At 72.4% G+C, this 57,671-nt stretch carries 50 protein-coding genes (2 of these 50 cut by a window edge); 21 read left to right on the top strand and 29 right to left on the bottom strand.

The annotated features are described in order from the left end of the window. Positions 1 to 1,653, top strand: the 3' portion of a protein-coding gene (sulP, locus tag JNK12_13900; protein MBL8777031.1) for a sulfate permease. It extends 135 nt beyond the left edge of the window; 1,653 of the gene's 1,788 nt are visible here — the last part of the coding sequence; its start codon lies beyond the left edge, outside the window; the stop codon is at positions 1,651 to 1,653. 80 nt (positions 1,654 to 1,733) lie between these two features. Here sulP and JNK12_13895 read toward each other — a convergent pair whose 3' ends face one another. Continuing rightward, positions 1,734 to 1,886 (bottom strand): hypothetical protein, encoded by a 153-nt coding sequence (locus JNK12_13895; GenBank protein MBL8777030.1) that lies wholly within the window; start codon positions 1,884 to 1,886, stop codon positions 1,734 to 1,736. 91 nt (positions 1,887 to 1,977) lie between these two features. After that, complete coding sequence (locus JNK12_13890) at positions 1,978 to 2,976, bottom strand: hypothetical protein (GenBank protein MBL8777029.1); 999 nt, start codon at positions 2,974 to 2,976, stop codon at positions 1,978 to 1,980. A 145-nt stretch (positions 2,977 to 3,121) separates the two neighbouring features. Between JNK12_13890 and JNK12_13885 the strand changes: the two genes are divergently transcribed. From JNK12_13885 to JNK12_13870, 4 genes are all read left to right on the top strand, one after another. Then, the gene (locus tag JNK12_13885) at positions 3,122 to 3,349 is read left to right on the top strand and encodes a hypothetical protein (GenBank protein ID MBL8777028.1); all 228 of its coding nucleotides are present in this window, start codon (positions 3,122 to 3,124) and stop codon (positions 3,347 to 3,349) included. Positions 3,350 to 3,441: 92 nt separating this feature from the next. Beyond that, entirely contained in the window at positions 3,442 to 4,569 is a 1,128-nt protein-coding gene (locus JNK12_13880; GenBank protein ID MBL8777027.1) for a hypothetical protein, read from the top strand. A gap of 95 nt (positions 4,570 to 4,664) precedes the next feature. Next, positions 4,665 to 5,165 carry a thermonuclease family protein gene (locus tag JNK12_13875; protein MBL8777026.1) on the top strand — a complete coding sequence of 167 codons (501 nt, stop codon included), beginning with the start codon at positions 4,665 to 4,667 and terminating at the stop codon, positions 5,163 to 5,165. A 10-nt stretch (positions 5,166 to 5,175) separates the two neighbouring features. Beyond that, positions 5,176 to 6,039, top strand: a complete 864-nt coding sequence (locus tag JNK12_13870) for a polysaccharide deacetylase family protein (GenBank protein MBL8777025.1) — start codon at positions 5,176 to 5,178, stop codon at positions 6,037 to 6,039. A 110-nt stretch (positions 6,040 to 6,149) separates the two neighbouring features. Here the strand turns inward: JNK12_13870 and mca are convergent, their stop codons facing one another. Continuing rightward, positions 6,150 to 7,022 carry a mycothiol conjugate amidase Mca gene (gene mca / locus JNK12_13865; GenBank protein ID MBL8777024.1) on the bottom strand — a complete coding sequence of 291 codons (873 nt, stop codon included), beginning with the start codon at positions 7,020 to 7,022 and terminating at the stop codon, positions 6,150 to 6,152. A 62-nt stretch (positions 7,023 to 7,084) separates the two neighbouring features. Here mca and JNK12_13860 point away from each other — a divergent pair, with 62 nt between their 5' ends. From JNK12_13860 to JNK12_13850, 3 genes are all read left to right on the top strand, one after another. Further along, positions 7,085 to 7,555 carry an NfeD family protein gene (locus JNK12_13860; GenBank protein MBL8777023.1) on the top strand — a complete coding sequence of 157 codons (471 nt, stop codon included), beginning with the start codon at positions 7,085 to 7,087 and terminating at the stop codon, positions 7,553 to 7,555. Positions 7,556 to 7,571: 16 nt separating this feature from the next. After that, on the top strand, positions 7,572 to 8,564 hold the full coding sequence (locus JNK12_13855) for an SPFH/Band 7/PHB domain protein (GenBank protein ID MBL8777022.1): 993 nt from the start codon (positions 7,572 to 7,574) through the stop codon (positions 8,562 to 8,564). A gap of 121 nt (positions 8,565 to 8,685) precedes the next feature. Beyond that, the gene (locus tag JNK12_13850) at positions 8,686 to 9,849 is read left to right on the top strand and encodes a glutamate dehydrogenase (GenBank protein ID MBL8777021.1); all 1,164 of its coding nucleotides are present in this window, start codon (positions 8,686 to 8,688) and stop codon (positions 9,847 to 9,849) included. A 58-nt stretch (positions 9,850 to 9,907) separates the two neighbouring features. Here JNK12_13850 and JNK12_13845 read toward each other — a convergent pair whose 3' ends face one another. The 7 genes from JNK12_13845 to JNK12_13815 form a co-directional block, all read right to left on the bottom strand. Continuing rightward, complete coding sequence (locus tag JNK12_13845; protein ID MBL8777020.1) at positions 9,908 to 12,547, bottom strand: FtsX-like permease family protein; 2,640 nt, start codon at positions 12,545 to 12,547, stop codon at positions 9,908 to 9,910. Beyond that, positions 12,544 to 13,248, bottom strand: coding sequence for an ABC transporter ATP-binding protein (locus tag JNK12_13840; GenBank protein ID MBL8777019.1), 705 nt, complete (start codon positions 13,246 to 13,248; stop codon positions 12,544 to 12,546). Before JNK12_13840 ends, JNK12_13845 begins: the two co-directional genes overlap by 4 nt. A 41-nt stretch (positions 13,249 to 13,289) precedes the next feature. Beyond that, the gene (locus JNK12_13835) at positions 13,290 to 13,820 is read right to left on the bottom strand and encodes a helix-turn-helix transcriptional regulator (protein ID MBL8777018.1); all 531 of its coding nucleotides are present in this window, start codon (positions 13,818 to 13,820) and stop codon (positions 13,290 to 13,292) included. Positions 13,821 to 13,928: 108 nt separating this feature from the next. Next, the gene (locus JNK12_13830) at positions 13,929 to 14,174 is read right to left on the bottom strand and encodes a hypothetical protein (GenBank protein MBL8777017.1); all 246 of its coding nucleotides are present in this window, start codon (positions 14,172 to 14,174) and stop codon (positions 13,929 to 13,931) included. Positions 14,175 to 14,199: 25 nt separating this feature from the next. Continuing rightward, a complete protein-coding gene (locus JNK12_13825; GenBank protein ID MBL8777016.1) occupies positions 14,200 to 14,511 on the bottom strand; it encodes a hypothetical protein in 312 nt (103 codons plus the stop codon). A 164-nt stretch (positions 14,512 to 14,675) separates the two neighbouring features. Beyond that, the gene (locus JNK12_13820) at positions 14,676 to 15,905 is read right to left on the bottom strand and encodes a hypothetical protein (protein ID MBL8777015.1); all 1,230 of its coding nucleotides are present in this window, start codon (positions 15,903 to 15,905) and stop codon (positions 14,676 to 14,678) included. Between the two features lie 63 nt (positions 15,906 to 15,968). Then, positions 15,969 to 17,201 (bottom strand): magnesium transporter, encoded by a 1,233-nt coding sequence (locus JNK12_13815; GenBank protein ID MBL8777014.1) that lies wholly within the window; start codon positions 17,199 to 17,201, stop codon positions 15,969 to 15,971. Between the two features lie 52 nt (positions 17,202 to 17,253). Between JNK12_13815 and JNK12_13810 the strand changes: the two genes are divergently transcribed. Next, positions 17,254 to 17,880 carry a YbhB/YbcL family Raf kinase inhibitor-like protein gene (locus JNK12_13810; GenBank protein ID MBL8777013.1) on the top strand — a complete coding sequence of 209 codons (627 nt, stop codon included), beginning with the start codon at positions 17,254 to 17,256 and terminating at the stop codon, positions 17,878 to 17,880. 24 nt (positions 17,881 to 17,904) lie between these two features. Here JNK12_13810 and JNK12_13805 read toward each other — a convergent pair whose 3' ends face one another. After that, positions 17,905 to 18,714, bottom strand: coding sequence for a thioesterase family protein (locus JNK12_13805; GenBank protein ID MBL8777012.1), 810 nt, complete (start codon positions 18,712 to 18,714; stop codon positions 17,905 to 17,907). A gap of 31 nt (positions 18,715 to 18,745) precedes the next feature. On the opposite strand from JNK12_13805, the gene JNK12_13800 reads away from it, so the two are divergent. Both JNK12_13800 and JNK12_13795 read left to right on the top strand, forming a co-directional pair. Continuing rightward, positions 18,746 to 19,504 carry a hypothetical protein gene (locus JNK12_13800; GenBank protein ID MBL8777011.1) on the top strand — a complete coding sequence of 253 codons (759 nt, stop codon included), beginning with the start codon at positions 18,746 to 18,748 and terminating at the stop codon, positions 19,502 to 19,504. Then, positions 19,450 to 20,079 (top strand): LemA family protein, encoded by a 630-nt coding sequence (locus tag JNK12_13795; GenBank protein ID MBL8777010.1) that lies wholly within the window; start codon positions 19,450 to 19,452, stop codon positions 20,077 to 20,079. The genes JNK12_13800 and JNK12_13795 overlap by 55 nt, the downstream gene beginning before the upstream one ends. Before the next feature lie 33 nt (positions 20,080 to 20,112). Here JNK12_13795 and JNK12_13790 read toward each other — a convergent pair whose 3' ends face one another. Next, complete coding sequence (locus JNK12_13790) at positions 20,113 to 21,228, bottom strand: hypothetical protein (GenBank protein ID MBL8777009.1); 1,116 nt, start codon at positions 21,226 to 21,228, stop codon at positions 20,113 to 20,115. Between the two features lie 42 nt (positions 21,229 to 21,270). On the opposite strand from JNK12_13790, the gene JNK12_13785 reads away from it, so the two are divergent. After that, complete coding sequence (locus tag JNK12_13785; GenBank protein ID MBL8777008.1) at positions 21,271 to 24,078, top strand: hypothetical protein; 2,808 nt, start codon at positions 21,271 to 21,273, stop codon at positions 24,076 to 24,078. A gap of 76 nt (positions 24,079 to 24,154) precedes the next feature. Here the strand turns inward: JNK12_13785 and JNK12_13780 are convergent, their stop codons facing one another. After that, positions 24,155 to 25,228: an alpha/beta hydrolase gene (locus JNK12_13780; protein ID MBL8777007.1), complete on the bottom strand. Its 1,074-nt coding sequence runs from the start codon at positions 25,226 to 25,228 to the stop codon at positions 24,155 to 24,157. A gap of 130 nt (positions 25,229 to 25,358) precedes the next feature. Beyond that, positions 25,359 to 28,832 (bottom strand): error-prone DNA polymerase, encoded by a 3,474-nt coding sequence (locus JNK12_13775; protein MBL8777006.1) that lies wholly within the window; start codon positions 28,830 to 28,832, stop codon positions 25,359 to 25,361. Between the two features lie 253 nt (positions 28,833 to 29,085). On the opposite strand from JNK12_13775, the gene JNK12_13770 reads away from it, so the two are divergent. Beyond that, positions 29,086 to 30,807, top strand: coding sequence for a glycosyltransferase family 39 protein (locus JNK12_13770; GenBank protein MBL8777005.1), 1,722 nt, complete (start codon positions 29,086 to 29,088; stop codon positions 30,805 to 30,807). A gap of 18 nt (positions 30,808 to 30,825) precedes the next feature. On the opposite strand, the gene JNK12_13765 is transcribed toward JNK12_13770, so the two are convergent. After that, on the bottom strand, positions 30,826 to 32,004 hold the full coding sequence (locus JNK12_13765) for a hypothetical protein (GenBank protein MBL8777004.1): 1,179 nt from the start codon (positions 32,002 to 32,004) through the stop codon (positions 30,826 to 30,828). A gap of 58 nt (positions 32,005 to 32,062) precedes the next feature. Here JNK12_13765 and JNK12_13760 point away from each other — a divergent pair, with 58 nt between their 5' ends. Continuing rightward, positions 32,063 to 33,679: an SGNH/GDSL hydrolase family protein gene (locus JNK12_13760; protein ID MBL8777003.1), complete on the top strand. Its 1,617-nt coding sequence runs from the start codon at positions 32,063 to 32,065 to the stop codon at positions 33,677 to 33,679. Between the two features lie 50 nt (positions 33,680 to 33,729). Then, positions 33,730 to 35,094 (top strand): methyltransferase domain-containing protein, encoded by a 1,365-nt coding sequence (locus JNK12_13755; protein MBL8777002.1) that lies wholly within the window; start codon positions 33,730 to 33,732, stop codon positions 35,092 to 35,094. 55 nt (positions 35,095 to 35,149) lie between these two features. Here JNK12_13755 and JNK12_13750 read toward each other — a convergent pair whose 3' ends face one another. From JNK12_13750 to JNK12_13730, 5 genes are all read right to left on the bottom strand, one after another. Next, the gene (locus JNK12_13750) at positions 35,150 to 36,799 is read right to left on the bottom strand and encodes a DNA polymerase Y family protein (protein MBL8777001.1); all 1,650 of its coding nucleotides are present in this window, start codon (positions 36,797 to 36,799) and stop codon (positions 35,150 to 35,152) included. 76 nt (positions 36,800 to 36,875) lie between these two features. Continuing rightward, positions 36,876 to 37,709: a hypothetical protein gene (locus tag JNK12_13745; GenBank protein MBL8777000.1), complete on the bottom strand. Its 834-nt coding sequence runs from the start codon at positions 37,707 to 37,709 to the stop codon at positions 36,876 to 36,878. A gap of 33 nt (positions 37,710 to 37,742) precedes the next feature. Beyond that, entirely contained in the window at positions 37,743 to 38,366 is a 624-nt protein-coding gene (msrA, locus tag JNK12_13740; protein MBL8776999.1) for a peptide-methionine (S)-S-oxide reductase MsrA, read from the bottom strand. A gap of 112 nt (positions 38,367 to 38,478) precedes the next feature. Continuing rightward, on the bottom strand, positions 38,479 to 39,249 hold the full coding sequence (locus tag JNK12_13735; protein MBL8776998.1) for an LLM class F420-dependent oxidoreductase: 771 nt from the start codon (positions 39,247 to 39,249) through the stop codon (positions 38,479 to 38,481). 57 nt (positions 39,250 to 39,306) lie between these two features. Beyond that, a complete protein-coding gene (locus tag JNK12_13730; protein ID MBL8776997.1) occupies positions 39,307 to 39,993 on the bottom strand; it encodes a hypothetical protein in 687 nt (228 codons plus the stop codon). A 94-nt stretch (positions 39,994 to 40,087) separates the two neighbouring features. On the opposite strand from JNK12_13730, the gene JNK12_13725 reads away from it, so the two are divergent. Continuing rightward, entirely contained in the window at positions 40,088 to 41,353 is a 1,266-nt protein-coding gene (locus tag JNK12_13725) for an acyl-CoA dehydrogenase family protein (GenBank protein MBL8776996.1), read from the top strand. Between the two features lie 43 nt (positions 41,354 to 41,396). Here JNK12_13725 and JNK12_13720 read toward each other — a convergent pair whose 3' ends face one another. After that, the gene (locus JNK12_13720; GenBank protein ID MBL8776995.1) at positions 41,397 to 43,136 is read right to left on the bottom strand and encodes a hypothetical protein; all 1,740 of its coding nucleotides are present in this window, start codon (positions 43,134 to 43,136) and stop codon (positions 41,397 to 41,399) included. A gap of 162 nt (positions 43,137 to 43,298) precedes the next feature. After that, positions 43,299 to 44,018: a ribonuclease HII gene (locus JNK12_13715; protein ID MBL8776994.1), complete on the bottom strand. Its 720-nt coding sequence runs from the start codon at positions 44,016 to 44,018 to the stop codon at positions 43,299 to 43,301. A gap of 77 nt (positions 44,019 to 44,095) precedes the next feature. Between JNK12_13715 and JNK12_13710 the strand changes: the two genes are divergently transcribed. Together JNK12_13710 and JNK12_13705 are read left to right on the top strand one after the other, a co-directional pair. Continuing rightward, complete coding sequence (locus JNK12_13710) at positions 44,096 to 44,581, top strand: OsmC family protein (GenBank protein ID MBL8776993.1); 486 nt, start codon at positions 44,096 to 44,098, stop codon at positions 44,579 to 44,581. Between the two features lie 168 nt (positions 44,582 to 44,749). Beyond that, complete coding sequence (locus tag JNK12_13705) at positions 44,750 to 44,995, top strand: hypothetical protein (protein ID MBL8776992.1); 246 nt, start codon at positions 44,750 to 44,752, stop codon at positions 44,993 to 44,995. 49 nt (positions 44,996 to 45,044) lie between these two features. Here JNK12_13705 and JNK12_13700 read toward each other — a convergent pair whose 3' ends face one another. The 3 genes from JNK12_13700 to JNK12_13690 are packed head-to-tail and all read right to left on the bottom strand — an operon-like array spanning position 45,045 to position 48,748. Further along, on the bottom strand, positions 45,045 to 45,341 hold the full coding sequence (locus tag JNK12_13700; protein MBL8776991.1) for a GYD domain-containing protein: 297 nt from the start codon (positions 45,339 to 45,341) through the stop codon (positions 45,045 to 45,047). Between the two features lie 31 nt (positions 45,342 to 45,372). Continuing rightward, entirely contained in the window at positions 45,373 to 46,392 is a 1,020-nt protein-coding gene (locus JNK12_13695; protein ID MBL8776990.1) for a hypothetical protein, read from the bottom strand. 10 nt (positions 46,393 to 46,402) lie between these two features. Further along, positions 46,403 to 48,748: a carboxypeptidase regulatory-like domain-containing protein gene (locus tag JNK12_13690; protein ID MBL8776989.1), complete on the bottom strand. Its 2,346-nt coding sequence runs from the start codon at positions 48,746 to 48,748 to the stop codon at positions 46,403 to 46,405. Positions 48,749 to 48,845: 97 nt separating this feature from the next. Between JNK12_13690 and JNK12_13685 the strand changes: the two genes are divergently transcribed. Further along, positions 48,846 to 51,503 (top strand): hypothetical protein, encoded by a 2,658-nt coding sequence (locus tag JNK12_13685; GenBank protein MBL8776988.1) that lies wholly within the window; start codon positions 48,846 to 48,848, stop codon positions 51,501 to 51,503. Here JNK12_13685 and JNK12_13680 read toward each other — a convergent pair. The 4 genes from JNK12_13680 to JNK12_13665 all read right to left on the bottom strand — a co-directional run bounded on the left by JNK12_13680 (position 51,500) and on the right by JNK12_13665 (position 56,464). Continuing rightward, positions 51,500 to 52,003, bottom strand: a complete 504-nt coding sequence (locus tag JNK12_13680; protein MBL8776987.1) for a hypothetical protein — start codon at positions 52,001 to 52,003, stop codon at positions 51,500 to 51,502. The two genes, JNK12_13685 and JNK12_13680, sit on opposite strands and share 4 nt — an antisense overlap. Before the next feature lie 562 nt (positions 52,004 to 52,565). Next, positions 52,566 to 53,780 (bottom strand): hypothetical protein, encoded by a 1,215-nt coding sequence (locus JNK12_13675; GenBank protein MBL8776986.1) that lies wholly within the window; start codon positions 53,778 to 53,780, stop codon positions 52,566 to 52,568. Between the two features lie 22 nt (positions 53,781 to 53,802). Further along, the gene (locus tag JNK12_13670; GenBank protein ID MBL8776985.1) at positions 53,803 to 55,446 is read right to left on the bottom strand and encodes a hypothetical protein; all 1,644 of its coding nucleotides are present in this window, start codon (positions 55,444 to 55,446) and stop codon (positions 53,803 to 53,805) included. Between the two features lie 16 nt (positions 55,447 to 55,462). Next, positions 55,463 to 56,464, bottom strand: a complete 1,002-nt coding sequence (locus JNK12_13665) for an NAD(P)H-dependent glycerol-3-phosphate dehydrogenase (GenBank protein MBL8776984.1) — start codon at positions 56,462 to 56,464, stop codon at positions 55,463 to 55,465. A 58-nt stretch (positions 56,465 to 56,522) separates the two neighbouring features. Here JNK12_13665 and cofC point away from each other — a divergent pair, with 58 nt between their 5' ends. Together cofC and JNK12_13655 are read left to right on the top strand one after the other, a co-directional pair. Next, positions 56,523 to 57,080, top strand: a complete 558-nt coding sequence (gene cofC, locus JNK12_13660; protein ID MBL8776983.1) for a 2-phospho-L-lactate guanylyltransferase — start codon at positions 56,523 to 56,525, stop codon at positions 57,078 to 57,080. 62 nt (positions 57,081 to 57,142) lie between these two features. Further along, a protein-coding gene (locus tag JNK12_13655; protein MBL8776982.1) for a PIG-L family deacetylase crosses the window boundary here: on the top strand, positions 57,143 to 57,671 show its 5' portion. It continues 212 nt past the right edge of the window; only the first 529 of its 741 coding nucleotides appear in the window; it begins with the start codon at positions 57,143 to 57,145; its stop codon lies beyond the right edge, outside the window.

The raw sequence follows: 57,671 nt of genomic DNA, 5'->3' as shown, positions 1-57,671 counted from the left end.
CTGGCGGGGCTCCCTGCCATCACCGGCCTCTACACCACGATCCTGTGCCTGCTCGGCTACGCCGCGTTCGGCCCTTCGCGCATCCTGGTGCTCGGGCCCGACTCGTCGCTCGGCCCCATGATCGCGGCGACCATCCTGCCCCTGGTGGGCGCGGACGGTGACCCGGCCAAGGCCATCGCGCTGGCCTCGATGCTGGCCCTGCTGGTGGGCGCCTTCGCCATCATCCTGGGCCTGGCCAAGCTCGGCTTCATCGCCGACCTGCTCTCGAAGCCCACCCAGATCGGGTACATGAACGGCCTGGCCCTGACCATCCTGGTCGGCCAGCTCCCCAAGCTCTTCGGCTTCAGCGTGGACAGCGACGACTTCATCGGCGACGTCACCGGCTTCGTGCAGGGAGTGGCCGACGGGGAGACCGTGACGGCGGCGCTGGCCATCGGCCTGTTCTCGCTGGCCCTGATCTTCGTGTGCACCAGGTTCCTCCCCAAGGTGCCCGGGGTGCTCGTCGCCGTGGTGGCGGCGATCGTGGTCGCCACGGTCTTCGACGCCGCCGCACGCGACGTGTCGCTGGTCGGCGTGCTGCCCGAGGGGTTCCCGCCGCTCACGTGGCCGGGCGTCGCGCTCTCGGACATGACCCTGCTCGTGGCCGGCGCCCTCGGCATCACCCTCGTGTCGCTCACCGACACCATCTCGACCGCATCCGCCTTCGCCGCCCGCAGCGGCGACACCATCGACGCCAACCAGGAGATGGTGGGCATCGGCGCCGCCAACGTCGCCGCGGGCCTCTTCCAGGGCTTCCCGGTCAGCACGAGCGGGTCGCGCACCGCGGTGGCCGAGCAGACCGGCTCGAAGAGCCAGGTGACCGGCCTCGTGGGCGCCGGCGCCATCACCTTGCTGTTGGTGTTCGCTCCGGGCCTGCTGAAGAACCTCCCCAACCCGACCCTCGCCGCCGTGGTGATCGCTGCCTCGCTGTCGTTGGCCGACATCCCCGCCACCAGGCGCCTGTACCAGCAGCGCCACACCGAGTTCTACCTGTCCATGGCCGCCTTCCTCGGCGTCGCCTTCTTCGGCGTGCTCCCCGGCATCGGCATCGCCGTCATCCTGTCCATCCTCAACGTCTTCCGGCGGGCCTGGTGGCCCGACGACACCGAGCTCGGCCGCATCGACGGCCTCCACGGCTACTACGACAAGCGCTCGCACCCCGACGCGACCACGCCCGACGGCGTCGTGGTCTACCGGTTCGGCGGGCCCCTCTTCTTCGCCAACGCCCGCACCTTCCGTGACCAGGTGCTGAAGCTGGCGCAGGCCGAGCCCGCACCGAAGTGGATCGTCATCGCCGCCGAGCCCATCTCCGACGTCGACACCACCGCCGCCGACATGCTCGAGGACCTCGACGTGGCCCTCAACGAACGGGGAATCTCCCTCGCCTTCGCCGAGATGTCGGAGGTCGTGCAGGAGAAGATCCACCGCTACGAGCTCACCCGCACCATCGACCCCGAGCACTTCTACCCCACCCTCAACGCCGCCCTCCGCGGCTTCGCCGCGGCCATGAACGAGCCCCAGGTGGCCCCGCCCGTCGACGACGCCGACGAGGCCGCCGCCCACCACCGCCGGCCCCGCACCGACGGGGCCACCGGCGGCGCCGGGTCCGATTGACCGCGGCCCCGACGGGAACGCGACCGAGATCGCCAGAATCGGGTGTGGCGGACGGCTGCGCTGAGCAGCCCCACTCCGCCTCAGCGCCGGGGCGCGCCCTCGGCCCGCAGGTCGACCACCACGTCGCGGTGGACACCGGGCGCTTCGCTCCACGCCGCCCGAGCCAGCGCCCAACCGACGCGGATCATCGTGGCCACCACGATCACCCCGGTCACATCACCCCACGTGTCCATGTCGTCACCCCCAGGAGTCCCTATCGGCCCTACCCAAGGCGACCTTCAGCGATGCGCCACGCGGCGGGCCGCAGCCGGCAGGCGCGCCGCGTCAGTCGGCCCGGTGCTCCGATCGCACCGTCACGTCCTGGCGGAAGCGCTCCTCGGACCCGTCACGCGCCTCGACCTCGAAGTCGGCCGACGCCGTCGCCGTCCCGGTGTTCGTGCCGGGTTGGATGTGGGAGAACGAGCCCCGGATGGTGACGGTGCCGCCGACCGAGTACTCGGCGATGGACACCGCCCCGGCAGGCACCCCGGGCATCTCGACCGAGCCGGGGCGGTCGGTGGTCTGCTCGATCGTGCCCTCGAGCACGTAGTCGTCCTCCCCCAGCTCGACGAGCTCGTAGGTGGTCCGCTGGCCCAGGTCGAGCCCGTTCATCTCGAGGGGGGTCTCGACCACCCAGGTGGCCCCGACACCGACGGCCTCGTCGGGGAAGAGCGCGCTCGCGTTGCGGAGGCTCTCGACCATCTGCACGAACATCGGCCGGATCTCGTCGGGCAGACCGACAGGTGCTGTCATCTTCAGATCGACGACCCGACCTCGGCTGTCCATCCGGCCGTTCATCTGCGCGCCGACGAACCCCTCCGCGACCTCATCGAGGTCGTCGATCGCCGCCGGAGGCAGGCCCTCGGCACGGACGACCTCGTACGTGTCGAACGTCGACGTGTACTCGACCTGGTCACCGAGGACCCGACCGACGACGAAGGTCTGCTCGGCCCGGACGACCGTCCTGGTCTCGAACCGGTGGAGGCCCTCGGTCACCGTCTGGCGCGTCGTCTGCTCGAGCACGACGGACTGGACGTCGCCGATGGCCGGGTGCAACCGCAGCTCGCGCGTATCGCCGATCACCCGACGGGTGACCACCACCTCGGGCGGCGGCTCGACCGGGATCTCGATCTCCTCCGCGGCGACCGTCGTGCTCGTCGCTTCGGAGGCCGCTCCCTCGTCGACCACCACGCCCGACCCGCACGCCGCCACGGCCGACCCGACTGCCGCCACCAGCCCGAGTGCCCGCACCCACCCCCGCCTGTCGGTCACGATCGCCGCCATCGGCGCAACCTACGCCAGCAGTCGGTAGACGCGTCTGTACACCGACGAGCGCCGTGCTGTCAGAGGTCGACGGCAGACTGATGTGACGTCGCCAGGCGCGCGGTGGGCGGCACCGCCTCCAACGTCTCACTCTTCGGAGGTCGCCATGTCCCGCCTGCTCGCCCTGTTCGCCTTCGCCCTGCTGTTCGCCGCCACCGCGGCCTGCACACCGACCCGAGCCGCACCGACGAGCGGCACCGCCACGGTCGCCGCCGTCAGCGACGGCGACACCATCGACGTGGACTTCGGCGGCGACGTCGAGGCCGTCCGCCTGCTCGGCATCGACACGTCGAACCCGGCCAAACTACACCCATCAGATCTCGATCGACCATAGGGAGCCTCCACGCGCACTGGGGAACCCTCATCGCAGTGGCGGTCGCCATCGCGACACTCGTTGCGGCCTGCGGGTCCGCCAATGAACCGCGGGTGGCCACCGCGACGATCTCAGCCCGCCAGTCGCCTGCTCTCGCATGGACCGGCGATCGGCTGTTCGTCTACGGCGGATCGCCCTATCCCACCGCACCCATCGACGAGACGCACCTGCCCGGCGAACGCACCGATGCTGCCGTGTGGGATCCGACCACCCGTCGGTTCCTCCCTGCCGCCGACCCCCCGTTCGACCTCCCGCTCAACAGCTCGTACACCTGGGCCATTGCGTCCGGGGGCCAAGTCGTGGTGGTGGGCACGTCGTGTTCGCCCGATAGTCTCCGTGACCCCGAGGACTCGTCGAACTACTGCGAGCCTGGTACCTACGCCGCGGCCACCTATGACCTCGGCTCCGACGAGTGGGACACGATCGACGTCCCGGAACAGCTGGCGAACCTCGTGAACGGGTACGCCGAGCCGGTGGGGACGACGTCGGATGGACGGGTGGTCGGTTTGCTCGGTCCGTCCGACAACAGGGAGATCTGGACGTTCGACGTGGCCACCCGCACCTGGGCACAGCTGCCGTCACCCGGGATGCGAGTGCGCACGACCTGCCTGGCGGGCGACACCGTGGTTGTCGTGGACGGCGAGCTGACGCAGGTCGACGGGCCCTCCCCACCACCGCTGGAGGAAGGCGAGGGCGACGGGTCGGCCGACGGGCCCGGTGGATTGTCCTTGCGCCTGTACGACTTGGCCGCCGACGAGGCGGCGTGGACCTCCACGCCAGCCTTCGACCCCGTCGACCACGAGGGCCGGCTGTATCCAGCGATTGCATGCGGCGACGACTTCGCGCTGGTGCACAACGGCACGGCCCAGGACGCCCACGCCCACTCGACCACCGCTGCCGGCGCCTCTGACGAGTGGATCGAGGCGCCGCCCCAACCGTTCGACGGTGCCTTCTCGCTCGACCTCGGCCGCGGCGACGAGATCGTCTTCGCGGAGTCCACCAGCGGCACGCTGCCGGAGCGAGCGGTGGTCTACGAGTACGTCACGAACCAGTGGCGTGAGATCGAGCCGATCTTCGTGCCGACGATGGCCGGCGTCCTGGCCGGCGACGCCATCACCGGATGGCCCGCTGGCGCTGATCTTCCACCCACCGCGCCCTTCTTCAGCCGGATCGCCGGCTGACAGCTCACTGTCACAACCCTCGGGCACACTGGCGGGACGCCGAAGGCCTCGTGGTGGGCGCACCACCTCCACTCCTGTGACCACTGGAGGCTCTCGTGCGCCGCATCCTCGTCGCCGCTCTGCTCTTACTCGCCGCCTGCGCGCCGTCGCGGGCGGCGCCGGTCGACGGCGCCGCCACCGTCGTCTCGGTGACCGATGGTGACACCATCGACGTCGACTTCGGCGGCGCCGTCGAGCCCGTGAGAATGCTCGGCATCGACACGCCGGAGACCCACCACCCCACCAAGCCGGTCGAGTGCTTCGGCGCGGAGGCGTCGGCCCGCACCGCCGAGCTGCTGCCCGAGGGCACCGAGGTGCACCTGGTGCGCGACGTCGAGGCCCGAGACCGCTACGGGCGACTGCTGGCCTACGTCTACCGGGCCGAGGACGACCTCTTCGTGAACCGGTCGCTGGCCGAGGACGGGTACGCCGACGTCCTCGACATCGCTCCCAACGGGGCCCATGCCGCCGAGCTGGCCCAGGCGGTCAGCACGGCCCGGGTCGAGGGTCGCGGGTTGTGGGGCGCATGCGGAGGTCCCGACGTCCCCGTTCGTTAGCGTTGGGGCCGTGACGAGCCCCGTCGACAACCCGCTCGCCGACCGCCCGCTCGTCGAACGGCTGGGGCACGGCCCCGACGACCGGCTGCTCATCGTCAACTGCGACGACCTCGGCGCCAGCCACGCGGCCAACGTCGGCGTGTACGAGGCTCTCCGCGACGGCGCCGCCACCAGTGCCTCGCTGATGGTGCCGGCGCCGTGGGCCCGCGAGGCCGCCGCCCGCTACCGGGGCGAGGACGTCGGGGTCCACCTCACCCTCAACGCCGAGTACGACGTCTACCGGTGGGGCCCCATCACCCAGGCCCCGTCCCTGCTCGACGGCGACGGTGGCTTCCCGCGCACCGTCACCGACACGTGGGACCACGCCGACCTCGACGAGGCCCGCCGCGAGTGCCGCGCCCAGGTCGAGCGGGCCATCCTGTGGGGCTTCGACGTCACCCACCTCGACTCGCACATGGGCACGCTGCAGCTGCGCCCCGAGTTCTTCGACATCTACCTCGAGCTGGCCGTGGACTTCGGCCTGCCCCTGCGCCTGTCGGGCGGATCCACCGAGCGGGCCGTGGGCTTCCCCTTCCGTCGCCTGGCCGCCGAGGAGGGCGTGGTGTTCCCCGACCACTTCGTGTACGTCCAGGGTCTCGGCAGCCGCGGCGCCATCGCCTCGGTGCTGAGCGGCCTGCGCCCCGGCGTCACCGAGGTCTACCTGCACCCCGCCGCCGACACCCCCGAACTGCGGGCCATCGCCCCCGACTGGGTCGCCCGGGTGGACGACCACGACTACCTCACCGACCGTGCCGGCCTCGCCGCCGACGTGGCCGCAGCCGGCGCCACCCTCATCGGCTTCCGCGAGCTGCGCGCCCTCCAACAAGCCGGCTGACGCCCTACGCGCTCGTCGCACCTCCTGGCTTCTGGGTACTCGTGTGTGTTCTGCAGAACACACACGAGTACCCAGAACGGGCGATCTGGGCGTCTCGACGGCTGGCGCCCTCAGGGGCGGAGGCCGGCGAAGAGGTCGGTCTCGGGGTGCTCGGCGTCGTAGGGCGGGACGTCGACCAGGGTCTTGGCGAGGATGTAGTCGTCGAACGGGTGGATCTCGCGGCTCACCTCGCGGGGCAGCCCGAACCAGAACGGCGACGCCGGGTCGACCTGGGTGGCGTGGGCCAGCAGCGCCTCGAGGCGCACGTCCTGATAGCCGTCGGTGGGCACCTGGGTGGTGATGCGGTGGTCCTGGCTGGGGCGCTCGAACCACTGCTCGGTGAAGGGCGACTCGAGACCGAGCTCGGTGAACTTGGCGTGGGTGGCCAGCATGCGGGCCCGGGACCAGACGACGTAGTACAGCTTCTGGGGCTGCCACGGTGCCCCGAGGTCGGGGTAGGCGTCGGGGTCGCCGGCCGCCTCGAAGGCGGGGACGCTGATGTCGTGTACCTGGAGGTGGTCGGGGTGCGGGTAACCCTCCTGGTCGTCGGCGTAGGTGACGATCACCTGGGGACGCTCGGCGCGGATCACCTCGACCAGCCGTCCGACGGCCTCGTCGAAGTCGGCCTTGGCGAAGCAGCGAGGATCCTCGTTCTCGGGGGTGTCGGGCATACCCGAGTCCCGGTAGCCCAACATCGCGACCCGGTCGTAGCCGATGAGCTGCGCGGCGAGCGCCAGTTCGTCGCGGCGCACCTCGTCGATGCGGGCCCGCACCTCGGGGGTGTCCATGGCCGGGTTCAAGATGTCGCCGGCCTCGCCGCCCGTGCAGCACACGAGCGTGGTGTGCACCCCCTCGGCCTTGTACTTGGCCACCGTCGAGGCGCCCTTGGACGCCTCGTCGTCGGGGTGGGCGTGAACTGTGAGGAGAGACAGGGGCGCGCTCATCGGAGGGCAAGCTACCCGCAGGTCCGGCGCGCCGAACCTTCCATCCCGTTAGATTCGGATGCGTGGAGCCCGAGTCGTGGCGGTGGATCTGGTTGGCGGCAGCGGCCGTCTTCGCGCTGGGCGAGCTGGCCGCGCCCGGCACGTTCTTCCTCCTGCCCTTCGCCATCGGCGCCGCCGTCGCCACCGTGCTGGCCTTCGCCGGTGTCCCGGTCGCCGCCGAGATCGCCGTGTTCATCATCGTCTCGCTCGTGGCGCTCGCCGGCTTCCGTGCGCTGGCGCGTCGCCTCGACCGCACCGAGCCCACGGACGGCATCGGCTCCAAGCGCCTGATCGGCCAGCCTGCGAAGGTGATCGAGGCCATCGACGGCGCCAACGACCTCGGCACCGTCCGCATCGACCGCGAGGAGTGGCGGGCCGAGAGCGGTGACGGTGCTGCCATCCCGGTGGGCACGCCCGTGAAGGTGGTCGAGATCCGGGGCACGCGCGTGGTCGTGTTCCCCGCCGAGGCCCTCCCGCCGTCCCCATCCGACTGACCCGAGGAGCACACCAATGAGCGCTGCCGCAATCGCCGTCGTCCTGGGGGTCCTGGCCGTCGGCCTGCTCATCGTGGCGGCCAGCACCATCAAGGTCGTCCGCCCCTACCAGCGGGGCATCATCGAGCAGCTCGGCAAGTACAAGCAGACGGTCGATCCCGGCCTGCACATGATCCTGCCGTTCATCCAGACCATGCGCCTCGTGGACATGCGCGAGCAGGTGGTCGACGTGCCCCCGCAAGAGGTCATCACCTCGGACAACGTGGTGGTGTCGGTGGACGCCGTCATCTACTACGAGCCGAGCGACCCGCAGCGCCTGATCTACAACGTGGCCAACTTCCTGCTCGCCATCACGAAGCTGGCCCAGACCAACCTGCGCAACCTGATCGGCGACATGGAGCTCGACGCCGCCCTCACCTCGCGCGACAGCATCAACCTGGCCCTGCGCCAGATCCTCGACGACGCCACCGACAAGTGGGGCGTGCGGGTCGCTCGGGTCGAGATCCAGCGCATCGACCCGCCACCGGACGTCATGGCGGCCATGCACGAGCAGATGAAGGCCGAGCGCACCCGCCGAGCGGTGGTCACCACCGCCGACGGCCAACGGGAGGCGGCCATTGCCCAGGCGGAGGGCCTCAAGCAGGCCCAGATCCTCGACGCCGAGGGCAACAAGCAGAAGGCCATCCTCGACGCACAGGGCCAGGCCGAGGCCACCCGCGCCGTGGCCGACGCCGAGAAGTACCGCCAGCTCACCGTGGCCGAGGGCCAGGCCGAGGCGGTGCGCAGCGTCTACGCCGCCATCCACGAGGGCAACCCCACGCCCGACCTGCTGGCCATCAAGTACCTCGAGGCGCTCCAGGGCATCGCCAACGGCCGCGCCACCAAGATCTTCCTGCCCGCCGACATGGCCGGGGTGATGGGATCGATCGGCGGCATCGCCGAGCTCTTCAACGGGAAGGAAGAGGGCGGGCCGCCTCCGGCGCCATCGGCGCCACCACCCGCTCGCTAGCAGTCCCTGAGGGCGGCCGGGACACGGAACAAAGGGGTTCCGCATGACCGAGCTCACCGCCCACCAGGCCGTCACGGCCTACTTCGACGAGGCCGCCGACCTGATCGACCTCGACGACGAGATGCGAGCGGTCCTGCGTGGCTCGTTCCGCGAGGTCGATGCCCAGGTGCCCGTCCGCCTCGAGGACGGTGGTCTCATCGTGGCCCGCGGCTATCGGGTCCAGCACAACGATGCCCGGGGGCCCTGCAAGGGCGGCATCCGGTTCCACCCGACGGTGGACCTCGACGAGATCCGTGCCCTCGCCGCGCTGATGAGCTGGAAGACGGCGCTGCTCGACGTGCCCTTCGGTGGGGCCAAGGGCGGCGTGCAGATCGACCCCCACCAACTGAACCCGCTCGAGCTCGAGCGCCTGACCCGTCGCTTCACGGGCGTCATCAGCAGCGTGCTCGGCGTCTACCGCGACATCCCCGCCCCCGACGTCAACACCAACGCCCAGGTGATGGCGTGGATGATGGACGAGTGGGGTGACCTCAACGGCTACGAGCCCGCCATCGTCACCGGCAAGCCCGTCGCCCTCGGCGGAGCCCACGGCCGCGAGGCGGCCACCGGCCGGGGCTGCGTCTACGTGCTCGAGGCCTACGCCGAGGAGCACGGCTTCACCTTGGAGGGCACCCGCGTCGCCATCCAGGGGTTCGGCAACGTCGGCTCGTGGGCGGCCCGAGAGCTGGACGAGCGCGGCGCCATCGTGGTGGCCGTCTCCGACGTCACCGGGGGCCTCCACGACTCCCAGGGCCTCGACGTCACCAAGCTCCTCGAGCTCGCCGAGCAGGGGCGTCCCATGATCGAGATCGACGGCGCCGACCACATCGACAACGAGGCCCTGCTGGCCATCGACTGCGACGTCCTCATCCCGGCCGCACTCGGGCGGGCCATCACCGCCGAGAACGCCGCTGACGTGCAGGCCCGGGTGGTCCTCGAGGCCGCCAACTACCCGGTGACCCCCGCGGCCGACAAGGTCCTCTGGTCCCGCGGCATCGACGTCATCCCCGACATCCTCGCCAACGCCGGCGGCGTGGTCGGCTCGTACTTCGAGTGGTCGATGAACATCCAGCAGTTCCGTTGGGAGGAGGACGAGTTCAACCGTCGCCTCCACCAGCGCATGCGCCGCGCCTACGAGGACACCCGCCTCATGCGCGAGGAGCAGCGCACCTCGATGCGCCACGCCGCCTACGCCATCGGCATCGACCGGGTGGCGACGGCCAGCCGGCTCCGCGGCTACATCTGACACGAACTCGGCGCGTCCGCCTACCACTGAGGTAGGCAGACGCGCCAAGTTTGGGGGGTCACTCCGCGAGGGCGAAGGACGACGGGCGGGCGGGGCGGGCGAGGTCGCGCAGCCAGCCGGCGGAGAGCGTGACGGCCGCGACGAGCAGAGGCGCGGCGAGGAGCAGCACCAGCGTGGGGACGTCTGGTCGGAACCCGAGCCCGAACGGCTCGCACCCGCCGCCGCCATAGATCGTGGTCGTGTCTTGCACCACGATGCAGGACCGATCCCCCTCCGAGGCGGCAAACACCGCCCACGCCGGCAGCAGGCCGGCGGGCAGGGCGATGAGCGATGCCGTCAGCATCAAGAGCGCGGGACGCAGGGCGCCCACCCGCCGCAGGGTCCGGGGCGACGCCCCCACCGCACGGAGGACCGCTGTCTCCTCTTCACCGTCCTTGGCGGCGAGGGCCAAGCCGATCGCGATCACGGCGGCGACGAGCAAGGCCGCGACCCCGAACACGAGGCTGCGCACCTGGGTGGGGGTGACGAAGAAGTCGTCGGTCCCGACCGCCACAGCGACATGGGGCGTCGTGGGATCGACCTGCTCGGCCCACGCAGCGTCGTCGGCAACCAGTTCGACCGCTCGTCGTTCGGCGTCGTTCAGCGTTTCGTCGTTCGCCACCACTATTCGTGCGTCCGGCGACTCGGACAAGCCGAGCGCTTCCGCCACCTCCCTGGACACCAAGAGGCTGGGAAGCGAGTAGGACGCACTCGGACTGTCGAACGATCCGCCGAGCGGGATCGTCTCCCGCGGCGGTTCCACGGTCCCGTCCTCCTCCATCGAAAGTTCGACGTCGGTCACATCGTCCGGTGCGCGCACGACCGACACCGCCTCGCCGTCAACAAGGACCGCACGCAGGTCGTCGGGCACCTCGTAGAGGTCGAGCACCTCCGGCGTGGCGATGGCCACGCCCTCCCCGGCATAGAGCGCCTCGAAGCCGCCGTTCGGCGTGTTCCGGGTGAAGCCGGTCTCGAGGTGTGTCGTCTCGCCGCCGGCCGTGGCGACCGCGAGCTCGTGCACCGTTGCGGTGGACGCCTCGGGCAGAACCGCCTGAACGAGGTCGACGGCCTCGTCTCGAGCCGGGCCGTCACGCCCGCCGACGGCGACGAGGTTTCCGGCCAGCGAAGGGAGGGTGTCGTACTCGAAGAGCTCGTCCTGGGACAGGCTGGTCAACAGGCTGGCGGTGCCCAACAACGTCGCCGCAACCACGCAGATCGCGGCGACCACCGCACTCGACCGGGTGCGCGAGCGAGCCAGGCTGCGGCCGGCCAAGCGGCTGCTGGACGATGCCGACGCGGTGAGTCGACCGACCAATGCGATGGCCCACGGCGACAGCGCCAAGACGCCGACGAAGACGGCCACCGTGCCGCCGATCGACACCAGCACCCAGACGTCACCGGACTGCGAGGTGCCGCCATTGCCCATGACGCCGAGGGCCACGAGACCGCAGCCCGCGACCATCGCCACCGACCCGAACAGGGGCAGGCGCCTCGGGACCGCGGCGAGTGGGCGACGGCCGGAAAGCGCCTGCAACACGGACATCCTCGCTGCGGAACGTGCTGGCACCCACGCCGCCACCATCGCCGCCAAGGTGCCGATGACGACGATCGGGGCGAGGTCGGCGAGACGGAACACGGGGCCACCCACCGGGCGGTTCACCACCTTCGAGAGGACCAGGTCGGGCACGAAGCGCGACCCGGCCACCACGAGCAGCACGCCGGCGATCGAGCCCAGGAGGCCGGCGAGAAATCCCTGCGCGACGAGGAACCACCGCACGGACGACGGGGCCGCGCCGGTCGACGAGAGCAGGCCGACGGTGTGCAGTTGGCGGCGAGCGCCGATCGTGAAGGCGGCGGCGATGACCGTGCCGAGCGCCATCAACGCGATCGCGCCCCCAAGGTAGGTGTAGGAGACGCCGTCGGTCTTGGTGAGCGATCCGCCCACTTCAAGCGCCTGGATGTTCCAGCCAGGTACTGACCGGTTGCAGGGGGCCGACCCGACATCATCGGGATCGGGACAGAGGGAACGATCACCAGGGAGGTCGAGGTACGTGCGGCGCACGGTTGCCGGCTCGCCCAGCGACAGCACGTAGGCGCTTCGTTGGTCGTCCAGGTAGCGACCGGAGCGACCACGCACCTCGCCGACCACTCGGAGGAGGTCACCCCGCTGCTGGGGACGGACCGTGTCGCCCACGTCGAGGTCCAGTGCGTGCGCCAGCCAATCGGTGACCACGATCTCGTCGCCGGCCTCGACGAGCCGGCCATCCAGGAGGTCGAACCGTCCGCGCATCATCGGATCGTCGAGGGGAAGATCACTCATCTGCACGTGCGAGCTGTGTTCGGGCATCCGGATCCGGTCTTCGTACCGCCGGTCCGCCACGACGCGTGTCGTTGCCGGTAGGGCTGCCGCCAAGGACGCCAGGTCGTTGTGGATCCCGTGCTCGTTGGGCCACGCGAAGGCATCGGCGCTCCCGAACTCAGCGAGACGCCGATCCGCCGCCGTCCACTCGCTGGTGCGGAAGAGGGTCACGCCGATGGTCATCCCCGCCGTCGGCACCAGCACGAGGAGCACCACGAGCAGTGTCCGCCACGGACGTCGCCGCGCCTCCCGGCGGGCGAGGCGCAGTCCCACCCGGGCCCGGGCGAGCACCGTCCTCACCGTGTGGCCGCCTCGATCTCGTCGCCGATCCCGGAGGGTCGGGTCTCCTCGGTGAGTCGCCCGTCACGCACCCGCACGATCCGGTCGGCCCAGGAGGCGAACCGGGGTTCGTGCGTCACCAAGACGAGGGCACAGTGTCGCTCCTGCACGAGGGTGGCGAGCAGCTCGATCACCGCATCGGCGGTCACTGAATCGAGCGCCCCTGTCGGCTCGTCGGCCAGGAGGAGGCGCCGGTCGCCAACGATGGCTCTGGCAATGGCCACTCGTTGCTGCTGTCCGCCGGACAGGTCGTCTGGATAGCGGTCGAGCGGACCATCCACCGCCACGCGGCCGAGAGCCTCCATCGCCTCGCGGCGGGCCCTGCGATGGCCCATGCCATCGAGCTCCAAGGGCAGGGCCACGTTCTCGACGGCGGTCAGGGTCGGGACCAGGTTCAGGCGCTGGAAGACGTAGCCCACGTCACGCCGCCGCATCGTGGCCAGCCCCGCGGCATCCAGGTCCGCCAGGTCGATGCCTTGGACCTGCACCCGACCCGCCTCGGGCCGCTCCAACCCGCCGGCCACGTGCAACAGCGTGGACTTGCCCGACCCGGAGGGTCCCATGACAGCCACGAACTCCCCCGCCTCCACCGTGAGCGACACGTCGGTGAGGGCCCGCACCTCGGTGGCACCCGACCCGAATCGCTTGACCACGTCGCTCATCGCCAGCGTCGGCGACGTGGTCGCGCCGGTCTCGTCCTCGGTCATCGGGTCCCCTCCTCAGGAGTAGCCGCCCGCAGTCGTTCCTCACACCGGTCCAGCCAACGGACGTCCGCCTCGACTCGGGACAGCCGTGCGTCCTGCGCCAGCGCCTCGGCACTGGTCGGGTCGCCGATCGCCCGTTGCCGGCGTCGTCCCATCTGCAGCACCGACAGCAAGGTGCTGCGCTGATCGTCGATGACCTGCATCGCCTCGTCGTGCCCGGAGCCGATGGCGAGCAGCACCTTCATGATCAGCTCGTCCCGTGGCGGCGTGGCGTCGGCGCTCGACGCGCTCAGCCACGCCTTCACCTCGCTGCGCCCGTCCTCGGTGATGCGGTAGGTCCGCTGCTTCGCATCGGCGGTGCCGTCCTCGGCCACCATCCCGTCCCGAACCAGTCGATCCAGCGTCGTGTACACCTGGCCGACGTTCAGTGGCCAGAGTCCCCCGGTCCGGGCCTCGAACTCGACCTTGAGCTGGTAGCCGTGGCACTCGCGCTCGTCGAGCAGCTGCAGGAGGGCGGCCCGGATCGTCATTGGTTACGGAGTATGCATACTCCGTATGTATCCGTCAACCACTGAGCCCGTGCCCGGGCGCCATGTGTCCGTCCGGTCGGGCCGGATGCGCCGGTTCAGAGAGCGACGTCAGGCTGGAGTCAGCAAGTCCGCATGGGACTCGACGCTGCCCTGCAGCACCTCGAGTTCGATGTTCCCCTCCGCATCGATGGTGACGACACGAGCGACCTTCGGGTCGGCACCTTCGTCGCCGACGACGACATGGCGGCCGACGACGATCTCCACCCCGGGCCGTGCGTCGACAGCCCGAGCCCATAGGTGGCCATCGTCGGTCATGTCCATGAAGTCGACTGCAACCTGTGGATCATCCGTCACGCTGGCCTCCTTTCAAGGACCAAGGCTACCGCTCGGGCGGACGGCCCGGGTTGGGGATGGGCTCGTCGAAGCACCTGTCGAGCCTGGCCAGGCTCAGTTCCGTCAGATCAGCCAGCACCAGGGTGAAGTGCGGTTGGTCGAAGGTCGCGAGAAGCGCGAAGCCGGCCTCCCTCACCCGACCGAAGGTCGAAAGTCGGACACGCCGGTAGCCAACGAGTCGTTCCCCTCGACACGCCTCTTGCACCGTCCGGTCGAGCACCCCTTCGACGGAGATCCCGTACACGGCATAGACCGCAAAGGTGCGTTCGGCCGCCCGCACCATGCTCTCGCTCGCCATCAGACCCGCCCGAAGCACCACTGTTGTGTCCTCCGGTGGCACATCAGGTCGCAGGGGCAGTGGCCGAGGCACGAACTGAACCTACCGACACCCTCTGACACTCGACGCGCCTCACGACCGCTGACATCGGACATGGAAGCTGCCAGACAGCCGGCCCGCTGGCGCTAGACCCGTTCGGCGGGGAGGAGCTCGCTCTCGCCGGTCTCGTCATCGTGGCGGAGCCGCCAGCCGCAGCGCTCGGCCAGGTGGGAGCGGCCCTCGTCGGGGCCGGCGGCGATGATCTGGTCGCCGGCCTGGAGGCGGACGTGACCCCGGGGGCGGTAGAGGTAGCGGTTATCCCGCCGGACGGCCAGCACGTGGTAGCCGGGCTCGATGTCGAGGCCCAGCTCGGACAGCGACGCCCCGTCGGCCATCGATCCTTCGGCCACCGGCACCTGCATCACCACCTCGTCCGAGTCGCCCAGGGCGATGTTCAAGATGGGGTGGACGTCCTCTTCCTGCTCGATGATCCACACCATCGACTGGGCCTGGTCGCCGATGTACTCGGCGGCCTGGGAGAGGTGCAGCAGGCCCCGCAGGGGCGAGGGGTCGATGTCGTCGGCGGCCGCCCGAAGCACCCAGAGCTCGAGGCGGTCCTTCATCTCGTCGAGGCGGTCCTCGAGGTGGCGCACCTCGGCGGCGAGGCCGACGTCGCGCAGCACGAGGGCCGAGTAGGCGAGGCCGACGGCCACCTCGGAGATGTTCTTCATCTCCACGAGCACGTCCACGGCCCGGTCGAGGTCGTCCACGGTGCCGTCCTCGGGCGGCGATGCCGGCTCCCACAGCGGCGCGTTGGCCAGCTCGCGCAGGCGGGTGATGCCCGCCGGCGAGCCCTCGAGGAAGAGCACGTCACCGGGTACGAGCACGTCGTCGCCGTCGACGTCGATGTTCCAGTCCCGGTCGCGGCGGATGGCCATGACCCGCATGCCGGTGGCGACGGGCAGCTCGAGGGCGGCGAGGGGCCGGTGGGCCATGTGCGAGCCGTCACGAACCATGACCCGGTGGGACACCTCCTCGGCCATCGAGAGGTCGGCCACCAGCTCTCGGGGGATGCCCAGGTTGTGGGTGACGATGCGGGCGATGTCGACGGCCCCGTTGGCGATGCCCTCGATGGCGCCGATCACCTGGAGCACCGACGACATCGACTCGGCCTCACGGGGCGCCCGCACGGCCATGATGCACACGGCGCGCATGTCGTGGATGAGGTCGCTCATCCGCTCCTCGAGCTCGGTGACCTCGTCGGCCATGTCGGGGTCGCCGAAGTACAGCGCCGCGTAGGCGAGGTCCACCATCAGCTCGGAGGTGTCCTTCGCCTCCGAGATCATGGTGCGCAGGTTGCGATGTCTGTCATCCATGGTGCTGAGCCCTTCCGAGCGTAGATGAGGTTGAACGATGCGGATTGAACGGTTTGCCCGCCATTACGTGATCCCGAGGGCGCTGATGGCGACGACGAGGGCGAAGGCGCCGACGAGGTCGACGCCGGAGGACACGATGGGGATGCCGTAGGTGTCGGGGTCGAGGCCGGTGCGCACGGCGGCGATGGCGGCGTAGTAGGCGATGGCCACCACGAGGGCCATGGCCACCGCGCCGCCGACCATCGCCGCCGCGATCATCGACACCAGGCCCGGGCTGTCCTGGCCGAGCAGGTCGCCCACCACCTCGGCGCCGACGGCGTTGAACAGGTACACCGGCACGGCGAGGGCCAGGACGAGCCCGATGTCGCGGCGGGCCTCACGTGACGGCGCCGGCGTCGGCGACACCACACCGAGGAGCAGCTTGCTCGACAGGCGCCCGGAGAGGATGCCGCCCAGTGCCCCCGCAGAGCTGAGCTGCGCCGGGACCAGGATGAGCAGGGCGGGATAGCGCGAGAAGGAGTCGAAGCTCTTCTCGAGGGCCACGCCCGCCATCGCGCTCAAGGTGCCGGCGGCCAGCAGCACAGGCACGGACTCCCGCACGATGCGGCGCAGGTCGGGCAGCTCGACCCGCCATCCGAGCACGAGGACGACGGCGGCGAGGACCACGGCGACGACCCCGAGCGTCGGCGTGACGATGGCGTACCCCAGCAGTCCCGTGGCGAGGAACAGCGCCGGCAGGGTGAGCACGTCACCGAGGGTCGAGACCAGGGGGGCGGTCACGTTGTCGAGGTCCCAGTCGTAGCGCACGGCGCCGGCGGCGAGGCCGACCGTGGCGGCCATGACGGGCACCGACGCCAGGACGCCGCCGACGACCGAGACCAGGGCGAGGTCGAGGAACGAGATGGAGTTGGCCAACCCCAGGCCCACGGCGATGACCTTCACGACCACGGCCAGCAGCAGGGAGATCCCGAGGGTGAGCACACCCGCGGCCAGCACGTTCTGGCCGAGCACCGTCTCGCGGCGCATCGAGAGGCGGAAGCCGCCGGCGTGGATGGAGGTGCTGATGCGGTTGCCGAAGGCGCCGAAGATGTTGCCCCGCAGGCCGATGGCCGCGGGCACGAGTACCAGCAGCCCGGGGAGGTCCTCGAAGGTGGTGGTGATGGCGCCGAGGAAGGCGCCGGCCACGAGGCTGGTGCTGGTGTTGAGCGCGAGCGCGACGAGGCTCTGCCGGACGTCGGCCACGTCCGGCCCGAAGAGGGCGGGGAAGCCCTTGGGGAGCCGAGCGCGGCGGGCCATCGCGGCCAGTCTGGTGCACTCCGGCCTCGGGACCTGCGACACTTGCCCGCCGATGCGTGCCCCGCTCCCCCGTCCCCGCCGTCTCGGCTGCGCCGTGGCCCTCCTCGCGTTGGCCCTCACCGTGGCTGCGTGCAGCAGCAGCGACGGCCGCCAGCTGGCCGAGCCCGATCCCGACCTCACCGCGACCACCCCGCCGACCACCGCGGCCCCCACCACGTTGGCGCCGTTCCTGTCCCTGAGCAGCCCCGTGGTCGCGGTCAACGGCTCCCTACCGGTCCGCTTCACCTGCGACGGCCAGGACGTCTCGCCGCCGCTCACCATCGCCGAGGTGCCCGCGACCGCGGAGAGCCTGGTCCTCGCCCTGACCGATCCCGACGCCGGCGACTTCGTCCACTGGGTGGTCGCCTTCATCCCCCCGACCACCACCGAGCTCGCCGCCGACTCGGTCCCCGCGGGCGCGGTGGTCTACCCCAACGACTTCGGCAACCAGGACTACGACGGCCCCTGCCCGCCGGAGGGCGAGCTCCACAACTACGTGTTCACCGTCTACGTGCTCCAGCCCAACGCGGCGGACTTCGTGGGCCCCGACGAGACCAACGGCGCCAGCCTCCTCGACACGGTGTCGCGCCTCGCCGCCACCAGCGCGGCCTTCACCGTCACCTACGAGCGCGCCGGCTGATCCAGCGAGCCGTCCCAGGCTCCGTCAGCCCGACAGGACGACGGCGAGCTGGCGGGACTGGGCCAGCAGCACACCGTCAGGGCTCCAGATCTCGCCGTCCTCTTCGAGGAACCCCTCCGCCGCGGAGCGGGTGTGGAAGCGGGTGAGGCAGAACTGGTCGGCGGCGACGGTCACACCGGGGTTGCGGAAGTGGATGGTGAGGTCGACGGTCGGCACCCCGAGGCGCCCGACCACCTTCGAGAACACCGCCGGGATCCAGGCGTCGGTGAAAGCCGCCAGGAGGTGCTCGTCGACCACCTCACCGTCCGCTTCGTCGGGTGCCAGCCGGATCCATCCGCCCGACTCGGCCTCACCCGCGCCAGAGAACGGCAGCGGGCCGATGGCGAAGCGGCTCTCGTAGCGGGCGCGCATCGGGATGGTGATGGGCGGCTCGGGGAGGATGACCACCTCGTCAGGGCCGGCGACGGCGGGCATCGGCGCGTCCGAGAACTCGGGCCCGGGACGGGCGTCGGCGAAGGCGGCGAGAGCGGTGGCCAGCAGGCGCCCGTCCTGCTCGAGGCGGGCCGACACGTTGGTGAGGGTCCGGCCCGTCCGCTCGACGGTGACGACGACCTCGGCGTCGCCCTCGTGGGGCGGCCGCAGGTAGTGCACGGTGAGTGACCGGGCGGGACGGTGGGGGTCGTCCACGGCCGTGCTCATGGCTCGGAGGACCAACGCGGCGACGTAGCCGCCGTTGGGTCCTCGCTCGATCCACCACCCCGGGTCGATGCGGGCGCCGTAGCGCCCCTCGCCCAGCGGGGTGACGGCGGTGTCGGTGGAGAATCGACGGCTCACGGACCCGACCGTAACTGCCGATGGAGAACCCATGACCTGGGTGGCGGTGGCGATGCTCGTCGTCTTCATGGCGATGGGCCTCGCCAGCATCGCGGCGTGGAAGCGCCACGGCGACCGCATGGCCGAGCTCCCGAAGGTGGCCCGCCAGGCCGGGCTCTCCTACTCCGAGGGCGACGCCTTCGGAAGCGCCCGGGTGGCCTTCGCCCTCTTCCAGCTGGGCGACGGACGCGAGGTGTCGAACACCATGTGGGGCACGGCGCCCGACGGCTCGGCCGTGCGGGCCTTCGACTTCGCCTACTACACCGAGTCGAGGCAGGACCGGCCGATGTCACTCAGCCTCATCGGCGGCGACGACGACGCGGAGATGGCCCGGCCGGTGCGCCACTACCGGTACTTCACCTGTGCCCTCGCCGAGGTGCCGGCCGTGTGGCCCAACCTCCGCATCGTCCCCCTCAAGGGCTTGACCCGACTGGTCAACGCCATCGACGGCGCCGACATCGAGTTCGAGTCCGGCGAGTTCAACCGCATGTTCCGGGTGACCTGCGAGGACGAGCGCTTCGCCCACACCTTCATCGACGCCCAGATGATCGAGCTCCTCGTGAGCACCCAGGGCGAGTTCGAGATCGAGGTGCGGGGCCGCTGGATCCTCATCGCCGGCAAGCAGCAGCCCCCGCGGGGCTTCCCCGGCATGATCAACCTGCACAACGCCCTGCGCTCGGTGATCCCGCCGCTCGTGTGGCAGACCTACCCCCAGGGCCCCCGGATCTCGCTCGACGGGGGGATGTTGTGAGCCCCGTCGTGTGGGCGGTCGCCGGCGCCGGCCTGTTGCTGGTCGTGCTGGCCCTGGCGTCCTACAACCGCTTCGTGCGCGACGCGCAGCTGATCGACAACTCGTGGTCCAACGTCGACACCGAGCTGCGCCGGCGCTACGACCTCATCCCCAACCTGGTCGAGACGGTGCAGGGCTACGCCGCCCACGAGCGGACCACGTTCGAAGCCGTCACCGAGGCCCGCACCCGGGCCATGCGCTCCGACGGCAACGCCGCCGCGCAGTCGGCCGACGAGAACGTGCTCGTGGGGGCACTGAAGAGTCTGCTGGCGGTGACCGAGGCCTATCCCGACCTCAAGGCCAGCGACCGCTTCGCGGAGCTCCAGGAGGAGCTGATCATCACCGAGAACCGCCTCCAGGCGGCCCGGCGCATCTTCAACGGCAACGTGCGCGACTACAACACCCGGGTCGAGAAGGTGCCGTCGAACCTGATCGCCAAGATCAGCGGGTTCCGCGAGCGGACCTACTTCGAGGTCGACGCCGCGGTGCGCGACGCCGGCGCCCCCCAGGTCCGCATCGGCCGCCCCACCGCCTGACCGCCGCCCTGACCCTCGCCAGGCAGACGGCCCTCAGGCAGACGTGGACGGATCGTTGGCGGCCCAGCGGAGTCGGAACGCCGCCCGCACTCTCGGCAGGCCGAGGTTGACCGAGCGGTCGGAGGACCACTTGGCGTACGGCGCCATGGTCAGCGCGGCCAGCCCGAGCAGGGCGAGGTCGTAGTTGACCCGCCAGCCCTGGAAGTCCCGCCACGCCTTCTCCCGATCGGCGCGGACGGGCACGCCGAACGACGCGAGCTCCTCGTAGACCTCGTCGAACTCCGCCCTGTCGATCGAGACGGGGTCGTCCGGGTCCGGGTCGGGGTCGAACGGGATCTGGAAGTAGTCCGCGATGCGCCGCAGCGACAGGAAGCCGGCCCGGAGGCACAGCGCGGCGTTGGGGTCAGGCGGCTGGTTGACCACCGACAGCATCAGGGCGGCGGCGTCGAGCACGCACCCCGACGCCGTCACCCACGATCGTCCTGGCAGAGGGGAGCGGAAGAACGGCAGCGACGGCTGGGAGGTGTGGCTCTCCTCGATGTCGGCGAACACGAGCTCCCACTGCACCCACACCTCGTGCAGGCTGTCGAGGCGGGCCAGGGAGTGGGCGCGCCGGATCATCACCGCGGGGTCGGGTGGCTGCCCGGCCCGGGTCTCGAGCATCACCACCGCCTGCTCGCGGCGCTGGAACGCCGAGTAGATCGACGGCAGGTAGCTGATGAGCAGGGCGATCAGCGCCAGCCCGAGGGCCGCCTCGATGAACGCCGCCACCGTGGTGGGCAGGTCGGTGGGCTTCACGAACCCGAGGGTCAGCAGTGACGAGCCGCTCTCGACGAAGGCCTGACGGAACGGCTCCACCCCGAGGCCCCAATACACGATGGTGAAGCCTGCGATGACCAGCACGACCCACGACGCGGCCAGGAGCAGCAGGCTGACGGGGGCGTACATGGCCATGGCCCGGTCGCGCGCCTCGTAGGACTTCGCCGGTCGGGCGATGCGGTTGAACACCCAGCGCACGGCGACGAACACGGCCCGGGAGAGAGCGACGACCTCTCCCCTCGGCAGGATGACGGCACGGACGGCCGACAGGACCGTCCAGACCACGAGTGCCGACCCGGCGGCGACCGCCCCGATGCGCACCACGAGCACCGGGCGAGCTTACGGGTGCGGTGCAGCCGCGAGACTGGGGCGATGTCGTGGGACGGGCTGGCGCCGCAGTTCAGCTGGCGACCGTCGCAGCAGCACCTCCTCGAGTTGGCCGGGCACGTCACCGACCGGCGCTGGCACCTGTGCGCGCCGCCCGGCGCGGGCAAGACCCTCATCGGGCTCGAGCTGGCCCGCCAGGTCGGGCGACCGACCCTGGCCCTGGCCCCCACGACCGCCATCCGGGACCAGTGGCGCGCCTCGGTGGCGAAGTTCGGCGCCGACCCTGCCACGTTCACCAGCGACGATCCGGCCACGGCGGTGCCGCTGCGCTGTGTGACCTACCAGCTGCTGGGCAACCCCGGGCAGGCCGACGACGAGCTGCGGGCCGCGGCCCGGCGGCTCTGGGTGGCCGAGGTCGCCGCCGAACTGGGTCCCGAGGCGGCCGAGGCCCGGGTGCGTGCCACCGAGGAGGGCGACGCCAAGCGCGCCGGCCGCGAGCTTGGCCGCCACGTGCGTGCCCTGCGCCGCAGCCTCGGCACGGGCGAGGACGTCGGCGTGCCCCGGGCCGAGCTGCTCGGGCCCCGCACCACCGCGCTGGTCGACCAACTCGCTGCCGGCGGGCTCGGCACCCTCGTGCTGGACGAGTGCCACCACCTCCTCGACTGGTGGGCCCTGGTGGTCAGCGTGCTCGTCGAGCGGCTGGCGGCGGCGCCCGGCGGGGTCGCCGTAATCGGGCTCACCGCCACCCTGCCCGAGCCGGCCTCGAGCCGGGAGGCGGGCAACTACGAGGGCCTCCTGGGGCCAGTCGACGCCGAGCTGCACCTGGCCGCCCTCGTGGCCGAGGGGGCGCTGGCCCCGTGGCGCGACGGCGTCCGACTGGTGCCGCCGGCACCCGACGAGGCCGCCTTCCTCGACCGCTGGCAGGCCGAGCTGACCGCCGCCCTCGACGAGGTGCTCATCGGCGAGAGCCTCATGACCTGGGCGGTGGCGCAGATCACGACCCCGACCCAGGACGACGCCCACGCCGCCGCCAACGTGGTGTCGCTGATCGAGCCGGTCCCCGGCGAGCCGTCGGCGTGGCGGGCCTTTTGGGACCGGGACCCATTGGCCGCCGCTGCGGTGGCGCACTGGTGGGCCGCCCGGGGGCTCGCCCTACCCGCCGGCTTCGAGGCGCCACCCGAGGCCGCAGGCGCGTTGACCCTGGCCGACCGGCTCGTGCTCGTCGACGCCTGGCTGCACGACCCCGAGGGCGGCGCGGGCGCCGACGACCGCAAAGCGGTCGAGTCCCTGGCTCACCGCCACGGGCTTTCCTTCACGACCACCGGCGTGCGGTGGGGACGCTCGGTCGGTGACCTCGTTTGCGCCCGGTCGTCGGCCAAGGGCGACGCCGCGGCTGAGATCCTGGCCGGCGAGGCCGCCCGGCGGGGCGGCGACCTGCGGGCGCTCGTGGTGGTCGAGCGCGACCAGGCCACCTCGCCGCCGGCCGAGGCCCGCGCGGTGCTGGGTGAGGACGCCGGCACCGCCGCGCGGGTGCTCGCCGCGCTGTGCGCCCGGCCCGAGGTCACCGACCTCGGTGTCATCGCCGTCACGGGCCGGGGTGCCTGGACGGGCGCGGCCGACGCCGACTCCGTCACCGCCGCGATCAACCTCGACCCCGAGGTGACCAGCGGCGGCCAGCGCTGGGCCCGCACCGAGGGCTGCGAGATCCGCGGCGCCGTGCGCCTCGTCGGCGAGGGCACGGGGTGGACCTCGGCCCGGTGGCTGGCCGCCGCCGAGGTCGCCCTCGACGTCGGCGCCGCGCGCGTGCTCGTAGCCACCCGCGGGCTCGTGGGCGAGGGCTGGGACCACCCCGCCCTCGACGTGCTGGTCGACCTCTCCGAGGTGGCGGCCGCCGGCGCGGTCACCCAGCTGCGGGGGCGGGCACTGCGCCTCGACCCCCGCCGCCCCGACAAGCTGACCTCGCTCTGGGACGTGGCGGTGGTGCACCCGGCGGTGACGACCGACTGGGACCGCTTCCGCCGCCGCCACGCCCGCTGGTGGGGGCCCGACGCCGCCGGCGGGGTGGTGACGGGCGCGGCCAAGGTGCACCCCCGGGCGGGCTCGCCCCTGGTGCCCTCACCCGCCGAGCTCCCGGACCTCAACGCCCAGAGCGAGGCCGCGGTCGCCGACGTGGCCGCCACCCGGGCGGCCTGGGCCACGGTCGACCCGGGCGGCATCGGCACGAGCGCGCTGGTCGTGCGGGCGCGGCGCCGGCGACGGGTGCGCACCCGGCCGGCGTCGTGGCGGGCCTGGTCGGCGACCACGACCACCGGCATCGCGGTCGGCGCCACCGGGGTGTTCGCGGCCGTGTCCGCCCCGATCTGGTGGCCGATCGCGGTGGCCGGCGCCGTCGTCGCGGTGGTCGGGGCCCGTCGTCGCCGGGCCCGGGTGGGCGACGACCTCGAGACGCTCGAGGCCCTCGCCGCCGCCGTCCTCGCCGGCCTCGTCGCCGTGGGCCGACGCGACCTGGCCCCGGGCCGGGTGGAGGTCGCCCCCGAGCCGACCGGCGGGCTGGTCGCCACGGTGGTGGGCGTCCCGGACGACGCTGCCACCGCCTGGGCCGACGCCCTGGCGGAGGCCCTCGGCCCCCTCGAGCGGCCCCGCTGGATCCTCGCCGCCGGGGACGACGCCTGGCGCGTCCCCGCCGCCGTCGGCGCCACCCGGGAGGCGGCGGAGGCCTTCCACCGGGCCTTCCGGGCCCGCGTCCCCGAGGCCCGCCTGGTCCGCGCCGGCACCCCCGAGGCGACCGCCCTCGTCCTCACCGCCGCCCGTGAGCGCCCCGACGACCTCGAGCGCACCCTCCGCTGGCGCTGAGCCGCCGGCGGCGGCCGCGCTAGCCGGCCGCCCGCCTCGCCGCCGCCTTCTCCGCCGCCGCCTTCTCCGCCGTGGCCTACTTCGCCGTGGCCTTCTTCGCCGCCGCCTTCTTCGCCGCCGCCTTCTTCGCCGGCACCTTCTTGGGCACGGCCTTCTTGGCCGTGGCCTTCTTCTTGGCCGGCGCCTTCTTGGTGGCGGCCTTCCTCGCCGCCACCCTCGCCGGGGCGTTGGTGCGGTCGGGCCAGAGGCCGAGCAGCACGTCGAGCACCTCGTCGAGGACGGCCAGCGCGCCGAGGTGGCTCTCGCCGGGGCGCTCGAAGACTTCGGCGTCGGGCATCAGCGAGGCCACGTGGTGGCCGTGGACGAGGGGGACGATGTGGTCCTCGTCGCCGTGCCAGAAGCGGATGGGCACCCGGACCTCGCGGGGCGAGAAGCCCCAGTCCCGGGTGAAGAGCACCACGTCGTAGATGACTGCGTGGAAGTGCTTGCGGGAGCCGGTGGCGATGTCTTTCAGGAACATCTCTTTCATGCCCGGCCGCTTGAAGACCTCCTGGTCGCCCGGGGGTTGAAAGTGCAGGTAAGCGCCGACGGCCTGCTCCTGGAAGGGCATCAGCAGGTTCACCGCTCCCCACAGCGTGTAGCCGAGGGGCTGGCGCAGCCACTCGAGGGGCAGACGGAAGCGGTTGGCCAGCGCCACCAGGCCTCCTTCGGCGGCGTCCTCGCCCTGCGTGGGCGCCACGCCTCCGAGCACGGCGCCGGCCACCACCCGGTCCGGGAAGGCGTGGGCGCAGGCCAGCACGTAGGGGCCACCGCCCGAGAGGCCGGCGATGGCGAAGCGGTCGACCTCGAGCTGCGCGGTGAGCTGGTCGATGTCGCCCGCCCAGTCGAGGATGCGCCCGTGCAGGTGCGGGGTCGAGTCCCCCACGCCCGGGCGCTCGACGGTGATGACCCGCACGCCGCGGGCGTCGGCGATGGCGTTGACCTCGGGCGAGATCTGGTGGCGGGCGCCGGGCGTCCCGTGGAACCAGAGGACGGCGTCGCCCCCCTCGGTGCCGTACTCGGCGTACCCGAGGCGCCTCCCGTCGGCCAGCGTGATGGTCCCGTCGCGGCGCGGAACGGGTTCCGTGCCCTTCGCCGTGGTCTCCCCCATGGGGACAGCTTTGCGCACCGCGGCAGGGGCGCGCGACCGATCGGGCTCTGCGTGCCGACGGGGCGGCGGGCGGCTCGATGTTGCCGCCCCGGCTCGCCCGGACCAGCCGCTGTCTCGATGGGTCCTCCCGTCAGTGGAAGTCGCGCGAGCGGGCCGGCGCGCCCAGGGGCAGGGCCTCGAGCTTGTCGGCGATGACGTTGACCACCCCCTCGACCTTCTCGAGCTTGCCCCGCACCAGCAGGGCGGGGGCGGTGAGGGCGGCCTGGCGGTAACGGGCCCAGCAACCCTTCGAGCAGATGACGTTGACGAGGCCGGTCTCGTCCTCCAGGTTCACGAACGTGGTGCCCGAGGCCGTGGCCGGACGCTGGCGATGGGTGACCACGCCGGCCACCAGCACCCGGTCGCCGTCGGGCACGTCGGGCAGGCCGGAGGCGGGCACCACCCCCAGGGCGTCGAGGCGGTCGCGCACGAAGCGGGTGGGGTGGCCGTCGGCCGACACCCCGGTGGCCCACAGGTCGGCCTGGGCCTCTTCCCGGGGCGAGAGCAGGGGCAGGGTGGGCGCCTCGACCCCGGTGACGATGCCGTCGAGGCGGTCGGCCCCCGTCTGCGCCACCGCCCCCGCCCCCCACAGCGCCGGCCGGCGGTCGAGGCCGAAGCACCCGAAGGCGCCGGCGGTGGCCAGGGCCTCGAGCACGTGCAGGGGGGCGCCGCTGCGCCGGGCGAGGTCCTCCATGGACGTGTAGGGCCGGCCGGCGGCGATGCGTTCGGCGAGGTCGTCGCCCAGGTGGCGCACCGACGAGAGCCCGAGGCGCACCGCCGGCCCGCCCTCACCCCACGTCGCCGGCGCCGCATCCCCCGTCATAGCTGAGGCAATAGCGCGCGCATTGCGCGCGCTATTGCCTCGAGAACGGCCGTGAGGCGGGGGCTCGAGGGTGGCGTCGGCCGCGGACGCGTTGACGTCGGGGCCGCGCACCTCGACGCCGTGACGGCGGGCGTCCTGCACCAGCGAGTGGGGCGAGTAGAAGCCCATGGGCTGGGCGTTGAGCAGGCCGGCGCAGAACGCCGCCGGGTAGTAGCGCTTGAGCCAGGCGCTGGCGTAGACGAGGTAGGCGAACGACACCGAGTGGCTCTCGGGGAAGCCGAAGTTGGCGAAGGCGGCGAGCTTGTCGTAGATCTCGTCGGCCACCTCGCCGGTGATGCCCCGCTCGGCCATGCCCTCGTAGAGGCGGGCCCGCAGGCGCTCCATGCGCTCGCGGCTGCGCTTCGAGCCCATGGCCTGGCGCAGCTCGTCGGCCTCGGCGGGGCTGAAGCCGGCCACGTCGATGGCCATCTGCATGAGCTGCTCCTGGAAGAGCGGCACGCCGAGGGTCTTGGCCAGCGAGCGCTCGAGCAGGGGGTGCAGGTAGGTGACGGGCTCCTTGCCGTTGCGCCGGCGGATGTACGGGTGCACCGACCCGCCCTGGATGGGCCCGGGGCGGATGAGGGCCACCTCGACCACGAGGTCGTAGAAGGTGCGGGGGCGCAGGCGGGGCAGGGTGGCCATCTGGGCGCGGCTCTCCACCTGGAACACGCCGATGGAGTCGGCCCGGCACAACATGTCGTAGACGGCGTCGTCCTGGGGGATCTCGGCCAGGTCGAGCTCCACGCCGTGGACCTCGGCGATGAGGTCGATGGCCAGGTGCAGGGCGGTGAGCATGCCGAGGCCGAGCAGGTCGAACTTCACCAGGCCCACGGCGGCGCAGTCGTCCTTGTCCCACTGGAGGACGCTGCGGTCGGCCATGCGCCCCCACTCGACGGGGCAGACCTCGACCACGGGCCGGTCGCAGATGACCATGCCCCCCGAGTGGATGCCCAGGTGGCGGGGGAAGTGCTCGACCTGCTGGGCGAGGTCGAGCACGGGCGCGGGGATCTCGTGGGTGCCGCCGCCGGCGACCGTGGCCGCCGCCTCGCGCACCGGCTCCCAGTGGCTGACCTGCTTGGACCAGGCATCCTGCTGGCCGCTGGCGAAGCCCAGGGCCTTGGCCATGTCCCGCACCGCCGACTTGGCCCGGTAGGTGATGACGTTGGCCACCTGGGCGGCGTTCTCGCGGCCGTAGCGCTCGTAGACGTACTGGATGGCCTCCTCCCGACGGTCGCTCTCGATATCGAGGTCGATGTCGGGCGGGCCGTCGCGCTCGGGGGACAGGAAGCGCTCGAAGAGCAGGCCGAGGCGCACGGCGTCGGCCTTGGTGATGCCGATGGCGTAGCAGACCGCGGAGTTGGCGGCCGACCCCCGGCCCTGGCAGTAGATGTCCGAGCGGCGGCAGAACTCGACGATGTCCCAGACGATGAGGAAGTAGCCGGGGAAGCCGAGGCGCTCGATCATGTCGAGCTCGTAGTCGATCTGGCGCCACGCCCGTTCGTTCAAACCCGGCTCTGTGAGGGCCCGATCCACCCTCACGGCCCCCGATCCCACCGAACTCGACGCGCCCATGGGGCGGGGGACCGACGCCGGCCGGGGGCCGTAGCGGTGGGTGGCGCCGCGCTCGGCCAGCTCGCGCAGCCACGACATCTCGGTGTGACCCTCCGGCACGGCGAAGTCGGGCAGGCGGGGGGCGACGAGGGCGAGGTCGAAGGCGCACTCGCGCCCGAGCGCCGCCGCCCGCTCGACCACCCCGGGGTAGCGGGCGAAGCGGCGGGCCTGCTCGGCCCCCGAGCGCAGGTGGGCGCCGGCGCCCGCGGGCAGCCAGCCGTCGATCTCGTCGAGCGAGCGGCGGGCCCGCACCGCGGACAGGGCGGTGGCGAGGGGCCGGCGGGCGGGGGTGGCGTAGTGCACGTTGTTGGTGGCGACCGGGTCGACGCCGGCGCTCAGGGCCAGCTGCACGAGGGCGTCGTTGCGGGCCGAGTCCAGCGGGTCGCCGTGGTCCCACAGTTCGACGGCCACGTGCTCGCGCCCGAAGGCCTCGACCAGCCGGGCCAGCTCGTGGGCGGCGGCGTGGGGCCCGTCGCGGGTGAGGGCGCCGGCCACCGCCCCCTTGCGACAGCCCGTGAGCACCAGCCAGTGATCGCCGCCGCGGCCGGCGAGGTCGTCGAGCGAGCAGCGGGGGGCGCCCTTCTCCCCCGCCATCTGGGCTCGGCTGATGGCGGCGCCGAGGCGGGCGTAGCCCTCGGGGTCGCGGGCCAGGACCAGGAGATGCCGGCCGCCGGGGTCGGCCGCCCCCAGCTCGAGGCCGGGCAGGTCGAGGGTGAGCTCGGTGCCGAACACGGTGGGCAGGCCGTGGGTGCGGGCGGCCTCGGCGAAGCGCACCACCCCGTAGAAGCCGTCGTGGTCGGTGAGGGCGAGGGCCTCGAGGCCGAGGCGCACGGCCTCCTCGGCCAGCTCCTCGGGGTGGGAGGCGCCGTCGAGGAAGCTGAAATTCGAGTGGCAGTGCAGCTCGGCGTAGGGCACCGAACCGGGCCGGCGCACCACCGCCGGCGCCGCGTAGGGCTGGCGCTTGCGCGACCACGCCGGGCTGTCGCCCCCGTCGGCCGCCGGCCAGGCACCGGGCACCCCGTCGGGCCGGCCCGTCCCCGAAAGGCGCTTCTCGAGGGTGGACCACGGCACCGGGGGGTTGTTGTACGCCATCTACTTCGCGCCTCCTCCGTCGGCGCCCCTTCGGGATCCGACGCGGGCAGGTGCAGCTGCTCCGCTCCACTGCGCATGCTGGCCTGCGCCTCCTCCGTCGGCGCCCCTTCGGGATCCGACGCAGGCACTCGCCGCTGCTCCGCTCCGCTCCGCAGCCTCTCGGTGGGTCATGGTCCCACACTATCGAACGTATGTTCGCTAGTGTCCCGGACCCGCTTGCCGGATACCACCGGCCCGGCAGTACGTTCCCTCCGTGGACGACGCCCCTGTGCCCGCCCAGCGATCGCTCGGGCCGAGGCTCGCCGTGGCCGCCATCGTGGTCGTCCTGGGCGCGCTCCACGCCGTTTGGCTGCACCGCGAGCGCCGAGGCGGTCCCCTCGACATCGACGAGGCCGCGTACCTCACCCTGGCCTTCTCGACCAGCAGCGCGAACCACCGCATCCTCACCGGACCCTTCCTGCTCTGGCGTGACTCCGGCTATCTGGCCCCGCTCGTCCCCCTCGTCACCGCCCCCTTCCAGTACCTGTTCGGACGCTCGGTCGAGGTGGGGCACCTCACCAACCTGGTCTTCTTCGCGGCCCTCGTCGTGGGCGCCTTCCTCCTCGCCCGACGGCTCCTGCCTCCGTGGTGGTCGGTCCTGGCCGCGCTCGTGGTGGCCACCCTGCCGGCGGTCACCGACTACACCCGCCACTACCACTTCGCCGTCGCCAGCGCGGCCACCTTCACCGCCGCCCTCGTCGCCCTCCTGCGCTCCGAGCGCTTCGCCCACCGCGGATGGGCGATGGGCTTCGGCGCCTGCCTGGGGCTGGTCGTGCTGTCACGCACCTTCATGCTCGCCTACGTCCCCGCGCTCCTCGCCGCGGCCGTCCTCCTGGCGTGGCAGAGCGGCCCCACCCGGCGACGCGCCGCTGGGATCAACCTGCTCCTCGCCCTCGCCATCGGTGGGGCGATCGCCGCCAGCTGGTACTTCTTCAGCGCCCGCGAGGTCCTGGACTACCTGACGGGCTACGGGTACGGCGACGAGAGCACGAGCTACGGCCCCGCCTCCGTGGACTCGCTGCGGTTCTGGTTGTCGGACCTCGTGTCCCTGGTGTCGGACGGCTTCTACGTCCCCATCGCCCTCCTGCTCGGCGTCGGCACCGTGGTCGGCCTCGTGACCCTCGTGTGCACGACCCCGGCCCGGGACCTCGCCCGACGGGTGGCCCGGTCCGATGCCCTGCCCCTCCTCGTGGCGTTCGGGACGGGCTTCGCGGCGTTGCTCAGCTCGCGCAACACCGGCACCGGCTTCGTGCTCCCCCTCCTCGCCCCCACCACCGTCCTCGCCCTCGCCGCCACCACCAAGGCCCGTCCGCGGGCGGTCGCCGGCACCTTCGCCGTGCTCGTGGCCTGTCTCTGCCTGTTCAACGTGGCCATGAAGTCCCAGGTCACCTCGGCCTTCGACCACGAGGTGGCCCTCACCGCGGCGCCGTGGGCCCGGCTGCGGGTCTCCGACGGCCGCTCCATCATCGATCGCTACATCGAGGACCACACGGACCGCACCAACGACGGGCGTGACGACGGCTGGCTCGCGGCCGGCGCCGAGCTCCATGACCTCACCGAGGCCCACCAGCCGCCCGACGATCCCGACCCGGAGGTCCTCGTCACCGTCGAGGGCCCCCTGTTCAACTCCTCGATCGTGTCGTTGGCCAGCCAGGTGTCGAGCGCTGACCTCTTCGGGGCGCGCTCGCTCGACCTCGCCGAGATCCCCGTCTTGACCGACCCCGACGCCCTCACGGCGCGTCTCCGGGAGCTCCGAGCGGCCGGGATCGACCAGGTGGTGACCGGGCCCGGGGGCCTCTCGTGGGACAACACCACCCTGCCCGAGGAGGTCACCACCCAGGCCGCTCGTGCCGCCGGCTTCCGTCCCGTGGGGCGCGTGGCGCTGCCCGACGGCCGGGAGGTCACCCTCTGGACGGCCGAGACGGGCGCTCCCTGACCGGGGAGTGCGGACGGCTCAGGGCTCGAGCAGGCGGGCCAGGTAGAGCGCCCGCACGGCCAGGGCCTGGCGCACGCCCCGAACCGCCCGCTCGAAGAACTCCTGGCGGTAGGTCGTGTCGGTCAACGCCGAGAGGGTGAACTGCAGGCCGGCGAACGCGGCCACGAAGGCGGCGACCTTCAACAAGCTGTCGGTGAGCACCGCCTCGTTGCCGAAGAGCTCGAAGCTGGCGATCACGTTCACGTCGGTCACCGTCCACTCCTCGGTGACCCGCTCGCTCATCGCGAACAGGCCGAAGGCGACGTAGGCCAGGCCCACGACCAGTGCGACCAGCACGATCTGCACGCTCTGGCTCACCACCAGCACGAGCCCGACGTTCACCCAGGCGCGGCGCCCGAGGGGTGGGGTCGTCGGAGGATCGTCGAGCCCCGTCGTGTCCAGGCCCTCGACCGGGGTGCCCTCGGCGACCTGCTGCACCGTCGGCCAGTCCGCGAAGCGGGCCACGGCGTCGAGCTCGTCGGGCACCCGCAGCAGCAGGAAGAGGGTGCCGGCGAGGAAGGGGAAGAGCACCGCGATCAAGAAGAAGGGCCCGCCGAGCCCGGAGCAGAGCTGCCAGATCTCCGCGGTCATGAACATCAGCGCCGTGAAGATCAACAGCAGGGGCAGCGAGCGGGTGACGAGGTTGGCCAGGTCGCCGAACTGCCCGAGGAGCTGGCGGATGCCCCACCGGGTCATGGGCAACAACCCGTAGCTGGTGACGATGTAGGCCACGAGCAGCACCACCAGGTTGAACGCCACGATCCCGAGGGAGTCGACCAGCCGGTCGTCGTGGAGGATGGCGGGCAGCAGCGGGGGCACGAGCAGGAACACCGCGATCTCCACCCCGCCGACCCGGTCGGGGCGCTGCAACGGTCGTCGCCCCCGCAGGCGGTTGACCAGGACCAGCGCCCCCAGGAGCACGGCGAGGCCCACGAAGAACGGAGCGACCTCGGCCCAGCCCTCGCGCTCGTCGCTGAAGGTGTTGAAGGCCTCGAGTACGAACACGAGGGTGAGGAAGGGCAGCGCCCGGGTGAGCACGTCGCCGGTGACGCTGTAGTCCTCGATGAAGTGCGGCAGCCCCTGATGGACGAACCAGCGCTCGGTGCGCCGACGTCGGGCGTCGGGCCCGTCGGTCTCCTCGCCACCCCCACCGGCCATGCGCCAGTCTCGCGCCGCCGCCGGTCGCGCGTGGGGGACGGCGTCTACGCTCTCCGCCGTGAGCGGCGGGGGGCAGCGCGTACAGGCCGACGAGCCCACCGACACGGCGCCCGCCGGCCCTCCCGTGCCCGGGTGGCAGGAGGTGGAAGCGCCGCAGGCTCCCGCGACCCCCTCGGCCTCGCCCCTCATCGGCTTGGCCGTCGGCGTCGCCGTGGTCGCCTTCCTCGTGTGGCGTGGCCACCGCACCCTCGCCGCGCTGCTGCTCGTGGTCGTCGTAGCCGTCACCGTTGCCCGGCGCCTCAGCCCCACCTTCGACCGGGGCGCGGCGCGGGTGCTCCACGCGATCAGCCACGGCGTCGGCATCGCCCTCACCTGGGTGTTCTTCGTCCCCTTCACCCTCCTCGTGGTCACCCCGGTCTGGCTCGTGCTGCGAGTGCTGCGCTGGGACCCCCTCGGCCCGTCGCCCCGCAGGCGAGGTCGCTGGGACCCTCGCACCCGCCGGCGTCGGCGGGAGTTCCCCGAACGGCTCTACGCCGACGAGCGGGAGGAAGGCCGGCGGCTGCGCACCACCGCCCACGGCGCCCTCGCCGGCGTCGCGTGCTGCGTGCTGGCCGTGGCCGCGGCGTTCGGCGCCTACGAGGTCTTCGTCACCCTGACCCGGGACTCCCCGGCCCCCGTGATCGGCGCGGATGGAGCCGACGGCGCGGACGAGGGCGCCACGGCCCTCGCCCCCACCCTGCCGGCCTGGCAGTACTTCGAGGTCGAGCCGTGGTCGGCCGAGCTGGCGCAAGGGGAGTACCAGACCGCACCCCAGTACGACGCCTCGCTCACGTGGCGCAACGCCGACGAGGTGCACTCCCGCTACCTGAACGTCGAGGAGGGCGCCCGGCGGAGCTATCGACCGACGACGCCCACCGGGCTCGATCCCGTGCAGGTGTGGTTCTTCGGCGGGTCGGCGGCCTTCGGCTACAACCAGCGGGACGATCACACCATCGCGTCCGAAGTGGTCCGCCTGGCCGAGCAGGACGGGGTCCCGGTCGAGATCACCAACTTCGGCACGGTGGCCTACACGAACTGGCAGCAGACCGTGCTGCTCGGCCAACTGCTCACCGAGCGCCCGCCGCCCGACCTGATCGTCTTCTACGACGGCATGAACGACCTGTCGCTGTACCTGGGCGCCGACGCGCCCATCCGCCCGTCGCACATGTTCGGGACGCAGATCGGGACCCTGCTGGCCGAGAACGACGCGGCCCTGAGCTTCGCGGTGGGCACGGAGGGCAACACGGTCCCGGTGGGCGACCCGGCCACCGCCGCCCGCATCTACAACCAGGGCGTCGAGCTGTCGCATCGCATCGCCTCGGCTTACGGGATCCCGATGGCGACCTACTACCAACCCAGCATCTACACGATGGCTGGCCCGGCGGACCCCCGGGTGCTCGAGGTGACCCGCATGACCCAGGACGACCTCGAGTGGGAGCGACCCCGGTGGGAGGAAGCCCGTGGGCAGCTCGACGAGCGGGTGATCGACCTCGGGAGCAGCCTCGACGGGGTCGACGGCACGCTGATGTTCGACTGGGTCCACCACAATGAGCGCGCCGCCGCGGTCATCGCCGCCGCGATGTACGAGACCCTGGGCCCTCAGCTCCGAGAGGCGCTCGACTCCCCCGGCGTCTGAGCACCGGAGACGACGACGGTCCCGGTCCGTCGACCCGATAGCGTCCCGGCGTGCTTCGCCGCATCAAGCAACGAGCCCGACGTTTCGTCCGCGCCGAGACCCGCCAGACCGTGCTCCAGGACCCGGTCATCATGGCGTCGCTGCTCAACCACCCGGCGGCCTTGGCGACGTACCTCCCGCTCGAGCCCGTCGATCACGACCTGCTGGTACCCATCGAACCCGTCGACCGATCGGTTCCCCTCCACGAGCGCATCCCGCCCGCGTCGCTGTGGTCCGTGAACGAGGACTACGAGGCGGGAGTCGAGCGCAACGTCCGCTCCATCGTCGACGCGCTGGACGAGCTGGACGTCACCCTGGCCGACCTCGGCAACGTGTTGGACTTCGGCTGTGGCACGGGCCGACTCCTCCTCGGACTGCACCAGCGGGTGCCGGGGGCGGAGCGGGAGATGTGGGGCGTCGACATCCACGCCGCCCGCATCGAATGGGCCCGCCGCAACCTGTCGCCGCCGTTGCGCTTCTCGACCTGTTCCACGTTTCCCCACCTGCCCTTCCCGGACAGCACCTTCGACCTCGTCGTCGCCGGCTCCGTGTTCACCCACATCCCCGATCTCGCCGACGGGTGGGTGCTCGAGCTGCTCCGGGTGACCGAGCCGGGTGGGTTGCTCTACCTCACGATCCAGGATCAGGCCTGGTTGCAGGCGACGCTCGAACGGCCGGGCGAGGACTGGCTGAGCGAGTTCCTCGCCTCCTCCACCGTGGACCTCGGGGGGTTGGGCACCGACTCCGCGATGATCGTCCTCGGGCGGGGGCACCCCGAGGCCATGGTGCTGCACGACCGCGAGTCGCTCATCGAGATGTGGTCCTCCTACGCCGAGGTGTGCGCCGTGGTCGAGAGGGGCTACGACACGCAGACCGCGATCGTCCTCCGCAAGCAGCCGTCCCCGAGGCCGTCGGGACCCTGGGGGCAACCCCGGGTCCTCCGGTTCGACCCCCCAGCGCCACCGCCCTCGCCGCCCGCGGCGCCAGAGCTGCTCGGACTGCCCTTGGTGCACCTCGGACCGACCGACGACGAGCGGGGCCATGCCGTGCTGGCCGGCCACGCGCCGGGAATCGAGCCCCACTGGTTCGTGGTCGATCTCGACGAGCGGATCTGCGAGGCCAGTGAGGGGGCCGCCGAGGCGGTGGGCCTCCCCGGGGCCTCCCTGCTGGGTGCATCGCCCCGCGAGACCCAGGAGCACATCGCTGGAGCGCTCGGCCCGCTCGTCGACGCCACGGTCCTCGAGGCGGACGAGGACCTCATCGTGCAGGCCCTGACCTTCGGCGAGACCCGCGTGGTCCAGGCCAACGTCGCTCGGCGCGACGACGCGGGCGCCATCCAGGCCGTTCGCGTCCTGTTCTGCATCACCTCCTCCTGAGGCATACGCCTCCGTCGCACACGCCTCCGTCGCACACGCCTCAGTCGCACACGCCTCAGTCGTAGACGGCCTCGACCCACCAGCGACCGCCTTCGAGGGTGAGCAGGTGCCCCACCCCCGCCTCGGTGAGCACCTGGAAGCGGGCTTGGCGGCGGTGGGCGTCGGGGTCCCACCAGCGCTGATCGAGGGGCCACGGCCCCGCCCACGCCGCCACCGGGGCCCACGGGCCTCCCGCCACCGACAACCGGGCCGGGGTGGCGGTGGGCAGGCCACGGCCGCTCACCCCGACCGGCGTGCCGGCGGCGTCGACCACCTCGGCGGGCACCGGCTCGGGGTGGACCACCGCCGGCGACGGGGGCGGCACCCGCCCCGGCCAGGGGGCACCCCGGAGGGCGCCGTCGCCTGGCGCCGCGGCGGCCCCACCGGCGCCGAGGCCTTCGTCGGGAGGCCGCTCCCCCTCCCCCAGGGCCTCGACCGGGACCAGCGACACCTGCTCGACGGGCAGCCGCCCGCCTCGCGGTTCGGGCAGCGCCACCGCCTCGGCCCCCAGCAGGGCCTGGACGCGGGCGAGGGCCCGCCGGGCCCGCTCGCCGGCGGCGGCCTCACCGCCCCAGAAGCCGAGCTGGCGGCCCCGGGCGGGCAACACCTCGTCGGGGACCAGGGCCAGGCGCATGATCCCCCCGGTGGGGCGCGCCGCGGCGTTGCCGTTCAACCAGCCGTCGAGCTGCCAGCGGACACGGTCGGCGATGGCGGCGGCGCTCAGCGCGCCCTCGTGGCGCCAGAGGCGCTCGAGGTGCTCCTGGTGCTCGGTCTCGACCTCGATGGCGATGCGGGTGCAGGCCAGGCCCTCGGCGGCCAGGCGGGCGTGCAGCTCGTCGGCGAGGGACTTGCCCACGAAGGCGGCGGTGTCGACGCGCTCGGCGGGCGGGTCGAGCTCGGCGTGCACGGCCAGGTCGGGCGGCGGGCGGCGGGCATCGGGCGGGCGCTCGTCGAGGCCGGCCGCCAGGCGGTGGGCGCCCTGGCCCTCGAGGCCGAAGCGGGCCACCAGGTCGGCGGCGGGCAGGGCCGCCACCGCCCCGAGGGTGCGCAGGCCGAGGCGCTCGAGCACGTCGACGAGGTCGGGCCGTTCGAGGGTGGCCACCGGCAGCGGGGCGAGGAAGGCGGCGCTCTCCCCCGGGGCCACCACGAGAGCGGGGGCCCGGTCGTGGACCCGCGGGCCGGTCCCGACGCCTCTGGCGGCGCTCTCGCCGGCATGGCGCGCCGCGAGGCGGGCGGCGAAGGGCCCGTCGGCCACGCCCACCGCCACCTCGCCCCGGCCGGCGAGGGCGTCGGCCACCACCCCCACCACCCGTTGGGCGAGCGCCTCGTCGCCCCCGAAGTAGCGCGACGGCCCCCGGGTGGCGAAGGCGCACGTGCCGGGCGTGGTCACCTCGACCCGTGGGGTGAGGGTCTCGACCGCGGCCAGCACCGGCTCGAAGCGGCGGGCCTCGGCGCCGAGGTCACGCTCGAGCACCACGAGCGAGGGGCACCGCCCCTGCGCCTCCCGTCGGCGCAGGCCCACCACCACGCCCTCGGCCCGCGCCGCGGGCGAGCAGGCCACCACCCGGTTGGCGTGGAGCACCGCGGCGGGCACGTCGAGGGCCACCCCGGCCGCCACCACCGGCCAGTCGAGGCACCACACCACCAGCGTCCGGACCGGGCCCATCAGCTTGGTCCCTCCTCCGTCGGGACGGCTTCGCCATCCGCGTCAGGCACCACCCGCTGCTCCGCTCCGCTCCGCCTCACACTGGTCCCTCCTCCGTCGGGACGGCTTCGCCATCCGCGTCAAGCGCCACCCGCTGCTCCGCTCCGCTGCGCAACGTGGGCAGGGCGGCCGGCGTCGGTGTCGGCGGCCGAGCGGGGAGGTCGACGGCGGCGGTGCGGGGGCGGGCGGCGCGGCGCCGGCCGGTGGCCTCGACCCGCACCCGGCGCGACCGCAGGCGGCCGTGGCCGTCGCCCAAGCCCTCCCAGTGGGTGCGGTCGATGCGCAGCACGACGTCGGGCCCCTCGCGCCAGCCCCCCGTCGGGCCGAGCAGCACCAGCACCGCACCCCGCTCGCGGGCCCGGGCGGTGAGGCGACGGGCGTCGGCGGGACGGGCGCGCCGCTCGGGGCGCAGCAACACCACGTCGAAGGCGTCGACCAGGGCAGCCACCACACCGGCCCAGGCCGCGGGCTCGGGTGCCGGCACCAGGGCCAGGCGCCCCAGGTTCACCCCCGCCTCGGCCGCGGCGGGCAGCCCCAGCCACGGCAGGCCCACCGCCGCCACCCAGGACCCCGATGCCGAGGGCCCGGCCACCAGGGCGAGGGCCAACGAGGTGGCCCCCGACCCCGCCGGGCCCACCACCGAGACCACCGACCCCCGTTGCAGGCCGGCCTCACCCAGCAGCGGCCCGAGGGCGTCGACGACCGGCAGGCACCGCTGGTCGGCCAGCGTGGTGGGACGCAACCCCGCCTCGAGCCCCGCCAGCGCCCGCCCGGCGACCGCGCCCCGCCACGAGGCCTCGGGACCCGGGGGCACGGAGGCGAGCCGGGGCGGGGTGGGCTCGGCGAGGGCGATCGCGCGAGTATCGAACATACGTTCGATACTCGCAAGTGGGACGGCCGAGCGCTAGGCGCCCAGGCCGATGGGGCAGCTCACGCCGGTGCCGCCGAGGCCGCAGTAGCCGTTGGGCACCTTGTGGAGGTACTGCTGGTGGTAGTCCTCGGCGTAGTAGAAGGTCGGCGCCTCGGCGATCTCCGTCGTGATCTCGCCGTAGCCGGCTGCCGCCAGGCGCTCCTGGAAGGCGGCCCGGGTGGCCTCGATGGCGGCGCGCTGGCCCTCGTCGGCCCAATAGGCGGCCGAGCGGTACTGCGTGCCGACGTCGTTGCCCTGGCGCATGCCCTGCGTCGGGTCGTGGCCCTCCCAGAACACCGCCAGCAACTGCTCGTAGGACACCTGGGCCGGGTCGAAGACCACCAGGACCGCCTCGGTGTGGCCGGTACGCCCGGAGCAGACCTCCTGGTAGGTGGGGTTGGGGGTGTAGCCGCCGGCGTAGCCCACCGCCGTGCTGTAGACGCCTGGGGTGTTCCAGAAGAGGCGCTCGGCCCCCCAGAAGCAGCCCAGGCCGAACACCGCCGTGGCCATCCCCTCGGGGAACGGTGCCTGGATGCGGTTGCCGTTCACCGCGTGCACCTCCGGCACGCCGGGCAGCGGCTCGTCGCGGCCGGGGAGGGCCCGGTCGGCCTCCACCATCGACGACTTGTGACCTCCGAAGAATGACATCGGGTGCTTCCCCCTCTGGGTTCGCTCGCTCTGGTTGCTCAACGACCGCCGGCCGCTGGGTGTTCCGTCCGGAACGGAAGGGTCAGGCCTGGGCTCGGGCCAGGAGGGCCTCGACGGGGCCGAGGTCGAACGGGTGGCCGGTCATGACGATGAGGTGGGTGGCGCCGGCGTCGAGGTAGGCCTCGGCGTCGTCGACCTCGTGGGGGTTGATGGCCACCGTGCGCTCGATGGCGGCGGGGTCCCGGTCGAGCTTGGCGCACCACTCGTCAAGCACGGCGTTCTTGGCCTTGAAGTTCTCGGGCGGGCCGAAGGTGTTCCACGCGTCGGCGTGCTCGGCCACCAGGCGCAGGGTGACCTTCTCGCCCGACCCACCGATCAGCAGGGGCAGGTCACCGGCCGGGGGCGGGGTGAGCTTGGCCAGGCGCGCCTTCAGGCGGGGCAGCGCCTCCCCCAACGCCCGCAGGCGGCCGGGGGCGGTGCCGAACTCGTAGCCGTACTCCGAGTAATCGCGCTCGAACCAGCCCGAGCCGATGCCGAGGTACAGCCGCCCCCCGCTCAACTGGTCGACGGTGCGCGCCATGTCGGCCAGCAGCTCGGGGTTGCGGTACGAGTTGCAGGTCACCAGCATCCCGAACCGGGCGTTCGTCGTGTCGACCGCCATCGCGGCGAGCAGCGACCAGCCCTCGTAGTGGACGTCGTCCTGATCGCCGTAGAGCGGAAAGAAGTGGTCCCACGTCCAGATGCTGTCGACGCCGAGGGCGTCGGCGGCCTGCCAGGCCGACCGGAGCTCGTCGATGGTGCAGTGCTGCGGGTGCAGCTGCACCCCGACCTGGAAGCGTGCGTTCGATGCCATGGCCCGACGCTACCGAGCGTCGACCGGATCCGTCCCCACCCAGGTGGGGCCGCGCTCCTACTCGGCGGCGACGGTGGGGGTGACGCCTTCTCGGTAGAAGGTGAAGAGGCCTTCGATGACCTCGCGCAGGCCCGAGGAGTCACGGCCGTCGGCGAGGTCGACAGTGATCGAGTTGCCGATCATGTGCACCGCGCTGACCGACCCCGTGGCGAAGAGGCGGCGGGCGAGTTCGTCCGGCGGACGGTCACCCGGGATCTCCTGGCCGGCCACGTAGCGCTCGTGGTCCATGCCCGTGATGCTGCGGTTGAGGTCGAAGCGCACCATGCCGTGGCGCGGCGCGGGCTTCTCGATGGCGGTGACCGGCTGTCCCATGACGCCCGGGATCGTAGTGCGCCAGGCGGCGACGGCCAGAACCGACGAGACCACCGCGAGCACGGCGTGGACGACCACGAAGCCGATGTCGTGGCCGTGCAGGGCGATGCCCACCATGCGCACCACCCACACCCCGACCGTCCAGGCGGCGAAGGCCCGGACCAGCCACGGGAACCAGTGCCCCCACGTGCGGCGCAGCAGGGTCAGCCCCACCACCACCGCCGGCACCACGAACGAGGCCACGAGGAACGTCCGCCCCACCTGCCCGGAGGTGGTGAGGGTGTCGTCGGTCCAGATGTTGCGGATGCGGTTGGCCCAGACGAACAGGGTCCAGCCGACGAACAGCCAGAGGACGAGACGGGGTCGGCGCACGGCCCCAGGCTAGGGGGCCGATCAGGCGCCTCCCGAACCGCCCCACTATCTTGACCGCACGGTCAAGTTCACCGCGGACCTCCAGGAGCACCCCATGCCCGACCTCTCCCTCGACGACTTCCGTGCCGAGGCCATCGCCTTCCTCGACGCCAACGCCGAGCCACGCGACACCGACCAGCGCTTCGTGTGGGGGGAGGGCGACGACGAGCTCGCCCTGTTCGAGGAGGTCGACCCCGAGGTCGAGCAGCGCCAGTTGGCGGAGGCCAAGGCGTGGCGGGCGAAGCGCTTCGACGCCGGCCTCGGCTACATCAGCGGTCCGGCGCAGTACGGCGGGCGTGCGCTGCCGGCCGCGTACGACCGCGCCTACGCCCAGCTCGAGGCGAAGTACGCGGTCCCCGACCAGAGCTTCTTCGGCATCGGCCTGGGCATGGTCGCGCCGACCATCCTCGCCCACGCCACCGACGTCGTGAAGGACGCCTACCTGGCCAAGATGTACCGGGGCGATCTCGTCGGAGCCCAGCTCTTCAGCGAGCCGGGCGCGGGCTCGGACCTCGCCGGGCTCCAGACCAAGGCCGTCCGCGACGGCGACGAGTGGGTCGTCACCGGCCAGAAGGTGTGGACCTCCGGCGCGCAGTACAGCGACATCGGCGAGGTGATCTGCCGCACCGACGCCGACCTGCCCAAGCACAAGGGCCTCACCGGCTTCGTGGTGGACATGCACGCCCCCGGCGTCGAGGTGGTCCCCCTGCGCCAGATGACCGGCGGGGCCAGCTTCAACGAGGTGTTCTTCAACGAGGTCCGCGTGCCCGACGACCACCGTCTCGGCGACGTGAACCAGGGGTGGACGGTCGCTCTCACCACCCTCATGAACGAGCGGGCTTCCATCGGCGCCGGCGGCGGCGGCGGCCTCGGCCTGGCCAACAGCGTCCGCCTGGCCGAGATGCTGCGCCACTTCGGCCTCGACCAGGACCCGGTCCACCGCCAGGCCCTCGCCGACCTGTACATCAAGTTCCAGGTGGCCAAGTTCACCAACCAGCGAGCGCTCGACAAGATCAAGGCCGGCCAGGCGCCCGGCCCCGAGATGTCGATCGCCAAGATGGCCCTCACCCAGAACCTCACCCAGACCGCGGACTTCGTGGCCGGCGTCCTCGGCCCCCGACTCGTCGCCGACACCGGCGAGTGGGGCACCTACGCCTGGTCGCAGTTCGTCCTGGGCACGCCCGGGATGCGCATCGCCGGCGGCACCGACGAGGTGCTGCGCAACATCGTCGGCGAGCGGGTGCTGGGCCTCCCGAAGGACGCTGGCATCGACTCGACCACGCCGTTCAAGGACCTCAAGGTCGGCACCCAGGCCGACTGACCGACCTCAGGCGGCACTCGACGAGGGCTACTCAGGCGGGGGACTAGGAGCGGACGGCGCGGACCTGGACGACGTCCTTGGTGGTCTTCACCGTCTTGGACTTCACCGTGATGGTCACCGCCCGGCTGCTGCCCCGCGCCGTGGAGGTGGTGGCCGTGACCTTCACCTTCAGGTCGACGAACCCGCTCGCGGGGACGTTCTCGATCGTGTAGCTGCCCGCGACCACCGCCGCGGTGATGTCGGTCGTGCCCCGGAAGTAGCGCACGGTGTAGCCCGCCCCCGAGCCCACGCCCTTCACCTTGAACGAGTCGATCCCCGGGCGGTCGTTGCCGACGCGGACGTAGGAGGTCACCGCCGCACCCCGCGCCACCGGCCGATTGAGGACCTGGGAGTTGCCCGTCATCGAGCTGGCGTAGACCCCGCCGAACGAGAAGGGGCCGGTGCGTGCGGTGGCGAGCTCGCCGTCGGGGCGGGGGATGCCGGCCAGGGCCGAGACGGGCGTCGAGCGCGCACCCTCACCCACCTGGTTCACCGCGGCGACCTGGTACGTGTGGATCTGGCCGTTCACCGCGGTGGAGTCGGTGAACGTCGTGGTGGTGATCAGGTTCGCGCCCGTGGTGGTCGGCGTGGTGGTGGCGATCGGGAGGAGTACGTCGTCGCGGTAGACGCGGTAGCCCAGGACGTCGCTGCCCCCGGTGTAGGTGGGCTTCACCCAGGTCAGGGTGACCTGCTGGTCCCCCGGCGCGGCCGCGAGCGAGGGCGGTGCTCCCGGCGGTTGCGGCGCGCCCGGCTCGGGCTCGAGCCAGTCGCTGTTGGCGGCGTTCCACCGGGTGGCGAGGTAGCTCCCGCTCGGAGGATTCGTGGAGAAGTAGTCGTCGTGGTTGCAGTCGAGGCGCAGCTCGTTCCCCGAGGTGCTGCACGGCCGGGGCGAGATCAGCGACGTCCCGGGGCCGTCGACGTAGCACATGATGTCGTAGTCGTCCCGACAGTGGCCGTAGATGGTGGCGTGGGGCGCCGAGGGCTGCACGGCCCCCAGGGTGTGCATGAGCTCGTGCGCCTCGACCTTGCCGGCCACCGCGTCGAACAGCGGGAACAGGCACTTGTCGTCCACCCGCGTGTAGCCGCCGAAGCGGTTGTTGAAGTTGTCGGCCGGGCTGGCCACGTCATGGACGTAGAGCGTCCCGACGCCAGAGCACGAGCCCGAGCCGATCGTGGTGGACGTGCCCGTGTCCGCCCAGATGAGGTACTTCCGGTTGGGGTTGTCGTAGCCGAGGGAGTCGAGCTTCGGGATGAGCCCGCTGCTGAAGGCGCCGATCGCGAGGTCCGTGGACGCGACGTTGACCGCGGTGATCGAGAGGTTGCACTGGGCGTCGGTCAGCCAGCGCACGTAGCGGTGCCCGCCCGTCTGCTGGGCACTGAGGTCGTACATGGCGTCGATGGACGCGGCACGGTCCTCGATCCATGGCCGGAAGGTGTTGATGCGGTTGACCGAGGCGTACACGTAGAGGAGCTGCACCCGCTCACCGCTGGTGCCGTTGCCGTAGCACTGGATGCCGGCGGATGCTTCCGGGGCACGACCACCCTCGGCCAGCAGCTGCTCCGGTGTCACGGAGGGGTCCGGGCCGTGGGTGCACATCGTGGGACCGCCCGACACCGCCGAGGGCACGGCGATGAAGCCGCCCGGACAGGAGTCGACGACCGCTTCGGCGTCGGGCGTCACCGGCTCGGAGCCGGCGGTGGTCGTCGCGGAGGCGACCAACGCGGCAGCGAGCGCGACCGTCACCAGGAGCGCCGCCCCTCGTCGCCGTCCGGCTCGTCTCACGTCGCTCTCCCGCCGCCCCTGGCGTGCAGCACCCGCCAGCACCTCGATGTACAGAACTGTACTGGACCCGTCGGCGCCGAACCCGCCCGGGTGAAGCAGGATCGGCGAGATGATGCGTTTGCACTACGTGGGAGCCGGGACCTCGGGGAAGAGGACGCCCTGGGGATCGGGTGGACGGGTGCGGGGGCAGCCGGTCCACGGGAGGTGGTCCATGAAGACCCAGCTGCGCCGGTGGATGGCCGTGGGCCCGTACCACTGGAGGGCCGCCTTGTGCCGGGGGCACGGATAGCCCTTGTTGAACTCGAAGTCGAAGCCCGGGTAGTTGGGCGCCTCGGCCCGCATGATCCGGTCGCGGGTGACCTTGGCGAGGATCGATGCCGCCGAGATCGACAGGCAGGTGGCGTCGCCTTTGACGATCCGGGTGGTGCGGCCGCCACCGATGAAGTCCCAGTTGCCGTCGATCAGCACCTGGTCGGGCTCGCCCAGCCCCAGACCCTCGATGGCTCGCCGGGCGGCCAGCTTCTGCGCCGCCGACATGCCGAGCTCGTCGCACTCCTGTTGGCTGGCGTGGCCGACGGCCCACGCCACGCACCAGTCGGCCACCCGGTCGAAGAGGGCCTCGCGCTCGGCCTCGGTGAGCATCTTCGAGTCGCGGACCTTGTACACGCGACGGTCCTGTGGCAGCACCGCGGCGCCGATGCTGAGCGGGCCCGCCCACGACCCGCGTCCCACCTCGTCGACCCCGACGACCACCTCGTGCCCCTGCTCCCAGAACGAGCGCTCGACGGCGAGCCCCGGCGACTTGGCCTTCAGGGCCTTGCGCAGGGTGGGCGCGGTCGACACGACGCCATCATGGCCCGCCGGGGAGCGGCCATGGGAACCCCGGCGCCTGCGCCCACCGGGCCTGCCACCATGGGCCCGTGGCAGACGACGGCGTCCCCCTCCCCGTGCACCGCTACCAGGCCCGCCTGCGCTGGTCGGGCTCGACCGGGGTGGGCTACGACGCCTACGACCGCACCCACACCGCCTCGGCGCCACCGGCCGACGCCAGCCTCACCCTCGCGTCGGACCCGGCCTTCCTCGGTGATCCCGCCCTCCTCAACCCCGAGCAACTCGTGGTGCTGGCCGCCTCGTCGTGCCAGCTCCTGTCCTTCCTCGCCGTGGCCGCTCGTGCCCGCATCGACGTCCGCTCCTACGAGGACGACGCGGAAGCGACCATGCCCGAGGACGACCCACCGATGCGGCTCACCGCGATCACCCTGCGGCCGAGGGTGCTCGTGGGCCCCGGGCCGACCGTCGCCAGGGTCGAGCACCTGCTCGAAGTCGCCCACCGCGAGTGCTTCATCGCCAACTCGCTGCGCAGCGAGATCTCGGTGGAGCCGACGGTGACCATCGCCGACGGTTGAGCGCCGAGCCGCAAGACTCGCACCACACAACCTTCTCGTCACCTTTACCTCCTCTTGACCATGAGGATGGTTTCGTCCGGTATCTCTTGCATCAGCTTCCCGTCAGGTCGAAAATGGCCCGAAGGGGAGCGGGCGGAAATCGACGACGTCCACACATCCGGAGACGGGATGACCCTCATCGCCAACACCGACGCAACCACCCACACCATGGCCGCCGCCCCCCTCTTCCCCGTCGGCACCAAGGTCGAGGTGCGCCGCCGCTTCGACCAGCACTGGGCCAAGGGCTTCGAGGTCGCCGACCACGGCGACGACGGCTACCGCCTGCGTCGCCTCAGCGACGGCGAGTTGCTGCCCGTGCCCTTCGACGAGGAGTCGCTGCGCAAGGAGCGCAAGAAGTCCACCTGGTGGTACTGACCCGTCCGGGGGCGGTACCGGCCGGCCGCCCCGGTGAGGTCCCGAGCAGCTAGCCGAGCCCCTCGCCCATGGCGTCGATGTAGTCGTCGACCTCGATGGCCTTGAGGGTGGTGGTCTTCAGGGTGCCCCGGGCGCCGAGCGTGGTGGCCACCCGGGCCATGGTGGCGTCGTCGGGGGCGTCGAGGATGGTGACGAAGTCGTACTGGCCGAACAGGGCGTACTGGTGCAGGACCTTCACGCCCATGGCCTCCACGTCGAGGTTGACCTCCTTGAGCCGCCGGGGGTTCTCGCGGAGCGTGGCGAAGCCGTCGGGACCGATGGTCGAGAGCATGACGAACTTGGGCATGTCCCGACGCTAACGCACGCGAGCGCGGTGATCACCGGCCGCGAGCAGCGAGGAAGGCGTCCACCCGGCGCCACGCCTCAGGCGCCCAGGCGTCGTCGTCGGCCGAGTCGGCCTCGAGCTCGGCCTCGAGGGCACGGGCCGCCTCGATGTCGTCGTCGGTGAGACCGGCGAAGCGCTCCCAGGCCGGCGGGGTGCCGAGCGGGCGGCCCACCCACAACGGCACGTAGACCGAGCGGCACGGGCGGCCGAGCAGGAACCAGCCCCGGGGGCGTTCACCGCCGAGCACCGTGATCATCGACGCGGTGGTGGCGTCAGCCGCCGGCGAGTGCATGCACACCGAGTACCCGTCGTTGCCGACGTGGCTGCGCAGGTGGGCCTTCGTGGCCGCGATGTCCCCCGGGGCGGCGGCGAGCAGCTCCTGGCTGGCCTCGAGCCTCGGGTCGACGAAGCGCTCGATGAGCCCGCCGGTGTCGGGGTGCAGGCGGGCGTAGAAGTCCGGGATGGTGAGGCGGTTGGAGATGGCCCGGGTGTCGCGCACGGTCTCGACCGCCCACTCGGTGCCCGACGTCTCGACGACGAACGCGGCGTCGGCGTCGGCCACGAGGAACGAGGACCAGTAGGCCTGGCCCCCGTTCGGGTGGCAAGGGCCGCCCTGGCCGTGACGTTCGAGAAGGGTGGTCATCACCTCGACGGCCTCCGCCGCGGTCGTGGCCCGCTCGAGGCCCAGGCGCACGAGGTCCATGCCGACGAGGGCCTCGGGCGCGCCGGCGGCGTCCAGCGTCGTCCACACGGCCTCGTTGCCGATGGCCACCCCAGCCTCGTTCACCCCGTGCTCGAAGCCCCAGAGCCACGACGGCCGCGAGCCGAGCACGCCGACGGTGGGGCGGCCGGCGCCCTCGATGCTGAGGTACGTGGTGCGGGTGGTGTCCTCCTCCCGCGACGGATGCCATTCGAGGGGCTGTGCCTCCGTGGGCGGCCGGTCCGAGTTCTTTGCGAGGACGGTGAGCCTCAGGGCGCTCGCCGGGGCCAGGGCGCAGAGCGTGTCGCACATGGCCACGACGCTAGGCGCGGGGGTCGAGCACGGCGTCCACCGACGTGGTCGCGCCCGCAGGCACCTCCACACGGGCGGCGGACGGGAACAGCGTGGTTCCGGCGTGGAACTCGAAGTCGTGCTCGCCGGTGGGGTCGATGAACGCCACCACGTACTGCCCCGCCGGAAGGGACCCCGCGGCATAGCGGCCGTCGACACCGGTGAGACCCGAGCTGACGGGGCTTCCCGTCGCCGCGTCCATCACGGCGACCCAGACACCCAGCAGCGGAGCGCCGTCGCGCCCGTCGGTGACCGTCCCCGAGATCTGCCCGCTCCGGCCTGCCGGACCCAGGGTGATGTCGAGCGAGGCGGGTGACGGCGGAAGCGTGACGACGTCGGCGGCGTCGATGTCGTCGATGCCGTGGTCGTCATACCACTCGCCGGCGTGGAGCCCGTGGCTGTCGACGAAGAGGAAGCGGAAGGAGCCCGAGGGCAGGTCCACGAAGTACCGGCCCCTGGTCGCCGCACCGACCGGCGCCGCCCGCACGAACCGGTCGTCGGCGTCGAAGACGAGGACGTAGGTGCCGAGGTCGATGGCCCCGTCGGCGTCGGACACCACACCCGTCACCCGGCGATCGAAGGGCGGAACCGGTCGAGGGGTCAGCGGCGCGTCGACCGTGACCGTCTCCCCCGGCACCGTGACGACGGGCACCGAGGGATGGGTGCCGGCGCCGATGTCGAGCCAGGGTGTGAAAGCACCGGAAGGCTCGACGACGGCGACCCGCAGCTCACCGCCCGGGAGACCCTCGACCCGATAGCTACCGTCCTCGGAGGTCCTCGTCCCCTCCACGACCTGATCGAGGGCGTCGAGCACCAGGACCACAGCGTCCTCGAGACCCGACCCGGTGTCGGCATTGGTGACCCGACCGGCGATCGACGCCGACGACCCCGCAGGAGCGAGGTCCACGTCCACCCTCGTCGAGGCATTGAGGGCAGGTGTCACGACCTGCGCCGTCGCGTAGCCGTCGAGTCCCTGGTCGTCGTGCCACTCTCCCCGGTGGCGACCGGACGGGTCGATGGTCTCGATCCGGTACGAGCCCGGAGGGACGGCCAGGGTGTAGCGACCGGTCGTGGAGGTCACGGCGCCGGCGGCGAGCCGCCCGCTCGCGCTCACCGCCATGACCCAGGCGCCGACGACGGGCACCCCGCTCCCCTCGTCGGTGACCACACCGGAGACCGTGGGCCGGGGCACCGGCGACGAGCACTCAATCCCCCCGAGTACGGGGTCGAACCGGCTGCCTGCGAAGAACACGACACGGTTGGCCGACCCGTCCATCGACGGGTGCACGGCGTCCACCTCGTCGGGAAGGCGGGTGAGGTTGGTGAACTCACCCGTCGTCGCGTGGTACCGGATGAGGTCCTCGCCCTGGACCTCGAGGCCGCCGATGTCGTCGTACGAGCTGAACACGATGATCGAGCCGTCGTGGCTCACCGCGGGCCGGCTGCGCGCATCGACGGTGATCACCGCGGTGGAGGTCACCTGGCGCGTCCGTCCCGTCGGGGCCCGGTACCGGAACACCTCGGGGTGGGCCGGGGACCCACCCGAGGCCTGGTCGTGGGCGATGTAGGCCACGGTCGAGCCGTCGCCGCTGATCACCGGGGGCGAGGTGTACGCGTACGCCGAGTGGGTCAGCTGCGTCGTCGATCCCGTCGTCCCGAACAGACGCAGGAACACCTGGGAGGTGCGCCCCGGGTTGGCCCCGACCGGGTCGTCCGAGGCCCAGAAGACGAGACGTCTGCCCTCGTCGTCGAACGTACCCAGCACCGGGTAGGCGTTGCCCGACGCGATGACCTTCGCCACGCCGGTGACGTTGTTGCGCACGACGAGGCCCTGTCGGTTCGTGTAGGCGAGCCGCCGGCTGTTGCCGCTGAGGGCGATGGGAGCGGAGTTCGAGATGCCCACCTCGGCTTCCGACGCGGTCGAGCGTCTGAGAAGGCGGACCGAGTACTCGTTCGACCACGCCGGACCGACCTGGCGGGTGTACGCGAGTCGCGAACCGTCGTGGTTCATGGCGATCGAGGCGATGGAAGACCCGGGGGTGGCCGAGGGGACCTCGTGGGTGAGCTGGGTCCTCCGGCTCGTGGCGAGATCGAGCACCCAGAGCTCGTCGCTGCCGTCGCCGTTCCCACCGTCGACGTCGGCCCGGCTGGCGTAGGCCACCCATCGACCATCCGCGCTGATCACCGGCTCGGGGTAGATCCGGGCGTCTGACGGAAGGTTGAGCACCGTGCATCCCGGCGGGGGCGAGGCAGTCGCCGTCGGCGGCGCGGCGAGTACGAGCACCGACGTCACGGCGACGGTCAACGTCGCTGCCATCGCCCCCAGTCGATGCCCCACGACGAACCCCCGATCCGGTCCCCGGCAGGGTAGTCCCGGCGGTCGTCCCCGGGCGTGGAGCCGTACCATGCCGAACGTGGATCGCCCCCCTCGCCGCGTCACCATCGTCCCCCACACCCACTGGGACCGCGAGTGGTACTCGCCCTTCCAGACCTTCCGACTGCGCCTCGTCGACCTGCTCGACGAACTGCTCCCCCGCCTGGAAGCGGACCCGTCCTACGCCCATTTCCTGCTCGACGGGCAGATGGCCGTGGTGGACGACTACCTGGCCGTACGCCCAGACCAGGAGGAGCGGCTGCGCCACCTCGCCCTCTCGGGGCGCCTCGCCATGGGCCCCTGGTACATCCTCATGGACGAGTTCCTGGTGTCGGGCGAGACCATCGTCCGCGACCTCGCCAAGGGCCTCGACCGGGCAGCCTCGTTCGGCGGCGCCATGGACGTCGGCTACCTGCCCGACATGTTCGGCCACATCGCCCAGATGCCCCAGATCCTGCGTCAGTTCGGCTTCGAGCACGCCGTGGTGTGGCGGGGCGTACCGAGCGTCATCGGCCGGGCCGCCTTCTGGTGGGAGGCGCCCGACGGCTCGACCGTGCGCGCCGAGTACCTGCCCGAGGGCTACGGGAACGGCTCGGTGCTGCCCATGGAGGGCAAGGAGCTGGTCGCCCGCATCGACGCCTTCGTCGAACGCTACGGCCCGATGCTCGCCGACGCCGAGGGTGAGCCGGACCCGATCCTCTGGATGAACGGCACCGACCACCAGGTGCCCATGCCGTGGCTCGGCTACGTCGTCGACGAGGCCAACCGGGAGCAGGGCGACTACGAGCTGCGGGTGGGCTCGCTGGCCGAGCACCTCGCCGCCGCCCCCACCGACGGCCTGCCCACCTGGCGGGGTGAGCTGCGCTCCGGCGCCCACTCGAACCTGCTCATGGGTGTGGCCTCCAACCGCACCGACGTCCGCCGGGCGGCGGCGACCGCCGAGCGGGCCCTCGAGGCGCGCTGCGAGCCGTTGTGGGCGCTCTTCCAGCCCGCCGACCGCTGGCCGGCCACCCTGCTCGACGAGGCTTGGACCCACGTCGTGCACAACGCCGCCCACGACTCGATCTGCGCGTGTTCGGTGGACGAGGTCTGCAACGCAGTGCTCCACCGCTACGCCGAAGCGGTCGACATCGCCGACGGCCTGGCCAAGCGCGCCGCCGACCGCTTCGCCATGACCCTCGCCCACGAGGGCACGGTGGTGGTGAACCCGAGCGCCCGCACCCGCGGCGGCCTCGCCGCCGTGGTCGTGCCCGGCACCGACGACGTCCCCGGCACCCAGGTGCTGCGGCGCTGGGCGGCCGACGGCCTCCTGGGGAGCTTCCCCCGCGACGAGGCCCTCCACATGGCGCCGCGGGCCGTCGACGAGCTCGGCGCCCACCAGTACTCGATCGAGGCCACCGACGAGGGCGCCCTCGTCGTGCTCACCGTCGACGACGCCATGCGCGTGCCGGCCTCGTTCCCCACGCACGACCTCGAGGCGCTGCTCGCCGACAAGGGCGACGATGCCCGCGTCGAGATCCGGGTCCGCCAGGCCGCGAAGCAGCAGCTCCTGGCCCACGTCGCCGACGTGCCCGGCTACGGCTGGCAGGCCGTGGCTCGGCCGACACCCCCGGCGCACCCCGTCTCGTGCCCCGACGCCCACACCCTGACCAACGGACTCGTCACGGTCGTGGTCGACGCCGTCGACGGCACCTTCTCGGTCGACGGCCACGCCGGCCTCGGCCGCCTCGTCGACGGCGGCGACGTCGGCGACACCTACAACTACTGCCCACCGGCCACCGACCGCGAGGTCGACACGCCCGACGCCGTCAACGTGACCGTGGTCGAAGAGGGTCCGGTGCGGGCCACCGTCGACGTCGTGCGGACCTACCGCTGGCCCGCGGCGGCGGTCGGCCTCGACGCCCGCACCGACGACGAGGTCACCACCGAGGTCACCACCCGCCTCGAGCTGCACGCCGGCGAGGCCTTCGTGCGGGCCACCACGACCTTCGACAACGCCACCCGGGACCACCGCCTCCGGGCCTGGTTCCCCTTGCCCGAACGGGCGACGTCGTCCCGGGCCGAGTGCGCCTTCGCGATGGTGGAGCGGGGCCTCGTCGCCGAGGGCGGCGACTCCGAGCGGGCCCTGCCCACCTTCCCGTCACGCCGCTTCGTGCAGGCCGGCGGTCTGACCATCGCCCACGAGGGCCTGCTCGAGTACGAGCTGGTGGACCTCGACGACGCCGGCGCGACGGCCGGCGCCGTCGCCCTGACCCTCCTGCGCTGCACCGGCATGCTCTCCCAGGGCCCCATGCCCTACCGCCCCCTCCCCGCCGGCCCCCAGACCCCCATGGAGGGCAGCCAGCAGCGCGGCCCCCAGACCATGCGCTACGCCGTCGCCATCGGCGACGTCGACGCCTACGCATTGGCCGACGACGCCTTCCTCCCCTTCCTCACCGGCCGCGCGAGAGGCGTCGGCGAGGGCCCCGACGTGGGCACCCACCTCGACGTGACCGGCGCCCCCGTGAGCAGCCTCCGCCGCCACGACGGCCGCCTGGAACTGAGGGTCTTCAACCCCGGAACCACCGAGACCGAAGTCCGAGTGACCGGCCGCAAAGGCTGGTTGATGGACCTCAAGGGCACCCCCTTGGCCCCCTTCGAGGAGACAATCGATCTCCCCGCAGGCCGCATCGCCACCCTCGCCCTCGACGAGTCCTAACCCTCCGCGATCGGCGGCACGCAGATCCCTTCCTCATCGAGGCCTGCGTACACCTCGACCTCGCCGTCGGGATAAGCCGACACGACCGCTTGCACCCTCCAGCCACCGAAGTCACGCTGCACTCGGGCCTCCTGCACGCCACCTTCGCGGTCGCGCTCTCTCACGACGGTCCATCCCACGGAGCGGAGGCTCTGCACCACGGCGTCGTAGGCCTCCTCAGGGGACCCGTCCGTCCGGTACCCCCGCGTCGTGAAGAGACCCTCCGAGTCGGAGTCCTCGGGCGGACACTCCCGATAGCTGATCTCCCGCGCGAGCTCGGCCCCGGGCGGCACGAACGAGAACCCCGGATCCGTCTCGATCTCCTGCAACCGCTCCTCGGCCAGATCATTGTCCGGATACCGATCGAAGAACGAACACCCCGCCAGCACGACCAGCAGGACGACCCCCGCAACTCGCCAAGGGCGCATCCCCCAATGCTCCCACGCCGGAACCTCCCTCATCCGGCTACTCCCCCGTCGCGCTCACCACACAGACGAGTACCCAGAACGAGCCGAGCGCGGCCCGTGACGCACCACCGACCCCATGCCCCCGCTGAGGACCGGTGGAACCGATGAGTCCACCCGGCGGAGGACCCAGCGCGCGGGAGTCGGCGACCGACAGGGAGCCCGACGGGGACGTCGGCGGAGCGACGGTTTCGCCGAGCCCCGCGCCGCAGGCGCCCCCGCGACAGCGTCAGGAGCGAGCCGACGAGCCCGGCGGGCGACCGGGAGAGCGAGAGACGACGTGAGCCGGTCAGTCCAGAGCGGCAGACGACTCGGACCCACCACCGAAGCCCCCCACCACCGACCCCCCGCCCCCCGCTGAGGACCGGTAGGCCCGATACGTCCACCCGGCGGAGGACCCAGCGCGCGGGAGTCGGCGACCGACAGGGAGCCCGACGGGGGCGTCGGCGGAGCGACGGTTTCGCCGAGCCCCGCGCCGCAGGCGCCCCCGCGACAGCGTCAGGAGCGAGCCGACGAGCCCGGCGGGCGACCGGGAAAGCAAGCGACGACGTGCGTGCGCTCAGTCCGGAAGCGCAGAGGGCTCGTCGGGGCTGGCGCCGAAGTGGTCTTCGATCCACTCTCTCCCCACTTCCCGCCGCAGGCGCGCCTTCTCGAGGAGCGAGTCGTGGTCGACGTCCTGCTCGCGGCGGAGGCGCCACAGCCGCACGCGGCCGATGTCGCGGAGGGTGTGGCTGCGCAGGGAGCGCAGGTTGAGGGTGGGATCGTCGCGGAGCACGTTGCGCATCTCCTCGGAGATGACCACCGAGCCGGGGTAGGCGATGCCGACGATGCGGTTGGCGAGGTTGACCACCGGACCGTAGATGTCGCCGTCCTGCTCGATGACCGAGCCGAGGGCGAGGCCGACCCGCACGTCGGAGAGCGCCTCGTCCTCGCGGAAGGCGTCGGCGAGATCCAGGGCGACGTGGGCGCCGCTGACGGGGTCGTCGACCGTGAAGAGCACCTCGTCGCCGATCATCTTCACGACCCGACCGCCGAGGCCGGCGACGGTGTCGGTGGCGACGGACTCGAAGCGGGCCACGAGGTGGGCGAGCTCCTGCTCGGGGACCTGCTGGCTGAGGGCGGTGTAGCCCACGAGGTCGGCGAAGCCGACGACGACGGCGCCGCCCTCGGTGTCGCGCACCCGCAGGAGCTGGCGGCGGGCCTCGTCCTGGAGGTGGCGACGCCAGACGTAGTCCATGATGCGCGGCATCACGTCGAGGATCAGCTCGGTGCGCTCGAGCAGCGGCGGGCCCACGACGATGTCGGGGTCGATCTCGCCGGCCTCGGCGAGCTCGACCAGCTCGGCCGCCTCCGCCGCCTCGGTGGTGACCCGGCTGGCCAGCGCCGCGATCTGGGCGTTGGCCACTCGAGACATGGACGAGCCGATGACGCGGGCCATCTGGAGGGCCAGGTCGGGCTCGACCACGCCCTCGGAGATGGTGTTGGCCGCGATGTGCATCATCTCGAGGTCGACCTTGGTGAAGGCCTCCTCGCCGTCGAGGGGGTCGGGGAAGCCGAGGGCCCGCCAGAAGTGGGCGACCTGGTCCTCGGGCAGGCCGACCTGGCTGGCCACGTCGGCGGCGGCGAACTGAGGACGCTCGTCGAACACGAGATGCTCGATGGCGAGCAGGGGCAGGGTGCCCTCGCGCTCGGCCTCGGCGATCTCGGCTTCGGGCACCTTCTTGGCCTCGAGCACCTCGCGGATGGTGCGCTGGCTGCCCCGCCCGAACCTCATGGGCACGTTGTACCCCACCGCATCAAGAGAACGACCCCGCCAAGTTCGGGGGTGGAGCGGGCTCGGCCAACAGCGCCTCGCCACGGGGCTCGGTGGTGGACCACGACGGGTCGAGGGCGGGGGCGCGGAGGGTCAGGCCCGCCGGCACGGCGCGGCCCTCGGGCGGCTGGAGGTCCCAGAGCAACGCCGGACGGGCCCCGTGCCAGCGCACCGCGCAGGAGAGCGATCCGAAGCGGGTGGGCGCCTCGTGCACCTCGACGGACTGGCCGAGCCAGGCCGAGGGGAAGCCGGCGAACAGGTCCAGGGATGGCCCGGTGCCGGCGCGGGACGAGTGGTCGACGAGACCCGGCCGGACGCGGGCGAGGAGCGCGGCCGCCGGGACCGCGTACCGGAGCCCGACGCCCTCGCCGGCGGGGCGCGGCCCGCCCGAGGGGGCGTCGGCGGCCGCTTCGCCATCGCCGGTGTCGGTGCCGAGGACGGGGCCGGGGGCCACCAGACGATCGAGCGGCTCGACCGGCGGGGACGCCGGGCGACGTTTCGCGGCGGCACGCTCGGACACTGCGGCGGCGTCGGGCTGGTCGGCCGCCCGCAGCAGGGCCGCGGCGGCCTCGAGGGCATCAGCGGCACCGGGCTCGTCGTCCTTCGCGGCCCGGTGGGCGGCCTTGGCCACGGGCCCGGCGACGCGCTCGCCCAGCTCGGCACCGACGTGCGTGCCGGCCAGCGCGCCGAGGGCCCGCAACACGGCCACGGTGACCTGTCGGCCGGCGGCGCCACGGCCGAAGCGGCCGTTGAGGTGCTGGCGGTCGAGCAGCTCGCCTGCGACCCCCCATGCCTCGTCGACGAACCCCTGGTGGGCGAGCGCCTCGAGCAGCGCCGCCAGCTGGTCCGAGCCCGCACGGTCGAGCGTGCCGCCCGCAGCGAGGAGCACCTCGGCGCGGGCGAGGTCGACCGCGGCGGTCAGGCGCTCGTCGGGGAGACGTAGGGCGACGCCCCGGTCGAGCTGGGCCCGCCAGCCGCGCGCCACCTGGTCGGCCTCGGGGGTTTCGCCCACGGCGTCTTCGGCCGCGCCCGCTGCGTCCGCGCCCGTTTCGTCCGCGGTCACGAGGGTGGCCCGCAGCCGTGCGGTGTGGGCCAACGGGAACAGCAGGGCGACGACCGGCGCCTCGACCGCGCCGGCGGGCTCGACGGCATCGCCGGCGAGGACCCCGGTGCGCACGGTGGCGACGTCGACCCCGCAGAACACCCGTGACGGTGGCCGGGCGAAGCGCACGGTCGCCGACCCGTCGAGCACGGCGACCGATCCGTCGACGCGGACCGCTCCGGCGTGCAACACCACGGCCAGGGCGAAGGGCAGGGTGGTCTCGTTGGCCACCTCGAGAGCGACGAGGTCGTGGGCGACTCCCGCGAGACGGGCGCCGTAGGCCCGCGCCACCGCGTCGCCGGTGGGGATGCGCATCGCGGTCTCGACCACCGGGGTGGCGTCGACGAGGCGCCGACGCACGGCCGCCTCCTCGCCGGCGAGGTGCCAGCGGTCGTCGGCGCCGGCCCACCAGTCGATCGACCAGGCGCCGTCCAGGTCGTGGACGCCACCGTGGCCGTCCACGACCGCGAGCGGTCCGCCGTTGGTGGTGCCGACGCAGGTGAGCGGCCCCGAGGGCACGCTCATCGGGGCATCGGGACGGTCACGAGCGGTGGAGCTCGTGCTTGACCTCGTGCTTGAGGAGACCCCGGTAGGCGGCCTCCGGCGAGGTGCCCTGATTGCACACGAGGTCCATCTGCTCGGCGATCGGCATGTACACGTCGTAGTCGCGTGCCAGCTCCATCACCACCTTGGTGGTCTTGACGCCCTCGGCCACCATGTGCATCTCCTCGATGATCTCGTCGAGGGAACGTCCCTTGCCGAGCTGCTCGCCGACGTGGCGGTTGCGGCTCTGCGGGCTGATGCACGTGGCCACGAGGTCGCCCATCCCCGCGAGGCCGGCGAAGGTCTCGGCCCGCCCGCCCATGGCCACCCCGAGGCGGGTGAGCTCGGCGAGTCCCCGCGTGATCACCGCTGCCCGGGTGTTGTCGCCGGTGCCGAGCCCGTCGGCCATGCCCGCGGCGAGGGCCATGACGTTCTTCAGCGCCCCGGCCAGCTCGGAGCCCACGACGTCGTCGTTGAGGTAGACCCGGAAGAGGTTGCTGGTGAAGACCCGTTGCAGCTCCTCGCCGATGCCGGGGTCGGACATGGCGATGACCGCAGCGGCGGCCGAGCCGGCGAGGATCTCCTTGGCCAGGTTGGGGCCGGTGAGCACGCCGTAGGGGTGGCCGGGCAGCACCTCGTCGATGAGCTGGGTCATGCGCAGGCGCGAGCCCTGCTCGAGGCCCTTGGACAGGCTCACCACCGGCACCCACGCCCGGAGGTGGGGCATGATCTCCTCGAGGGTGGCGCGGAACCCGTGCGAGGGAACCCCCATCACGATCACGTCCGCCGACGCGACCGCTTCGGCCAAGTCGTCGGTGGCGGTGAGGTCCGGGTGCAGGTCGTAGCCCGCGAGGTAGCGGCTGTTCTGGTGCTGCTCGTTGATCTCGGCGGCCACGGCAGGATCACGCGCCCACACGACGGTGGGCACGTTGTGCGCGGCCAGGTGGGCGACCGTGGTCCCCCACGATCCGGCGCCGATGACGGCGACGCAGATGTTCATGCGGCGATCTCCCTCTCCGGGCGGCCCCGGACGCGCCAAACCGTAGACTGCCGCGCTCATGGCCGCGGTGGTGCTGGTCCCGGTGAAGTCGTTCCACGAGGCCAAGCTGCGTCTCGCCCCGGCACTCCCCGCGCCCGACCGCGCCGCCCTGGCCCGCTCGATGGCGGCGAAGGTGCTCGCCGCCGCCGCACCGCTCGATGCCTGGGTGGTGTGCGACGACGAGGAGGTGGCCGCGTGGGCCCGCGCCGAGGGCGCCGACGTGCTGCTGTGCCCCGGCCGTGGCCTCAACGGCGCGGTGGCCGACGGGGTCGCCCACCTCGACGGCCTCGGCTTCGACCAGGTGATCGTGGCCCACGCCGACCTGCCCCTCGCCACCACCCTCGACTTCCTGGCCGACACCGCCGGCGTCACCCTCGTCCCTGACCGCCACGAGGACGGCACCAACGTGGCCTGCGTGCCCGCCGGCGCCGGTTTCGAGTGGGCCTACGGCGCCGGCTCGTTCGCCCGCCACTGTGCTGAGGCCGAGCGCCTCGGGCTGGACCTGCGCATCGTGCGCGACGTGCCTCTCGGCTGGGACGTCGACGTCCCCGCCGACCTCTCGGTGCTCTCCCCGTGACCCTCTGGGACGGCGAGGACACGGCCGCTGCAGACCCTCCGGGCAGCCGGCCGGAAGCGACGGTGAGCGCCAGCCGAGACCTGTCCACGCCGGCCCGGGCCCTCGCCATCGCCGCCCACCCCGACGACGTCGAGTTCCAGTGCGGCGCCACCCTGGCCAAGTGGGCGGCGGCGGGCTGCGTGGTCCACCACCTCATCTGCACCGACGGCTCGAAGGGCACGTGGGACGTCGACGCCGATCTGGCCGCTCTGGTGGTCACCCGCCAGGCCGAGCAGCGCGCCGCCGCGGCGGCCCTCGGCGCCACCGGCGAAGTGGTCTTCCTGGGGTGGCCCGACGGTGAGCTCGAGCCCGGTCTGCGCCAGCGCTGGGAGATCGCCTACTGGATCCGGCGCCTCCAGCCCGACGTCGTCCTCGGCCACGACCCGTGGAAGCGCTACCGGCTGCACCCCGACCACCGCGCCGCCGGACTGCTGGCGTGCGACGGCGTGGTCGCCGCCCGGGACCCGCACTTCTTCCCCGAGCAGGCCATCCCCCACCACCGGCCGACGGCGCTCTTGCTGTTCGAGGCCGACGAGCCCGACCACGCCGAGA

Source organism: Acidimicrobiales bacterium, from assembly GCA_016794585.1.
GTDB lineage: Bacteria > Actinomycetota > Acidimicrobiia > Acidimicrobiales > DATDAH01 > JAEUJM01.
The sequence above is the reverse complement of the archived record's forward strand: the minus strand, read 5'-3'. Positions and strand labels throughout refer to the sequence as shown.

Coding starts and splice junctions, on each gene's coding strand:
- msrA (MBL8776999.1), bottom strand. CDS start 38,366: ATGGTGGAGGCCGACCGGGCCCTCCCCGGCCGCGACGAGCCGCTGCCC.
- JNK12_13890 (MBL8777029.1), bottom strand. CDS start 2,976: ATGGCGGCGATCGTGACCGACAGGCGGGGGTGGGTGCGGGCACTCGGG.
- JNK12_13700 (MBL8776991.1), bottom strand. CDS start 45,341: ATGCCCAAGTTCGTCATGCTCTCGACCATCGGTCCCGACGGCTTCGCC.
- JNK12_13705 (MBL8776992.1), top strand. CDS start 44,750: ATGACCCTCATCGCCAACACCGACGCAACCACCCACACCATGGCCGCC.
- JNK12_13665 (MBL8776984.1), bottom strand. CDS start 56,464: ATGAACATCTGCGTCGCCGTCATCGGCGCCGGATCGTGGGGGACCACG.
- JNK12_13725 (MBL8776996.1), top strand. CDS start 40,088: ATGCCCGACCTCTCCCTCGACGACTTCCGTGCCGAGGCCATCGCCTTC.
- JNK12_13820 (MBL8777015.1), bottom strand. CDS start 15,905: ATGGATGACAGACATCGCAACCTGCGCACCATGATCTCGGAGGCGAAG.
- JNK12_13840 (MBL8777019.1), bottom strand. CDS start 13,248: ATGAGCGACGTGGTCAAGCGATTCGGGTCGGGTGCCACCGAGGTGCGG.
- JNK12_13885 (MBL8777028.1), top strand. CDS start 3,122: ATGTCCCGCCTGCTCGCCCTGTTCGCCTTCGCCCTGCTGTTCGCCGCC.
- JNK12_13780 (MBL8777007.1), bottom strand. CDS start 25,228: ATGGGGGAGACCACGGCGAAGGGCACGGAACCCGTTCCGCGCCGCGAC.
- JNK12_13835 (MBL8777018.1), bottom strand. CDS start 13,820: ATGACGATCCGGGCCGCCCTCCTGCAGCTGCTCGACGAGCGCGAGTGC.
- JNK12_13785 (MBL8777008.1), top strand. CDS start 21,271: ATGTCGTGGGACGGGCTGGCGCCGCAGTTCAGCTGGCGACCGTCGCAG.
- JNK12_13895 (MBL8777030.1), bottom strand. CDS start 1,886: ATGGACACGTGGGGTGATGTGACCGGGGTGATCGTGGTGGCCACGATG.
- JNK12_13695 (MBL8776990.1), bottom strand. CDS start 46,392: ATGTGCGACACGCTCTGCGCCCTGGCCCCGGCGAGCGCCCTGAGGCTC.
- JNK12_13675 (MBL8776986.1), bottom strand. CDS start 53,780: ATGAGGTTCGGGCGGGGCAGCCAGCGCACCATCCGCGAGGTGCTCGAG.
- JNK12_13775 (MBL8777006.1), bottom strand. CDS start 28,832: ATGGCGTACAACAACCCCCCGGTGCCGTGGTCCACCCTCGAGAAGCGC.
- JNK12_13690 (MBL8776989.1), bottom strand. CDS start 48,748: ATGGCAGCGACGTTGACCGTCGCCGTGACGTCGGTGCTCGTACTCGCC.
- JNK12_13750 (MBL8777001.1), bottom strand. CDS start 36,799: ATGGGCCCGGTCCGGACGCTGGTGGTGTGGTGCCTCGACTGGCCGGTG.
- JNK12_13825 (MBL8777016.1), bottom strand. CDS start 14,511: ATGGCGAGCGAGAGCATGGTGCGGGCGGCCGAACGCACCTTTGCGGTC.
- mca (MBL8777024.1), bottom strand. CDS start 7,022: ATGAGCGCGCCCCTGTCTCTCCTCACAGTTCACGCCCACCCCGACGAC.
- JNK12_13810 (MBL8777013.1), top strand. CDS start 17,254: ATGCGTGCCCCGCTCCCCCGTCCCCGCCGTCTCGGCTGCGCCGTGGCC.
- JNK12_13670 (MBL8776985.1), bottom strand. CDS start 55,446: ATGAGCGTGCCCTCGGGGCCGCTCACCTGCGTCGGCACCACCAACGGC.
- JNK12_13745 (MBL8777000.1), bottom strand. CDS start 37,709: ATGTTCGATACTCGCGCGATCGCCCTCGCCGAGCCCACCCCGCCCCGG.
- JNK12_13855 (MBL8777022.1), top strand. CDS start 7,572: ATGAGCGCTGCCGCAATCGCCGTCGTCCTGGGGGTCCTGGCCGTCGGC.
- JNK12_13850 (MBL8777021.1), top strand. CDS start 8,686: ATGCGAGCGGTCCTGCGTGGCTCGTTCCGCGAGGTCGATGCCCAGGTG.
- JNK12_13815 (MBL8777014.1), bottom strand. CDS start 17,201: ATGGCCCGCCGCGCTCGGCTCCCCAAGGGCTTCCCCGCCCTCTTCGGG.
- cofC (MBL8776983.1), top strand. CDS start 56,523: ATGGCCGCGGTGGTGCTGGTCCCGGTGAAGTCGTTCCACGAGGCCAAG.
- JNK12_13735 (MBL8776998.1), bottom strand. CDS start 39,249: ATGGCATCGAACGCACGCTTCCAGGTCGGGGTGCAGCTGCACCCGCAG.
- JNK12_13765 (MBL8777004.1), bottom strand. CDS start 32,004: ATGGCCGGTGGGGGTGGCGAGGAGACCGACGGGCCCGACGCCCGACGT.
- JNK12_13680 (MBL8776987.1), bottom strand. CDS start 52,003: ATGAGGGAGGTTCCGGCGTGGGAGCATTGGGGGATGCGCCCTTGGCGA.
- JNK12_13800 (MBL8777011.1), top strand. CDS start 18,746: ATGACCTGGGTGGCGGTGGCGATGCTCGTCGTCTTCATGGCGATGGGC.